The organism is Methylobacterium sp. 2A (assembly GCF_009806555.1).
GTDB lineage: Bacteria > Pseudomonadota > Alphaproteobacteria > Rhizobiales > Beijerinckiaceae > Methylobacterium.
In genome coordinates, this window is sequence record NZ_VUOK01000022.1 from 1 (window position 1) to 57,671 (window position 57,671).

Sequence of the window (57,671 nt, forward strand, 5' to 3'; positions counted from 1 at the left end):
CCCGCGAGGGGGAGCGGCCCCCCGCGGGTCAAAGGATTGCGAAACGTCAACGCCGCGCGCCCAGGCGGCAATTGCCTGGACCCGTATTTAGCGTCGCTGACGAGAGCAGTCCCCCGCTCGGGGCCGAGGCACCAACGTGCCTGGGATACTTATCCCCGACCACCCCGGCCGGCGGCGATAAAAAAACGGGGGGTGCGGCGGACTGCCGCACCTAGCGTTCTCGCGACGAGGCTGCCGGCCTGACCATGAGGGACACGATGGCCCCCAACGGGCAGGAAGCGAGACCGTTGAGGAGAAGGGGAACAGGCCCATGTCGGCTCATCGCTCCTCGGAAACTGTGCCGACCCCACCACGCGCGGCTCGACGAGGCTCAACGTCCGAAAATCCGCTAAGGATCGATGCTGATTGGGTTTTTGGAAACACCAATCTGGGGCGGTTTACGAGCCATCGACCTTCAAAACCAGCGGTACGCCAACAGCGTACGGTGGGTTCGATTCCCATCCGCTTCCGCCAAGCTCCTTATTGCTCGGGCCGATAACCAAGTCTTTATTGGTCCAGGGGCGACATACGCAGCAAAATCGGCAATCCTGATCCGCCGGAATGGCCGCTCCTCGGCCGTCTCCGCGATGGATCGATCCCGCGCTGGTGTCCCCGTGAAGAACCGGTCCGCCTACGCTCCAACCCCGCCGGTCGCCGGCCGCGAACCCTGAGGCCGGTCATGCTGGACACGCTCGTCGCGCTCTTCCCGCCCGGCCTTCGGGACGCGTTGCGCGCCTGGGCGACGGGGCGGCCTGCGGCCGGCCGGGCACGGGTCGGGAGTCCCCTCCTGCGGGGCCTCGACTCGACGCCCGCACCGATGCCGGTCGTCACCCCGCCCGCCGCCACGAACGACAATCCGCTTCGGGCCGTCCACGAGGCCGTGGAGCGGGATCTGCGCGCCAGCGGTCACCTGCGCTGAGGGCCAAGGCCCGGAGCCGTCAGCGCCCGGACGGCCCGGGGCGGTCGACGGTCCCGGCCTCGACCCAGTGGCAGGCCGTGGTGGCCCGCAGGCTGGCGCAATCGTAGCTCTGGCCGCCGAGCGAGACCCGGTCGGCGATGCCGGTCACGTCCCCCCGCGGCAGGACGCTGCAGCCGAGATGGTCCGCCTTCGGATCGGCCAGAAGCGCGGCCGCCGCCTGGGCGCCCCCCCGCATCAGCATCCGATAATTGGCCAGCGACGGGCAGCCGATCACCGGCGGGCCGCCCCGCCGGTCGGCGCCCTTGTCCGGGGCGCCCCGCTCGGATCCGGCGCGACCCGGCGCGCGGCCTCCCTGCTGGCCCAGGGCCGGCGTCGCGAGCGCCGCCGCGAGGCCCAGCGCCGCGACGGAGAAACGGAGAAATACACGCGTCATGCCCCGCTCGTAGCACGACGGGCGGAGGGTTCGCGCCTCCCGAGACCCGCGGCCGGGGGACCTGCGGCGGCAGCAGGGCTCGGATGCGGCGTTCAGGCTTGACCGCGGGGCCGCCATTTGCGAGCGCCCGTTGCGGATCGAAGGGCGAGGGAGGTGTGGCCATGACGACGGCGATCGACAGCGACCAGAAGCTGCACTTGGTCTTCGGCGGCGAATTGCAGGATCTCGACGGCGTCCGGTTCCGGGACATCGCGAATCTCGACATCGTCGGCATCTTCCCGGACTACGCCTCCGCCCAGGCCGCGTGGCGGGCCAAGGCTCAGGCCACCGTGGACAGCGCCCAGACCCGCTACTTCGTAGTCCACCTGCACCGGCTGCTGGAGCCGCCGGCCGTCTGAGCGCGCGCTTGCCGCCGAAGGAGAGACCCGTTCGGCGCAGGAGTGCGCATGAAAGCAGGGGCTCGACAACAGGGGCTTGGAAACAGAGGCTTGGGGTCGTCTGACCGCGACGCCATCGGCCGCCGCTCCGGGCCTAGCCTGTGCGCGGCATCCGTGCGGACTGCGTGAAGGCATTGTGACAGTTCCGGCCCGCTGCTAAGAGCCTCGCCCGTCATCACATTGTGCCGGTCCATCGTGGGCCGGGCATCGGAGCGCGGCGGGCAGCCCGGCCGCGCGTGAGCGGCCGCCCATGAAGTTCTCCTCATGAAGTCCTCGATCAAGATCGTCGCCGGGAATGCCAGCCGGCCCCTGGCCGAGGCGATCGCGGCCTATCTCGAACTGCCGCTCGCCAAGTGTATGGTCCGGCGCTTCGCCGACATGGAGATCTTCGTCGAGCTCCAGGAGAACGTGCGCGGCGAGGACGTGTTCATCGTCCAGTCGACCTCGTTCCCGGCGAACGACCACCTGATGGAGCTGCTGATCATGATCGACGCCGCGCGCCGGTCCTCGGCCCGGCGCATCACGGCGGTGATTCCCTATTTCGGCTACGCAAGGCAGGACCGGCGCACCTCCGGCCGCACCCCGATCTCGGCCAAGCTGGTGGCCAACCTCATCACCGAGGCGGGCGCCGACCGGGTGCTGACCCTCGACCTCCACGCGGGCCAGATCCAGGGCTTCTTCGACATCCCGACCGACAACCTGTTCGCCGCCCCCGTGATGGTGCGCGACATCAAGGAGCGTCTGCCGAGCGCCGACCGCATGGTGGTCTCGCCCGATGTCGGCGGCGTGGTCCGCGCCCGCGCCATCGCCAAGCGGATCGACTGCCCGCTCGCCATCGTCGACAAGCGCCGGGAGCGCCCCGGCGAGTCCGAGGTGATGAACATCATCGGCGAGGTCGAGGGCCGCTCCTGCATCCTCGTCGACGACATCGTCGATTCGGGCGGCACCCTGGTCAACGCCGCCGAGGCGCTGCTCAACGCCGGCGCCAAGGACGTCTCGGCCTACATCACGCACGGGGTTCTCTCGGGCGGCGCGGTCTCGCGCATCGCCGCCTCGCGGATGAAGGAGCTGGTGATCACCGATTCGATCCAGCCGACGCAGGCCGTCAAGCTCGCCCGCAACATCCGGGTTGCGACCATCGCGCCGCTGCTCGGCGAGGCGATCGGCCGGACCGCGACGGAATCCAGCGTCTCCAGCCTGTTCGACTGAGCGCCGGAGGCGAACGGGATAGGTGTGGTTTCGTAAGGTCGAGACCTTGCGCGGATCCAGGGTGGAGCCCCGGTCTTCGTCAGGGCTTTGCTCTGACAACCCACCAGAGGGCTGAGCCCGTCGGAAACCCGGGATCGCAGATCGAACACGCTGTCGGGTCGGGGAACCGGGCCGCAGTACCACTTGTGCGAGAAGGCCCTACCTTGCTCAGCCGGAACCGGCGTTGGTCTGGGAGCGGACACTGGGGCGCGCGCACATCATCGGCATCCACGGGCTCGCCAACAAGCCGCCGCGCGACGAGAAGGCGGCGTGGTGGCTGGCCGCGATCTGCGAGGGTCTCGACCGGAATCTCGGATTGCCGCTGCCGGAGGGCGGCCTGCCCTTCACCTTCGTCTACTGGGCGGATCTCCGCTACCCGCAGCCGCTCTCCGGTGACCGCAACCGCGAGCCCTACCGCCCCGATCACGGCCTCGGCCCGTTCCCCTCTCCGGCGGGGCAACCCGACAGGGCCGCGCCGACGCTGACCGACCGGATCTACCGCGGCCTGTCCTACCTCGAGGAGGCCGCCGGACTGACCCCGGTGGACGATCTGATCCTCGAATACCGTCTCGACGATCTCTGGGGCTATTACGCGGATGCGGGGTTCCGGTCCGCCGCAAGGGAGCGCCTGCGCGCCGCCCTGGCCGAGGCCGCCGAGCAGGACGTGCTGATCGCCGCGCACTCGATGGGCGGCCTGATCGCCTACGACGTGCTGCGCGCCGCCGAGGCGGGCGGGACGCCCCTGCCCCGCTGCGCGCTGATCACCCTCGGCTCGCCGCTGGGCCTCGCCGAGCTGAAGCTGAAGCTCGCCGACGAGCACGGTGCGCTGCAGGTGCCGGCGGCGCTCACCGCCTGGACCAACCTGATGGATCGCCAGGACATCGCCACGGTGGGGGACGACCTCGCGGAGATCTACGCGCCGAACGCCGCGGGCGTGCGGGTCCGGGACGTACCGGTGATCAATGCCTACCGGCGGCCGGACGGGACCGAGAACCGGCACAAGTCCTATGGCTACCTGCGCACGCCGGAATTCTCCAAGGCCGTGGCCGGCTTCCTGGACGGCCGCCCCTGAGCGGGGGCCCGGCTTTGACCCGGATCCTCTGGGTTTCCAAAGGGCCTCGGCCCTTTGGCGGGTTGTCAGGGCCAAGCCCTGACGGATTCCAGGGCTCTGCCCTGGACCCGCGAAAGGTCCCGACCTTTCGAAACCGGACGGATGCGCTCAGGCCGCCTTCACCTGCGCGAGGAACGCCCGGACCGTCTGGTCCAGCGCCTCCGAATCCCGGGCGAGCCGGCGCGCGGCGGTCAGCACCTCGTCCGAGGCCGCTGCGGTGTCGTCGGCGCCCCGGCGCAGGCCGCCGACGTTCTCGGTGACGCCCTGCGCCCCCGCGGCGGCGCTCGACACCCCGCGGACGATCTCCTGGATCGCCGCGTTCTGCTCCTCCATGGCGGCCGCGACCCCGACCGCGATGGCGCGCATCTCCTCGATGGTCCGCCCGACCTCGCTGATCGCCGCCACCGCGTCCCGGGTCTCGCCCTGGATTTGCCCGATCTGCTGGCTGATCTCCCCGGTGGCCCGGGCGGTCTGCTCGGCGAGCGCCTTGACCTCCGAGGCCACCACCGCAAAGCCGCGACCCGCGGCACCCGCGCGCGCGGCCTCGATCGTGGCGTTGAGCGCCAGCAGGTTGGTCTGCCCGGCGATGTCCGAGATCAGCCCGACCACGTCGCCGATCCGCTCGGTGCCGGCGGCCAGCGCCCGCACGGTCGCCTCGCCCTGGCGGGCGCTGACGGCGGCCCGGTCGGCGATCTCCGAGGTGCGCTGCACCTGCCCGGCGATCTCCTGGACCGAGACCGACATCTCCTCGGTGGCGGCCGCGGCGGTCTGGACGTCGGCCGAGGTGCCGGCGGACTGCGCGGTGACCGCGCCGGAGCGCTCCGTGGTGCGGGCCGCGGTGGCGGTGAGCGTCCGCGCCGTGGTCTCGAGTTCCGCGGCCGCCCCGGCGAGCCCGCGGCTGAGATCGCCGGCCCGCGCCTCGAACGACCGGGTCACGTGGTCGAGGGTCTGCGCCCGGCGCACGCTGCCCTCGGCGTCGGCGGCGGCGCGGGCCTCCGTCTCGGCCTTGGCGATCAGCGCATCCTTGAACACCTGCACGGCGCCCGCCATCGCGCCGATCTCGTCGATCCGCTCGCGCGCTGGCACCGGGGCGTCGGTCTCCCCCGCGGCGAGGCGGTGCATGGCCTGGTTCAGGGCGAGCAGCGGGCGCGTCACCCGCCGGCCGATCAGGGCCGCCAGCAGGCCGATCAGCGCCCCCACCACCAGCATCCCGGCCGCGGCCTTCGAAGCCGCCGCCCACAGGATCGCCGCGGTGTCGTCGGCGTAGATCCCGGTGCCGATCACCCAGCCCCAGGGCGCGAAGCCGCGCACGTAGGAGAGTTTCGGCACCGGCGCGCCGGCGCCGGGCTTCGGCCAGGAATAGTCGACGAAGCCCTGGCCCTGCTGCTTCACCAGCGTGACGAAGTCCACGAACAGGCGCTTGCCGGTGGGATCCTGAACGGTGGAGAGGTCCTTCCCCTCCAGCTCCGGCTTCATCGGATGGGCCACCATCCGGGGCTGCATGTCGTTGATCCAGAAATATTCCTGGCCGTCGTAGCGCAATCCCTTGAGGGCCTGGATGGCGGCGCCCTGGGCGTCCGCCCGGGACAGGTGCCCGGCCCGCTCCTCGCCCGCGAAATAGGCCGCGACGCCGTAGGCCGTGTCCACGAGATTGCGGGTCTTGGCCATGCGGTCCTGCTCGACCTGCGCCTTCAGGCTGACGAGCCCGATGCCCGAGACCGCGAGGATACCGACCAGCGCGGCCGCCGTGATGGTGTGGAGCTTCGCCCCGATGCCGATCCTCACCCTTCGCCCCCGCGATAGTCGTAAAAGTTGTAAAGACATGCCGCTTCAACGTTAGCGGACCGTGAAGACGGGGCGGGGCTTGCGCTCGCCGGCGCGAACCTATCCACTCGCACCCAATCACAAGCTCGGCAGACACGAAGAAGCCGCCGGGCCACAGGGAGAAGCGTCATGATGCGTACGAGCTCGGTGCGGCTGGGCCGCCTCCTTCGGGCGGGGCCGGCCGCTCTCCTGCTGGCCGGGCTGGCCCTCGCCGGCCACACCCTCCTCGCCCCCGCCCGGGCCGACGATGCCAAGGTCCGGATCAGCCGGCAGCCGGGCTTCGTCTACCTCCCCGCCGTGCTCGCCGAGCAGCACAAGCTGATCGAGAAGCACGCCAGGGCGGCGGGCCTCGGGGACGTGACGGTGGAGTGGGTCAACCTGACGAGCGGCGCTGCCGGCAACGACGCCCTGCTCTCGGGCAATATCGACATCGTCGACAGCGGCTCGACCAACATGCTGCTGCTCAACGACCGGACGCGCGGCGACGTGAAGGGCCTGTGCGGGGTCGGCTCGACGCCGATGCTGCTGCTCACCCGCAACCCGGACGTGAGGGACCTCAAGGACTTCTCGTCCAAGGACAAGATCGCCCTGCCCTCCGTGAAGGTCTCGTCCCAGGCGGTGCTGCTCCAGATCGCCGCCAAGAAGGCGTTCGGCCCCGAGAACGCCACCAAGCTCGACCCGCTCACCGTCCAGCTCGGCCATCCCGATGCGGTGGCGGCGCTGGCGAGCCCCCACAACGAGGTCAACAGCCACTTCTCCCTGCCGCCGTTCCAGCAGCGCGAGTTGCAGGATCCGGCGATCCACGCGGTGCTGAATTCCTACGAACTGGTCGGCGAGCCGGTGAGCAACGCGATCTTCTACGCCCGGACCGGCTGGTACACCCGCAACCCCAAGCTCGCCGCCGCGATCGTGGCCGCCATCGACGAGGCCAATGCCGAGATCGCCAGGGATCCGCTCCAGGCCGCCAGGGACTACGTGGCGGCCACCAACGAGAAGACCCCGCCGGAGACGCTCGTCCAGATCATGAAGGAGCCGGGGACCAACTTCTCGACCACGCCCTTCGGCATCATGCTCCAGGCCCGGCACTTCCACGCGATGAAGACCATCAAGGCCGAGCCCAAGGACTGGAAGGACACGTTCTTCCCGATCGTCCACAACCTGCCGGGCCGGTGAGGCCGCCCAAGGGCCGAAGGCCGTTCCCGGCGCCCGCCGCGTGTTGCAATCGCAGCTGAACCGTCTCAGATCCTCTGCCCTTGACGGCCAGCAGCCGACAGGCAGGGGCGGGGCATGCGGCGGCGGAACATCCTCGGTCTTGCGGCCGGCCTCGCCCTGATCCTGGGTCAGGCGGTCCCCTATGCGGCATCCGATCGGGTCCGCCGCGTGACGGTCCTCCTGCCCGTGGCGAAGGACGATCCGAACTTCGCCGAGAACGAGCGCGTGTTGCGCCGTGCGCTGCTCAAGTCCGGGTGGGTCGAGGGGAAGAACCTGGCGCTGACCTTCGCCTCCGTCGGCAGCGACCCGGACGCGATCGGCCGTCTGCTCCCCGGGATCCTGACGCCGGAGCCGGACGTCATCATCAGCCGCTCGACCGCGGTGGCGCTCGCCCTGCATCGCCGGGCGCAGCGGACGCCGGTGGTGTTCACGCAGGTGAGCGACCCCGTCGGCCAGGGCCTCGTCGCGACGATGCAGAGGCCCGGAGACAACATGACCGGCTTCACCGTGATGGAGCCGTCCATGGGCGGGAAATGGGTGGGGCTGCTCCGGGAGATCGTCCCGGACCTGAAGCGGGTCGCCTTCCTGCAGCACCGGGCGAGCAGCCCGATCTCCACGGCCCTGGCGGATTCGATCGCGCAGATCGGCCCGTCCCTCGGGCTGGAGACCCTGATCGTGCCGCTGCAGGCGCGCGCCGATCTGGAGCCGGCCTTCGCGCGACTGGCGGCCCTGGACCGGGTCGGGCTTCTCGTCTCCCCGGGCGCCTTCACCCTCGAGAACCGCGTCCTGATCACATCCCTGGCGGCACGCGGGCGGATCCCGGCCCTCTACCCGTTCCGGTACTTCGTGACGGCCGGCGGTCTGGCCTCCTACGGCACCGACGAGACCGTCTGGTTCCAGCTGGCCGGCGACTACGTCGACCGCATCCTGAGGGGCGCCAGGCCCGGAGACCTTCCGATCCAGGGGCCGAACCGGCTGTCCTTCGTCCTGAATGCGAAGGCCGCCGACGAGCTCGGTCTCACCGTCACGCCGACCCTCCTCGCCCGGGCCGACGAGATCATCGATTAGGGCCTTCCGGGACGATGCCCCGTCAATGCGCCTCCACGGGCCCGGCGGCGCGCGGGGGCTTCTTGAGGATCGCCACCACGGCGCGGCGGAGTCGGAAGCTCCACGCGCCGTCTGCTTGTCGGGACCATGCCAGGGGGATGACATCTCTCCACACGCCCGGCCGCGTGCGGCCTTCGCGGGTGAGGTCGGTCACGCTCGCGGCATAAGCTCAGCCGTATCCGCGGGCCTCGGAGAATCCAGGCCCGGCGAGAGAACCCGCGATTGCGCCCCTCCCGGCCCCGGCCTATATAGGTCCATCCCCATTCGACAGCGTGAGACGGGACATCCGGATCGTCCATCCGGAGCCCGCGGCCCGATGCCCGGCCCCCGTCCCGCCAGGCCGGAGCACGAGAAGACATGTCCCAGGGTCCGCTGATGCCCAAGGCGACCGCCGTCTGGCTGGTCGAGAACACCTCGCTGGCCTTCGAGCAGATCGCCGATTTCTGCAAGCTGCACCCGCTGGAGGTGAAGGGCATCGCCGACGGCGAGGTCGCGGCCGGCATCAAGGGGCTCGATCCGGTCTCCACCGGCCAGCTCACCCGCGACGAGATCGAGAAGGCCCAGAAGGCGCCGCACTACAAGCTGAAGCCCGCCGTCTCCAAGGTGAAGCTGCCGGAGGTGAAGCGCACCACCAAGGGGCCGCGCTACACCCCGCTCTCGCGCCGCCAGGACCGGCCGAACGCCATCCTGTGGCTGCTGCGCAATCACCCGGAGCTGAAGGATTCGCAGATCATCCGGCTCGTCGGCACCACCAAGTCGACGATCCAGCAGATCCGCGAGCGGACCCACTGGAATTCGGGCTCGCTCCAGCCGATGGACCCGGTGACCCTGGGGCTGACCACGCAGATCAACCTCGACTTCGAGGTCCAGCGCGCGGCGGCCGACCGCCCGGCCGCGGTGGCGGCCGAATCCGGCGCCTCGCTCCTGCCGGCCGAGATCTCGACGGCCCGCGAGGACGAACACGACCGGGAGCACGAGGACGATCACGGCGGCCGCGAGGAGCGGCTCGACGCCGATTCCGTCTTCGCCAAGCTCAAGGGCCGGCACCACGACGAGGACGACGAGGACTGATCCGGCGCCCTGCCTATCGGGCCGCGTCGAAGGCCGCCAGGAACGCCGTCAGATTCTCCGGCAGCGCCGCGCAGAGGTAGCCGCCCTCTTGGACGAGGGCGGTGGGCAGCCCGGCCCGGGCGATCCGCTCCGCCGCCCCGGCGAAACCCGACCGGGTGACTTTCAGGGCGCCGATCGGATCGTCCGCCGCGGCGTCGAGGCCCAAAGCCACCACGAGCGCCCGGGGCCGGTGCGCGGCGATCGCCGCCAGTCCCGCCTCCACGGCCTCGAGCCAGGGGGCGTCGCCCGAGCCCGGCGGCAGCGGCAGGTTCCGGTTGAAGCCCGCCCCCTCTCCCGTGCCGGTCTCGTCGGCATAGCCCGCGTAGAACGGGAAGTAATCGGACGGGTCGGCATGGACCGAGACCGTCAGGACATCCGCGCGCCCGTAAAAGATCCCCTGCGTGCCGTTGCCGTGATGGACGTCGATGTCGAGGATCGCCACCGGGCCGCCGGTGGCGGCCCGCATCCGGGCGGCCGCGATCGCGCTGTTGTTGAGGAAGCAGAAGCCGCCGGCGGAATCCGCGTAGGCGTGATGGCCGGGCGGCCGGCAGAGCGCGTAGGCGTGGCCCGCCGCCAGGGCGGTATCGGCAGCCGCGATCGCGCACTGCGCCGCGCCGTAGAGGGCGGGCCACGTCCCGGCGCGGATCGGCGTCGAGGTGTCGGCCATGTAGAGGCCGGCGAGCCCGAGGAGACCCTTGGGCGTCCGGTGCATGTGCGGCCGGGCGAAGGCGCCCGTGAGGATCTCGTCGCCGAGGCCCGGCATCTCGCCCCGGCGGCTCCAGGCCTCGGACAGGAACGCCAGATAGGCGGGATTGTGCACCGCCCGGATCGGATCGAGCCCGTGATCGCCGGACTCCGCGAGGGCGTGGCCGCCCTTCAGGGCCGCGTCGCGCAGGATCGCGTAGCGCGCGGCCTGCTCGGGATGCGAGATCGGCGTGCCGCGCCGCCAGTACCATTCGGGATCATGCCGGGGCGATTCGGGGCTGTGGAAGACGCGCATCCCGGGAGGTTAGGGCATGAGCCCGGAAACCGGAATGCGCCGCCTCAGGGCTGCCCGAGCGAGGAATCGTCCGCCCCCGTGGCGGTCAGATGAGATAGACCGTTCCGTCCAGGCGGAACACCTTGGGGCAGTCCGTCGCGTCGACCAGGCGCTGGGCCGCGTCCAGGGAGATGTGGCGGGCCTTGGCAATCTCCGGCAGCGTCATCCAGCGCGCGTTCATGGCCAGGTTTCCTCCGTGATGTCGGCGTGGTGCGGGTCAACGGCGGAGCCGGCGGCGGGTTCACCGCCGCGTCGTCCGGGGCGATGAGGCTGTGCGGGTCGCGCACGAGCCAGCCGGACGGCTCCGGCGGCTCGGCGGCGATCTCGCGGAGCAGGGTCGGAACCCGCGCCCAGGGCTCGGTGACGGGCCGGATCGCGGTCCGCTCCTGTCCGCCGGCGATGCGGATATCCGCCCAGCGGGCGCAGAAGGCCGCGATGCAGTCCGGGTCGAAATGGCGTCCGCTCTCGGCGCGCAGGCTGTCCAGGGCCGCCTCGAAGGGCATCGCCGCCTTGTAGGGGCGCTGCGTGGTCAGCGCGTCGAACACGTCCGCCACCGCGACGATCCGGGCGGCGAGCGGGATCGCGGTGCCGGCGAGCCCGTTCGGGTAGCCGCTCCCGTCCCACCGCTCGTGATGCGCCTCGGCGATCTCGGCGGCGAGGCGGATCAACTCGGATGCGCTCCCGCCCAGGATGCGCTTGCCGATGCTGGTATGCGCCTGGACCACGGCGAACTCGTCGGGATCCAGCCGCCCGGGTTTCAGCAGGATGCCGTCCGGGACGCCGACCTTGCCGACATCGTGCAGGGGCGCCGCGAGATAGAGGTTGCGGCAGAAATCCGGGCCGAGCCCGAGCCCCTCGGCGATGATCTGGCTGTAGCGGGCGACCCGCCACGTATGGTCGCCCGTGTCGTTGTCGCGGTACTCGACCGCGAGCGCGAGGCGGAAGATGATCTCCTCCTCGCGCTCGCGCATGTGGCGCAGGGCCGCCTCGACCTCGCCGTCGAGCCAGGCCGCCTGCTCGGCGAGCCGCCGCACGGCCTTGGCGAGGCGGATCACGTTGCGCAGCCGCACGGTCAACTCGACGCCCTGCATGGACGTGTCGAGGAAGTCGGTCGCCCCGGCTTCCAGGGCGGAGAGCCGCACCGCGTCCGAGATGCCGTCGGCCATCATCACGATGGGCACCTGGGCGTAGTGCGGGATGGTCCGCATGCCGCGGATGAAGGCGATCCCGTCCATGGCGCGCAGGTGGCAATCGACCAGGACGAGGTCGAAGGCCCGGATCTGCGCCTCGATGAGGGCGGCGGCCGGATCGGCGCAGTCGGTCACGCTGACATCGGGCTTGGCCTCCAGCAGCCGGCGCAGCCGCAGGCGCATGGTGGCGCTGTCGTCGACCAGGAGTGCGTCCATCACGGGCTCCCAGGTGGAGGCATCTTTGCAGGGGGGGCGGGGCTCCGCGCCGGGCGACACCGAGGGCGGTCCATCCGGAAGGTCGTCGAACATCCCCGTCCGGGATGTTGCCGGCTCGGCTTTATCGGACTCAGTCCCGGGGTGGGCATGCGCAAGAGATTTATCATTGATGCGGAGGATCCGGGGACCGTCCTGCAGGTTTGAATTGTGCCACGTTAAAAGGCGGTAAATAACTATTCTGTCGATTTGAGTAGAAACAGTTCTGTATCAAGGCAATATTCTGAGGACCTTGGAAGACGATCTGCGTATCGGAACGTTGATTTGCGGGCATAGGAAGTCGAAATCATCGGCGATAATGCATATCCCGTTCGTATACAGCTGCGATCGTGAGCGGGACTGATCGCCGCAGGGGCCATGATCGGCCCTCGGCCGGCGGTTCCTCGGGATGCGCTGACACCGGAACGGGCGGCGGCTACCCTCGGCCGCCCTCGGGCGCCGTGTCCGGCGGGGCGGCGCCGGAGGCCTGTCGGGAGAAGCCGGGACGATGATGCGGTTCGATCTCACCGATCTCGGCCTGTTCCGGCACGTGGTCGAGGCCGGCTCGATCACGCACGGGGCTGCGCGGGCGAATCTCGCTCTGGCGGCGGCCTCCACGCGGATCCGGCTGATGGAGGACTCGCTCGGGGCCGCGCTGCTGACCCGGGGGCGCCAGGGCGTCAGCCCGACCCCGGCCGGGCGCGCGCTCCTCGTCCATGCCCGCGAGGTGCTGGCCGCGGTCGAGCGCCTGCGCGAGGAGATGTCAGCCTTCTCCGGGGGTGCCTTCGGCCAGATCCGGGTGCTGGCCAACACCAACGCGCTCACTGAATTCTTGCCGGAAGCGCTCTCGGCCTTCCTGGCCGACCATCCGGGGATCGGCGTCGAGGTCGAGGAGCGCACCTCCGAGGAGATCGTGGGGCTGGTCGCCGAGGGGGCGGCCGATCTCGGCATCCTGTCCGGCACGGTGGATACCGGCTCGCTCCGGACCTTCCCGTTCCGGGAGGACCGGTTCGTGCTGGTGGCGGCCCCGGACCATCCGCTGGCGGGGCGCGGGGCGATTCCCTTCGCGGAGGTGCTGGGTCACGACCTCGTGGGCCTCGACCGGCGCAGCGCCATCAGCCGGTTTCTCGTCGCGCAGGCGGCTCGGGAGGGGCGGCCGATGCGCCTGCGGGTGCAGCTGCGCGGGTTCGACGCCGTGTGCCGGCTGGTGGAGGCCCGGGTCGGGCTGGCCATCCTGCCCGAGAGCGCGGCCGCCCGGGCCGCGCAGGGCCTCGCCCTCGCGGTGGTGCCGCTGGCCGATCCATGGGCGCGGCGCGACCTGACCCTGTGCCTGCGCGACCTCGACGGGCTGCCGCCCTTCATCCGGGCCTTCGTGGCGCAGCTGCGCGGCTGAGGGGTCTCCGTGACGTCATGGTTTCAAAAGGTCGAGACCTTTTGCGGGTCCAGGGCGGAGCCCTGGTGCCAAGCGTCGCTGGGTGCCAAACGTCGCCCGGTCTCGGGGCCCCACCCCCGAACCCCGCCAAAGGGCGGGGCCCTTTGGGATCCCCTGATCGCAGATTGACGCCCTGGCGCGGTCCGGCTGCCCCGCACCGCAGTCCGGCTCGAAAGCCACACCGAGGACGCGCTGCTTCCAAGGCGGGACAACGGGATCTCGGCCATTGGACACTGCCGGCGTGCTCCTGTATCACCGAGAACAAGCTTGGCCAGAACGGCTGAGTATTGCTTTCGGGTGGCGATATGGTGTCGCGAGTCGCGGTTCTAGGGCTCATTCTGCTATCGGCAAGTGCCTGCTCTCGGCTGCCGAACGTGCCCACCGCGTACAGCTCCCTGCCATCCATGACGGCGGCGCGCGATGCCGGCCTGAAGGAGGTCGTGAGGCCCGCGGCGCCGGCCGTCCCGGCGGCGGCCCTGCCGGTCATCCGCATCCCGGGTACGGCCCTCGCCCACGAGGACGCGGTTCCCGGACAGCGGGTGAACCCGACGGATGTCCTGGCGGCCTCGGCGCGCGCGCGGCTGGCCTGGCAGACCCTGCGCCCGGCGGAGCTGACACGGCCGACCTTCGTGGTGAACCGGGACGCCGTCGCGCGCCTGGGCGTGGGCGAAACGGGGGCGGTCGGCGGCGGCGGCCGGGTCGCGAAGAGCGAGACGCTGTCCTACGACCGGGAGGCGATGATGTCGCGCCTGGAGAAGGAAGGCCGCAGCGCCGCCAAGCCGATCTGCTCCGGCTGCTGAAACGCGGGAAGCGGACCGCTGAGCGGTCCGTGAGCCCCGAAACCGGCTTGCGCGGGTGCGCGCCGTCTCAGGCCCGATCCGGAGGCTCGCGATCCGCGGCCTGCCGGCGCGCCGCCTGGGCCAGGGCGATCAGGTCGGCGGCGGCGGTCGGCTCGCCGTTCGAGGTCAGCCCTCCCCCGACCAGCAGCAGGCCCGGCGGAACCGTCCGGACCCGAAGCCGCTCGGCCCGCGCCTTCCGGCGGGTCGTCCCTGGATCGATCGCGTTCGTCATGAGGCCGAAGCGTCTCAGCGGGGGCCGGGCTGCGGCCGCGGCACCGGGATGGTGATGAGTTCGCCGGTGATGGGATCGAGGATCGTCATGGGCGCTCCTGCGGTGGCGCTCCTGCGGTGAGGCGCCATGGCAGGCCCCAATTGTGGTATAACCTTGACCGGACGGGTGTTAATTAACAGTTTTCGCGGTTGATTTATCAGCTTTATGCCGGCGATTTCTGAATAGGCGTCTAGGCTTCGCCGGCTCTATGTGTCCCAGCGAACTGAGGCCTGTCCTGCGCCAGGCGTGCCCTACACCGACATCCACCGGAGCACGTCGGCCTCGACCATCCCGGCCCGGGGGCCGGCCAGCACCACCTGCCCGCGATCCATCACCGCGTAGGAATCGCAGAGGTCGCGTGCCCAGGCGAAGTACTGTTCGACCAGCACGATCGCCATCTCGCCCTTGCCGCGCAGATAGGTGATGGCCCGGCCGATATCCTTGATGATCGAGGGCTGGATGCCCTCCGTGGGCTCGTCGAGCACGAGGAGCTTCGGCCGGGTCACCAGCGCCCGGGCGATGGCGAGCTGCTGCTGCTGGCCGCCCGAGAGGTCGCCGCCACGCCGGTGCAGCATGTCCTTGAGCACCGGGAACAGGTCGTAGATCTCGCCGGGAATGTGGCGGTCGCGGCGCCTCAGCGGGGCGAAGCCGGTCTCCAGGTTCTCCTTGACGGTGAGCAGCGGAAAAATCTCGCGGCCCTGGGGCACGTAGGCGATTCCCGCGCGCGCCCGGTCGTAGGGGGCGAGCGCCTGGATCGGGCGCCCGTCGAGGCGGATCGCCCCGGCGCGCACGGGCTGCTGGCCGACGATCGCCCGCAGCAGCGAGGTCTTGCCGACGCCGTTGCGCCCGAGCACCGTCGTGACCTGCCCGGCCTCGGCCGTCAGCGAGACGCCGCGGAGCGCCTGGGCGGCGCCGTAGTAGAGATCGATCCCCTCGACGCTCAGCATGGGGCTTCACCATCGGATTGCGAGCGCAAACACAGGGATTCCAAAGGGCTCAGCCCTTTGGTGGGGTGTCGGGGTGAAACCCCGACGGACGGATCCTCCACCCCCTTCGAGGGGGTGGAGGATCCGTGCAGCAGGGCTCTGCCCTGCACCCGCAAAAGGTCTCGACCTTTTGAAACCATGATCGTGGTCATCGCCCCAGATACACTTCGACCACCCGCGGGTCGGCCGAGACCGCGTCGATCGAGCCCTCGGCCAGCACGGCGCCCTCGTGCAGGCAGGTGACCCGGCAGCCGAGGTCGCGGACGAAGTGCATGTCGTGCTCGACCACCAGGACGGCGTGCTCCCCGGCGATCCGCCTGAGCAGGTGGGCGGTCTCGGCGGTCTCGGCGTCGGTCATGCCGGCCACGGGCTCGTCGACCAGCAGCAGCTTCGGGTCCTGCGCGAGCAGCATGCCGATCTCCAGCCATTGCTTCTGGCCGTGGCTGAGATCGGCGGCCGGGCGCCCCCGGTGGGCCAGCAGGCCGACGGTCTCCAAGAGGGCGTCGATCCGCTCCGCCTCCACCCGGTTGCGCCAGCCGAACAGGGACGCGAAGGCCGCGCGCGGACCCTTCAGTGCCAGCAGGATGTTGTCGGCCACCGCGTGGCTCTCGAATACGGTCGGCTTCTGGAACTTGCGGCCGATGCCGAGATCGGCGATCGCCGGCTCGTCGCTTTTGAGCAGGTCGTGGCTGCCGTCGAACAGCGCGATGCCGCTGTCCGGCCGGGTCTTGCCGGTGATGCAGTCCATCATGGTGGTCTTGCCGGCGCCGTTCGGGCCGATGATCGCCCGCAATTCGCCGCGCTCAAGGGTCAGCGACAGGCCGCGCAGGGCCTTGTAGCCGTCGAAGGTCACCCGCAGGTCGTCGAGATAGAGGAGCGCGTCCGTCTCGCGCTTCCGGTTGGCGGGGCCGCTCGTGTCGGGGCGCTCGAGGAGGTCGGTGCTCATGCGCCCTGCCCTTGTTCGACGCGTTCCGGGGCGATCTCGGGCTCCGGCGGCAGCTTGGCGGCGGCGCGCCGGGAGCCGAACCGCTCGATCGCGGTGCCGACGAGGCCGCGCGGCAGGAACAGCGTCACCACCACGAACAGCCCGCCCAGCGCGAACAGCCACGCGTCGGGCATCACGCCGGTGAGCACGGTCTTGGCGTAGTTGACCAGCACCGCGCCGAGCGCCGCACCGACCAGCGTGCCGCGCCCGCCCACCGCGACCCAGATCACCGTCTCGATGGAGTTGCCGGGGGCGAATTCCCCCGGGTTGATGATACCGACCTGCGGCACGTAGAGGGCGCCGGCGACGCCGGCCATCATGGCCGAGACCGTGAAGGCCAGCGTCTTGAAGTGCTCCGGCCGGTAGCCGAGGAAGCGCGTGCGGCTCTCGGCGTCGCGCACGGCGATCAGGATCTTTCCGTAGGCCGAGACCGTCATCACCCGGGCGATCAGGTAGCCCAAAGCCAGCGCGAGGCCCGTCGCCACGAAGATGCCGACGCGGAAATTCTGCGACTGAACGGAGAAGCCCAGAAGGTCTTTGAAGTCGGTCAGCCCGTTATTGCCGCCGAGTCCCATGTCGTTGCGGAAGAAGGCGAGCATCAGCGCGTAGGTCAGCGCCTGGGTGATGATCGACAGGTAGACGCCGGTCACCCGCGACCGGAAGGCGAGCCAGCCGAACACGAAGGCGAGCAGCCCCGGCGCCAGCAGCACCATCAGGGCCGCGAAGGCGAAATGGTCGAAGCCGTACCAGTACCAGGGCAGCGCCTTGTAGTTCAGGAACACCATGAAGTCGGGCAGGACCGGATTGCCGTAGACGCCCCGGGCGCCGATCTGGCGCATCAGGTACATGCCCATCGCGTAGCCGCCGAGGGCGAAGAACGCCCCGTGGCCGAGCGAGAGGATGCCGCAAGTGCCCCAGACGAGGTCGAGGCTCACCGCGAGCAGCGCGTAGGCGAGGTATTTGCCGAACAGCGCCACGAGGTAGGTCGGCACGTGCAGGCCGGAGCCCTCCGGCACCGCGAGGTTCAGCACCGGCACGGCGAGGCAGAAGGCGGCCAGGACGGCGAGGAAGATCCAGCCCTTCAGGTCGATGAGGGGGGTCATAGGAAAGATCCGTACAGGCGGCCGCGCATCCCCTCGCCCCGCTCGCGGGGAGAGGGCTCCGGCGACCCTGTCGTCGCCGGAGCGAGGCGGCAGCCGAGGGTGAGGGGGCGGTTCAGGAGAAGCCTCATCCGGCGATACCCCCTCACCGCCGCTCCGGCTGCGCCTCCGCTTCCCGCATGGACGACGAGGTCCATGCGGGCCTCTCCCCGCCCGGCGGGGAGAGGGGAACGCCTCAGCCCCCTCACGATTCCACCGCCCGGCCCTTGAGCGCGAACAGGCCGCGCGGGCGCTTCTGGATGAACAGGATGATGAAGATCAGGAGGCCGATCTTGGCGAGCACCGCGCCGATATACGGCTCGGCGAGCTTGTTCACGACGCCGAGCGTCAGCGCCGCCACCAGCGTCCCCCAGAGGTTGCCGACGCCGCCGAACACCACCACGAGGAACGAGTCGATGATGTAGCCCTGGCCGAGATTGGGCGAGACGTTGTCGATCTGCGAGAGCGCCACGCCCGCCATCCCCGCGATGCCGGAGCCGAGCCCGAAGGTCAGCGCGTCGACATAGGGGGTGCGGATGCCCATGGCGGCGGCCATACGGCGGTTCTGGGTGACCGCCCGGGTCTTCAGGCCGAACGACGTTTTTCGCAACACGAACAGGAGGCCCAGGAACACGACCATCGCGAACACGATGATCCACAGCCGGCCCCAGGTGATCGACAATCCTGAACAATCGAAGGCGCCGCTCATGAAGGCGGGGGCGCCGACCTCGCGATTGGTCGGGCCGAAGAGCGAGCGCACCCCCTGCTGCAGGGCGAGGCTGACCCCGAAGGTGGCGAGCAGCGTCTCCAGCGGGCGCCCGTACAGGAAGCGGATGATGAACCGCTCGATCAGCACGCCCACCAGCCCCGCGACCAGGAACGCGCAGGGGATGCTGATCGCGAGCGACCAGCCGAACAGGGACGGCGCGTTGGTGCGGATCAGCTCCTGCACGCCATAGGTCGTGTAGGCGCCGAGCATCACCATCTCGCCGTGGGCCATGTTGATCACGCCCATCACCCCGAAGGTGATGGCGAGCCCGATGGCGGCGAGCAGCAGGACCGAGCCCAGCGAGATGCCGTACCAGACGTTCTGGAGGGCGCCGAGGATCGCGAGCCGCGTCTCGATCGCCGCGATGCCGCGGGCGGCGGCATTGCGCAGCGCCGCGCTCGGATCTGACGCGAGACCGCGCAGGATGCCCATCGCGTCGCCATCGCCCCTGGCCTGGATGGCGGGAATTGCGGCAAGCCGCTCGGTTTCCGCAGTCCCGGGCCTGGCGAGCAGCACGGCGGCGCGGGCCTCGGTCAGCGCCTGCCGGAGAGCCGGGCTGGTCTCGCGGGCCAAAGCCGCGTCGAGGGCCGGCAGCGCCGCCGCGTCCCGGGCCTTGAACACCGCGTCGGCGGCACCGCGGCGCTTGGCCGGATCGGGGCTCGCGAGCTCGAGCTGCCCGCGGGCGGCCTCGATCGCCCGGCGGACCCGGTTGTTGGCGCGCACGGGCTTGAGGTCGGGGCTGTCGGCGGCCGGGGCGCCGGTCTTCGCATCCACGACGGCGCTGCCCTGCCGGATGAACAGGGTCTTGTCCGGACTGACCAGGAGGCGGCCATCCGACAGGGCCGAGAGGATCGCGTCGGCGCGCGGGTCGCCGCTCGCCGCAAGGCCGGAAACGCCGGACTCGATCCCGGCATAGCCGTCGCCGGCGAGCTGGCCGTAGGGATCGGGCGCCTGCGCCAGCGCGGGGGCGGCGAGGAGCAGGAAGAGGAGGGTGAGGAGGCGGGGCATCGGGGCCGTTCTGCGAGCCGGGAGCGGTGCGCCCACCACGTGTGAGGCGCGTATCTCCTCTCCCCGCGTGCGGGGAGAGGCCCGCATGGACCCTGTCGTCCATGCGGGAAGCGGAGGCGAAGCCGGAGCGGCGGTGCGGGGGCGGTTCAGGATGCGTCTCATCCGTCGAAGCCCCCTCACCTTCGGCTGCCGCCTCGCTTCCTACCCCGACAAGGGGGCAGGAAGCCCTCTCCCCGCGTGCGGGGAGAGGGGGGCTAAGGCTTACGCGCCGCCGCAGGTCTTGGTCTTGGTGTTGTAGTTGCCGCACTTGAGCTTGACCCAGTCGGCCTCGAGGTCCTTCGAGCCTTCGAGCTGCTTCGACCACGCCTCGCCGGGGATGAGCGTGTCGGTCTTCCACACCACGTCGAACTGGCCGTTCGCCTCGATCTCGCCGATGAAGACCGGCTTGGTGATGTGGTGGTTCGGCAGCATCTTCGCGGTGCCGCCCGTGAGGTTCTTCTGCTCGATGCCCGGCAGCGCGTCGATCACCTTGTCGGGGTCGGTGGTGCCGGCCTTCTCGACCGCCTTCACCCACATGTTGAAGCCGATATAGTGGGCCTCCATCGGGTCGTTGGTGACGGCCTTGGGGTTCTTCTTGAACGCCTGCCACTTCTTGATGAAGGCCTCGTTCTCCGGCGTCTTGATCGACTCGAAGTAGTTCCAGGCGGCGAGGTGGCCGACCAGCGGCTTGGCGTCGATGCCGGCGAGCTCTTCCTCGCCCACCGAGAAGGCGACGACCGGGATGTCGGTCGCCTTGATGCCCTGGTTGCCGAGCTCCTTGTAGAACGGCACGTTGGCGTCGCCGTTGATGGTCGAGACCACGGCGGTCTTCTTGCCGGCCGAGCCGAACGCCTTGATCTTCGAGACTTCGGTCTGCCAGTCCGAGAAGCCGAACGGCGTGTAGTTGATCAGGATGTCCTCATCCTTGACGCCCTTGGACTTGAGGTAGGCTTCGAGGATCTTGTTGGTGGTGCGCGGGTAGACGTAATCGGTTCCCTCCAGCACCCAGCGCTTGGCGCCGCCGCCATCCTCCGACATCAGGTAGTCGACCGCCGGGATCGCCTGCTGGTTCGGGGCGGCGCCGGTGTAGAACACGTTCCGCTCGCTCTCCTCGCCCTCGTATTGGACGGGGTAGAACAGGATGTTGTCGAGCTCCTTGAACACCGGCAGCACCGACTTGCGCGAGACGCTGGTCCAGCAGCCGAACACGGCCGCGACCTTGTCCTTGCTGATCAGCTCGCGGGCCTTCTCGGCGAAGAGCGGCCAGTTCGAGGCCGGATCGACCACCACCGGCTCCAGCTTCTTGCCGAGCACGCCGCCCTTGGCGTTCTGCTCGGCGATGAGCATCAGCATCGCGTCCTTGAGGGTGGTCTCCGAGATCGCCATCGTGCCCGACAGCGAGTGCAGGATGCCGACCTTGATGGTCTCCTCCGCCCGGGCCGCCCCGGCGCCGAGCGCCCCCATCGCGAGCCCGGCGGCCAATGCGGCGGCCGAGGCCCAGGTTCCAAATGCTTTCACGGCGGTGCCCTTCGTCGTCTTCGTTGAGACGGCCCGAGGGCTCGCAAGTCGTGTGCCACATATTTAGGCAGCGGCCAGCGCGGAGCCGACCCTCGAACCGGCACGTGCCTGCCCGAGCGGCACCGGCCACGCGAATCCCGCGCCGAGCGCCCGTAGGGTATGGATGCAGACGGATTGCGCCGCGAAAACTAACCTATTCGATACTGCATCACAGTGCGGTGTGAGACAGTAAAGATCATCCGCCTGAATCTCGGGATGCGGGTGATTGGGAGATGCCCCGTGCTCCTGCCCGATACGGAGGAGCCCCATGGCCGTGCCGCAGCAATCCGCCGTCCGAAACCGCCTGCTCGCCGCCCTCGCGCCGGAGGAGTTCGGCCGCCTCGCCCCCGCGCTGGAACTGGTGCCGCTCGCCCCGCACGACGTGCTGATCGCGCCGCAGCAGCCGATCACGCAGGCTTTTTTCGTTGAGGACGGGATCGTCTCCCTCGTGGCCGACACCCGCGAGGCGCGGATCGAGATCGGCCTCACGGGCCGCGAAGGCTTCGTCGGCGTGCCGCTCGCGCTCGGGGCCGAGACGACCCCCCATACGGCCATCGTCCAGGCTGGGGGTGAGGCGCTGCGCATCGTGGCCGGCGCGCTGGAGGACGCCCTCGATGCCAGCGCCGGCCTGCGCCGGGTGCTGGGCCGCTACGTGCAGAGCCTGATCGTGCAGGTGGGACAGACCGTCTACGCCAATGCCGACCTCACGGTCGAGGCGCGGCTCGCCCGATGGATCCTCATGACCCATGACCGGCTGGAGCAGGACGAACTGCCGCTGACGCACGAGACGTTGTCGAAGATGCTCGGCGTGCGCCGCCCCACCGTCACGATGGCGACCCACACGCTGGAAGGGGCCGGCATGATCCGGGCGCGGCGCGGGCGCATCACGGTGGTCGACCGCGTGAAGCTGGAGGGTCTGGCCGGGGCGATCTACGGCGCGGTGTAGCAGACCCGCGCATGTCTGCTGAAGGACGGACGCAAACGCGTCTGTCCCTCCCCCGCAGAGGCCGGCGGATTCACACATCGGGTTTGGGATCATCGTGCGGTTGCTGGGGCGGGCAGTCCGGATGGCTCATGCGCCCTCCCTCACTTGCAAAGGGGGGAGGGGAAATCCCGCGGGATCACGGATGCCGCGCGTCCATGATCCCACAATCCCTCAGCCCAGCCGCACCCGCCAGATCTCCTCGGCGTATTCGCGCATCGCCCGATCGGAGGAGAACCACGCCATGCGGGCGGTGTTGCGGATCGCCTTGGCCCACCAGCCGCGGGGATCGCGCCACGCGGCGTCGATCGACCGCTGCACCCGCCAGTAATCGTCGAAATCGGCGGTCAGCAGGTACTGGTCGCGCCGGCGCAGGTCGTCGGTCAGCGGCCGGAACCGGCCCGGCTCCTCCGGCGAGAACCGCCCGGAGGCGATCATGTCGAGCGCCGCCGCCAGACGCGGCGAGGCCTGGATCGCCTTGGCCGCGTAGTCCGGCTCGGCCTGCCGGGCGCGGACCCCGTCGGCCTCCAGCCCGAAGATGAAGATGTTCTCCGCCCCGACATGGTCGCGGATCTCGATATTGGCGCCGTCGAGGGTGCCCACCGTGAGCGCGCCGTTGAGGGCGAACTTCATGTTGCCGGTGCCCGAGGCCTCCAGGCCGGCGGTGGAGATCTGCTCCGACAGGTCGGCGGCCGGGATGATCGCTTCGGCGAGGCTCACCGAGTAGTTCGGCAGGAACACCACCTTCAGCCGGCCGGCGACCTCGGGATCGTCGTTCACCGCCTTGGCGATGTCGCAGGCGAGCTTGATGATCAGCTTGGCCTGCACGTAGCTCGGCGCCGCCTTGCCGGCAAAGATCTTCACCCGGGGCGTCCAGTCCCGGTGCGGCTCGGCCTTGATCGCCTGATAGAGCGCCACCGTCTCGACCACGTTGAGGAGCTGGCGCTTGTACTCGTGGATGCGCTTGACCTGCACGTCGAACAAGGCGGCCGGATCGATGGCGATGCCGGTGCGCTCAGTGACGATCCGGGCCAGGGCCTCCTTGCGCCCCCGGCGCACGGCGGCGTAGCGCGCCACGAAGGCCGGATCCTCGGCATGGGCCTCCAGACCGCGCAGCAGCTCCGGATCGTCGAGGACCCCCGCCCCCACGGTCTCGACCGCGAGCCGGGTGAGGCCCGGATTGGCGTTGTGGAACCAGCGGCGGAAGGTGATGCCGTTGGTCTTGTTGACGATCTTGTCGGTATCGAGCGCGTGCAGGTCGGAGAAGACCGTGGAGCGCATCAGGTCGGTGTGCAGCGCCGAGACGCCGTTGACCCGGCGCGCCCCGTGGAAGGCGAGGTGGCCCATCCGCACCCGGCGGCCGTTCGACTCGTCGATCAGCGAGATCGAGGCGAGGTAAGCGGCGTCGTCCTTCCGGCCGTGCTTCGACTGCTCCTCAAGGTGCATCCAGTTGATCAGGTAGATGATCTGCATGTGGCGCGGCAGCAGCCGCTCCATCAGCTCCACCGGCCAGGTCTCCAGCGCCTCGGGCAGGAGCGTGTGGTTTGTATAGTGCAGCGTGTTGGTGGTGACGTGCCACGCATCCTCCCAGGCGAGGCCGTGCTCGTCGATGAGGAGGCGCATCAGCTCCGGCACCGCGATGGCCGGGTGCGTGTCGTTGAGCTGGATCGCGGCGTGGTCGGCCAGGGACCGGACGTCGCCGCGCTCGGCCACGTGGCGGGCCAGGAGGTCCTGCAGCGAGGCGGCGGTGAAGAAGTATTCCTGGCGCAGGCGCAGCTCCTGGCCCTCGGCCGAGCTGTCGCTCGGGTAGAGCACCCGGGAGATCGCCTCGGCGCGCATCCGCGCCGCGACCGCGCCGACATGGTCGCCGCCGTTGAACCGGGCGAGGTCGATCGGCTCGCCGGCCTCGGCCTTCCACAGGCGGAGCGCATTGACTTGGCGCCCGCGCCAGCCCGGCACCGGCACGTCGTGGGCCACCGCCCGCACGATCTCGGCCGGCTGCCAGTGCCGCCGGATCACCCCCTGTTCCGAGGACGACATCGTGACGGTGCCGCCGAAGCCGATCGCGTAGGTTGCCTCCGGCCGGGCGAACTCCCAGGGGTTGCCCTCGGAAAGCCACGTCTCCGGCGCCTCGCGCTGCCAGCCGTCCTCGAAGGACTGGCGGAACAGGCCGTGATCGTAGCGGATACCGTAGCCCATCGCCGGGATGCCGATGCTGGCCATGCTCTCCATGAAGCAGGCGGCGAGCCGCCCCAGGCCGCCATTGCCGAGCGCCGCGTCGGGCTCGGCATCCATCACGGCGTCCAGATCGACCCCGAGTTCCTTCAGGGCCGCCCGGGTGGCCTCGGTCAGGCCGAGATTGTTCAGCGCGTCCGACATCAGCCGGCCGATCAGGAATTCCAGCGACAGGTAGTAGACCCGCTTGTTCGGCACGCCGTGCCGGGCGTCCAGGCAGGCCGCCACGATCCGGTCGCGCAGGGCCAGCGCGGTCGCCGCGAACCAGTCGCGCGGGCGTGCCATCTCGGGCGTCCGGCCCAGACCGTAGGTGAGCTTGGCGCGGATCGATTCCCGCAGGTCCACCACCGCATCTCCGCTTGCGGAGAGCGTCGGGACAGTCCAAGAAGCAGGCGCCGAAACCTCAGATGCGCGCGCGTCGCGGGGAGAATCCTGGCGGGCGGCATCCCGGGATCCGGGCCGGATCAGAACGTCATTCAACACGTGCGGGTCCCCCAAAGTCTGTGTCCCGGATCGTTGCCGGGGAAATCGTGGGCCGATTATCTCTTGTGATGGATTGCCGCCTCATGAACGGGCGGGCAATCCGGCCCCGAAGCGTCCGACTGTGCGGGTGGCTTCCGGCGAAGTCGTGGCAGCGTTGCCCCCGATCGGGCGCACCGGCGCCGTTCCCAACATATGACAGGCCCTCGTGACATTCCAGTCACACCCGCCGCATAGGTCATCTGCATCGCCGGTCGCCAAGGGACGGGCCTCCGCTAACTCTGATCCGGCAACGCGAGGGGCGCAGCATGACCGACACCGTCTGGTGGAAGCGCGGGACCGTCTATCAGGTCTATCCCCGCTCGTTTCAGGACACGAACGGCGACGGGGTCGGCGATCTGCCGGGCATCACGGCGCGCCTCGACTACCTCGCCTGGCTCGGGGTCGACGCGGTGTGGATCTCGCCGATCTACCCCTCCCCCATGGCGGATTTCGGCTACGACGTGGCCGATTATTGCGGGATCGATCCGCTGTTCGGCACGCTCGCGGAGTTCGACGCGCTGATCGCCGAGGCCCACCGGCGCAGGCTGAAGGTGATCCTCGATTTCGTGCCCAACCACTCGTCGATCGCGCATCCCTGGTTCGCGGAGAGCCGGTCGTCGCGCACGAACCCGAAGCGGGACTGGTACATCTGGCGCGATCCCGGCCCCGATGGCCGCCCGCCCAACAACTGGGTGTCGAATTTCGGCGGCCCGGCCTGGACGCGCGATGAGGCCACCGGCCAGTCCTATTACCACGCCTTCCTGCGCGAGCAGCCGGACCTGAACTGGCGCAACCCCGCGGTGCGGGAGGCCATGCACGACGTGCTCCGCTTCTGGCTGGACCGCGGCGTCGACGGGTTCCGGGTCGACGTGATCTGGCACCTGATCAAGGATGCGGGGTTCCGCGACAACCCGGCCAACCCCGATTACGCGCCGGGCGCGCCGGAGATCACCCGCTTCCAGCAGGTCTATTCCGCCGACCGGCCGGAGGTCTTCGACGTCATCGCCGGCATGCGGGATGTCCTGAGCGCCTATGGCGAGCGCGTGCTGATCGGCGAGATCTACCTGCCGGTGGAGCGGCTGGTGGCCTATTACGGCCCGGACCTTACCGGCGCCGACCTGCCGTTCAACTTCCAGCTGATCCAGACCCCGTGGCGGGCCGAGGCCGTGTCCGACCTCGTGGCGCGCTACGAGGCGGCCCTGCCCCCGGGCGGCTGGCCGAACTGGGTGCTGGGCAACCACGATCAGCCGCGCATCGCCGCCCGGGTCGGCGAGGCGCAGGCCCGGATCGCCGCGATGCTGCTCCTGACCCTGCGGGGCACGCCGACCCTCTATTACGGCGACGAGATCGGGCTCGGCCACGTGCCGATCCCGCCGGGACGGGCGCAGGATCCCTGGGAGCGCAACGAGCCCGGGCACGGCCGCGACCCGGAGCGCACGCCGATGCAGTGGGACGACGGCCCGCAAGCGGGCTTCTCGGCGGTCGAGCCTTGGCTGCCGCTGTCGGACGACTGGGCGACCCGCAACGTCGAGGGCCAGCGCTCGGACCCGGCCTCGATGCTCACCCTGCACCGGCGCCTGCTCGCCCTGCGCCGCGACCACGCGGCGCTCGCCATCGGCGATTATCGCGGCGTGCGGCCGGGGGCCGCGGAGGTGTTCGCCTACGAGCGGTTTGCGGGTGATGAGGTTCTGCGCGTGGTGCTGAATTTCGGTGCAGAGCCGCAGACCCTGCCGCTGCCGGTGGGTGACTGGGTTCTGCTGCTCTCGACGCGGGCGGGCCGCGCGGGCGATCCCGTCCGCACGAGCCTCGCCCTCGACGCGGCCGAGGGCGTGATCCTGCGCCGCGCCTGAACGCCCGCCGCAGCCCGAATAGAAGATTTTTCGGCTAAAAAGACTCGCTCTGCCTGCGGCGCTTGCGGCGTTGCACTATGACGTAACCAAAGTTTAAGGGTGCGGGTGGCCTATTTTGTGCGTCGCAGCGGAACCGTCGCGGCGGAGGAGCATTGACCGTGGTTGAGATCGTGACAGCCGTGTCTGCCCGATCGTCTGCCAGACCGGGGCATCCCACCCGGCCAGGATCAATGCCGATGCTCGATGCGCGCCGTGGTGGGTCCTTCGCGGATTGGTCGTCCGGCGAAGGGGACGACGCACGGCCCATCACGCAACCCGCCCGGCCGGCCTCCCTGCGCCGCCGCATCCTCTACGCCACCCCCGAGATGGCCGATTTCGTAAAGACCGGCGGTCTCGGCGAAGTCTCGGCCGCCCTGCCCCGGGCTCTGGTGCCGCATTACGATATCCGCGTGCTGATCCCCGGCTACCGCCAAGTCCGGGCGGCGTTTCCCGACATCCCGGTGGTGGCGCGCCTCGACGGCTTCGCGGGCGTGCCGCCCTGCGATCTCGGGCTCGTCGAGGCTGCCGACGGCCTGCGGATCTACGTCCTGCTGAGCCCCGACCTCTACGAGCGGGACGGCACACCCTACGGCGACCAGCACGGGGATTTCGGCGACAACGACCTGCGCTTCGCCCGGCTCAGCCTCGCGGCCGCCGAACTCGCCGCCGGGGCCGATCCCGATTGGGCGGCCGACCTCCTGCATCTCAACGACTGGCAGGCGGCGCTCGCCCCCGCCTACCTCGCGTGGCGCGGCCGGCGGGTGCCGAGCGTGCTGACGATCCACAACCTCGCCTATCAGGGCCTGTTTCCCCGGGACGCCCTGCCCCGGCTCGGCGTGCCGGATTCCGCCTTCCAGGTGGACGGCGCCGAGTTCTACGGCCAGCTCTCCTTCCTGAAGGCCGGGATCTTCTACGCCTCGCAGGTCACCACGGTGAGCGAGACCTACGCCCGGGAGATCCAGACCCCCGAGATGGGCTGCGGCCTCGACGGGCTTTTGCGCACCCGGGCCGGTCAGGGCCGGCTCGCCGGCATCCTCAACGGCATCGACGAGACCTGGGATCCGAGCACCGACCCGCACCTCGCCACGCGGTTCGAGGTCGACGACTGGAAGGGCAAGCGCGCCAATGCCGAGGCGGTGCGCCGGCAATTCGGGCTGGCGGTCTCCCGCGGGCCGCTCTTCGCGATCGTCTCCCGCCTCGTGCACCAGAAGGGCATCGACCTGAGCCTCCAGGCGGCCGAGACCATCGTGGCCGGCGGTGGCCAGCTGGTGGTGATCGGCCAGGGCGAGGGCCGGTTCGAGCAGGCGCTGCAGGGTCTCGCCAGGCGCCACCCGGACGCGGTCGGCGTGCATGTCGGCTTCGAGGAGGCCCAGGCCCGGCGGATGTTCGCCGGCAGCGACTTCCTGCTGATGCCCTCGCGCTTCGAGCCGTGCGGCCTCGCCCAGATGTACGCGCAGCGCTTCGGCTCCCTGCCGATCGTGCGGCGCACCGGGGGCCTGGCCGACACGGTCGAGGACGGGGTGACGGGCTTCACCTTCGCGGAGCCCTCGGCCTCGTCCTTCGGGGCGGCGGTCCGGCGGGCGCTGGAGGCCTTCGGCCAGAAGAAGCGCCTCAACGCCATGCGGCGGCGGGCGATGTCGGCCCGTTTCGGCTGGGATCAGGCCGCCGACAACTATGCCGGGCTCTACGGCCGGGCGATCGGCAACAGCGTCGGGCTGCGCTGGCGGGTGGCGTAGGGACTAGCGTCCCCTCTCCCCGCACGCGGGGAGAGGGCTCCGGCGACCCCGTCGTCGCCGGAGCGAGGCGGTAGCCGAAGGTGAGGGGGCTCGAACGGAGGAGTCTCTTCCGGAATCGCCCCCTCACCGCCGCTCCGGCTTCGCCTCCGCTTCCCGCACGGACGACGAGGTCCGTGCGGGCCTCTCCCCGCAGGCGGGGAGAGGGGTTTCCCTCACCCCTCCAGCAAGAAGATCATCGTCGCCAGCGGCGGCAGGGTGAGCGACAGGCTCTGCCCCTGGCCGTGGCTTGCCTGATCCTCGGTGTGGCAACCGCCTGCATTGCCCACATTCGAGCCGCCATACACCCCGGCATCCGAGTTGAACGCCTCGCGGTAGAACCCCGCCTGCGGCACGCCGATCCGGTAGCCCTCGCGCGGCACCGGCGTGAAGTTCGACACCACGATCGCCACCTCGCCGGGCTTGGCGCCCTTGCGGGCCCAGGCGATCACGCTGTTGTCCTGGTCGTCCGCCACCAGCCACTGGAAGCCCGTGTGCTCGACGTCGCGGCTGTAGAGGGCGGGCGTCGAGACGTAGAGCCGGTTGAGGTCGCGCACCACGCTCTGCACGCCCTTGTGCAGCGGGTCGTCGAGATGATGCCAGTCCAGGCTGGTGTCGTGGTTCCACTCCCGCTCCTGGCCGAACTCGCCGCCCATGAACAGCAGCTTCTTGCCGGGATGCCCCCACATGAAGCCGAAATAGGCGCGCAGGTTCGCGAATTTCTGCCAGCGGTCGCCCGGCATCTTGCCGAGCAGCGAGCCCTTCCCGTGCACCACCTCGTCGTGGGACAGGGGCAGGATGAAATTCTCCGAGAAGGCGTAGAGCAGCCCGAAGGTCAGGTTGTGGTGGTGATAGCGGCGGTGGATCGGATCCTCCTGCATGAAATGCAGGGTGTCGTGCATCCAGCCCATGTTCCACTTGAAGCCGAAGCCGAGGCCCCCGGTATAGGTCGGGTGCGAGACCCCCGGCCAGGAGGTCGATTCCTCGGCGACCGTGATCGTGCCCGGCGCGTGGCTGTAGGTCGCCTCGTTGGTCTTGCGCAGGAACTCGATGGCGTCGAGGTTCTCGTTGCCGCCGTAACGGTTCGGGATCCACTCGCCCTGGCGGCGCGAGTAGTCGAGGTAGAGCATCGACGCGACGGCATCCACGCGCAGGCCGTCGAGGTGGTAATGCTCCAGCCAGAACCGGGCGTTGGCGGCGAGGAACGTCGCGACCTCGGTCCGCCCGAAATTGTAGATGTAGGTGCCCCAATCCTGGTGGAAGCCCTGGCGCGGGTCGGCATGCTCGTAGAGATGCGTGCCGTCGAACAGGCCGAGCCCGTGGGCGTCGAGCGGGAAGTGGCCCGGCACCCAGTCGAGCAGCACGCCGATCCCGGCCTCGTGGGCGGCGTCCACGAAGGCGGCGAAATCCTCAGGGGTGCCGAAGCGGCTCGTCGGCGCGAACAGCGAGACCGGCTGGTAGCCCCAGGACCCGTCGAACGGGAACTCGGTGATCGGCAGCATCTCGATATGGGTGAAGCCCATATCCTTGACGTAGGGGATCAGCCGCTCGGCGAGTTCCCGGTAGGTCAGGTAGCGGTTGCCTTCCTCGGGCACCCGCGCCCAGGAGCCGAGATGGACCTCGTAGACCGAGATCGCCGCGTGGCGCGGGTCCTTGGCGCCGCGGGTGCTCATCCAGCCGGAATCGCGCCAATCGAACTCGCTCGCCCCGTAGGTGATCGAGGCGGTCTCCGGCGGGTGCTGGGCCGCGAAGGCGACCGGATCGGCCTTGAGCGGGACCAGGGACCCGTCGGGGCCGCGGATCTCGAACTTGTAGCGCACGCCGGCCTTGAGGCCCGGCACGAACAGCTCCCAGACGCCGCCATCCTGCCAGAGGCGCATCGGGTGGCGCCGGCCGTCCCAGTCGTTGAAGTCGCCGACCACGCTGACCTTGCGGGCATTGGGCGCCCAGACCGCGAAGCGGAACCCGTCGATCCCGTCGAGCTGGCCCGACTGGGCGCCGAGGATCCGGTAGACGAGGTTGGTGCCGACCTCGCGGAGCGCGGCGACGTCGTATTGCTCGATCGAGGAGCCGAAGCCGTAGGGGTCGTAGCGGCGGCGCTTCGTCCCGTCCCAGGACTCGACCTCGATCTCGTAGAGCGGCCGGTGCTCGCCCTCGACCTTGGCGATCCAGAACCCGTCCGGATGGCGCTTCTCGAACGGCGCGCTGCGCCCGTCCATCACCAGGGTGGCGGCGCGTGCCTCGGGCAGCACGGCGCGGACCTCCCAGGTCCCGGGCCCGACCCGGTGCGGCCCCAGCACCGAGAACGGGTCGCCGTGGCTCGCCCCCATCAGGGCGGCGATCGCGTCCGGGTGGACGCTCGGGGCCGCTGCGGCACCGCCGGAGCCCGGGACATCCGCATTCCGTGCCGGCCCCGCCTCCGGGTCGGCCCGTCCTGCGAAGGTCTCGTCGATCGCCGTCATTCCGTTGCTCCGGGCTCGTTACGGTCCGTGTCCAGAATGGTGAGAACCCCACGGGCGGGGATTTCGATCCAGTCCGGCCGGTTGTTGGCCTCGTAATCGACCTCGTACAGGGCCTTGGTCAGCAGGCAGAGGCGCAGCAGCCGGTCCCGGGTGTCCGGATCGGTCACGGCCGCGCGCGAGCCTTCGATCGCGGCCTCGTAGCCGGCCAGGAACGCCGCCTCGATCATGGCGCGCCACGCGACCGCGGCATTGCGCGCCCGCTCCTCGGAATCGGCGAAGCGGGCGGTGATCTCCCGGATGACCGTCTCGGCGCCATACGCGAAGGAGCGCATCAGCCCGGCCACGTCCCGCAGGGGCATCGACTTGGCCCGGCGCTCGTCGGCCGGCCGCGAGGGTTCGCCCTCGAAATCGACGATGATCAGGTCGTTCTCGGCGACCAGCACCTGCCCGAGATGGTAGTCGCCGTGGATGCGGGTCTTGTGGGCGCCGCGCGGCGGCTCGGCGGTGAGCTGATCGATCAGGGCCTCGACCTCCCGGCGGCGCTGGGCCAGCTCCGTGCAGGCGGGCTTGCCGGCATCGAGGCCGCGCTCGGCCTGCCCCTTGAGCGCCCGGAAGGCGCGCTCGGCCTGATGGCGGGCGTCGCGCGCCAGCACCGCGAGGTCGCCCTCCTCGAAGGGCTCGGCCGCGAAGGCCGGGTCGTCGGTCTCGATGGCGAGCGCCGCGTGCAATTCGGCGGTGCGCCGCCCGAGCAGGTCCGCCCAGGGCCGGTGGGCCTGGAACGCTTCCTCGGGCGTCGCGGCCTCGCTCTCGGGGGTGAGCACGACGGTCTCGAAGTCCCGGCGCAGCCCCTCCAGCATCAGGGTCCAGGCGTCGCCCTGGTTCATGACGAATTTCTGGAGCACCGCCAGCGCCGTGCGGGTGCCGTCCTCGGCGACGTGCTCCAGGGTGCCGAGCAAGGCCGGCGTGTTGGAGAACCCCGCCTGCTCGGTGAGGAAGCGCCCGACCTCGATTTCCGGATGCGTGCCCGGCTGCAGGCGGCGCAGCAGCTTGAGCATCATCTTCGAGCCGATGGCGATCGAGGTGTTGCTCTGCTCGGCCGAGAGCCGGCGGATATCGGCCACGTCGACCGTGACGTCCGGGTCGAAGGCCGAGGTGGTGGAAAAGACCAGCCGCCCGCTCTCCGTGGGGATCTCGGTGCCCTGGCGCATGTCGTCGATCAGGCAGGCGGCGAAGTCGTTGGAGCCGGACGCCCCGTAGAGCAGGCCGGTGCGCGGACCCCGGCGCACCCGCGCCACCGCGAAGGGCATCAGCGCCTCGTCCTCGCGGCCCTCGTCGACGCCGACCGGCACGAAGTATTCGTGACTCTCGCCGTTGGCGAGCTGCACCTGCAGCCGCGGCAGCAGGAAGCGCGCGCTGCCGTCGACGTCCTTCAGGGCGGCGCAATCGATGACCTTCGTGGCCTTGATCCGCGAACCCTTGGCGCCGAACCAGCGCCGGCTCCTCAGGAAGGGCGGCACCACGGTGCGCTCGAAGGCGACGCGCTCGCGCCCGCTCATCAGGGTCTCGATCCCGCCGGTGAGCACCAGGGTGAACAGCTCCGGCGGCTCCTGCTGCGGGCCGATCACCCCCGACCGGGCGGCACTCAAGGAGAACCAGTAGAAGCCGTAGGACGGCAGGGTCAGCAGATAGGGCAGGTCGCCGATCGGCGGGAACTCGGTGCCGCCGGTGAGCTCGATCGGCACCGCGGTGCGCAGCTCCGACAGGTCGAGCTGCACAGCCTGCGGCGCCCGCGACAGGTTCGCCACGCACAGGATCCGCTCGTCCTCGTGCTCGCGGATCCAGGCCAGCACCTTGCGGTTCGACGGGTAGAGGAACTGGATCGTGCCGCGCCCGAGCGCGACGCTGTTGTTGCGGATCGCGATCATGCGCCGCGTCCAGTTCAGCAGGCTGGTCTGGGCCTGGGTCTGCGCCTCGACGTTGATCGCGTCGAAGCCGTAGATCGGGTCCTGGATCGCCGGCAGGAACAGCTTCTGGGGATTGGCCCGGGAGAAGCCGCCGTTGCGGTCCGGGGTCCATTGCATCGGCGTGCGCACGCCGTCCCGGTCGCCGAGATAGATGTTGTCGCCCATGCCGATCTCGTCGCCGTAATAGAGCACCGGCGTGCCGGGCATCGACAGGACGAGGGACTTCATCAGTTCGATCTTGCGCCGGTCGTTCTCCAAGAGCGGCGCGAGGCGGCGGCGGATGCCGAGATTGATCCGGGCGCGCCGCTCGGCGGCGTAGAACGACCAGAGATAGTCACGCTCCTCCGCGGTGACCATTTCGAGCGTCAGCTCGTCGTGGTTGCGCAGGAAGATGGCCCATTGGCAGCCCTCCGGGATCTCCGGGGTCTGGCGCATGATGTCGGTGATCGGGTGCCGGTCCTCCCGGGCGATCGCCATGTACATCCGCGGCATCAGCGGGAAGTGGAACGCCATGTGGCATTCGTCGCCGTCGCCGAAATATTGCGCGGTCTCCTCCGGCCACTGATTGGCCTCGGCGAGCAGCATCCGGTCCGGATAGCTGGCATCGAGCGCCGCCCGGATTTTTTTGATCACATCATGGGTTTCGGCGAGGTTCTCGCAATTCGTGCCGTCGCGCTCGATCAGGTAGGGGATCGCGTCGAGCCGTAGGCCATCGACCCCCATGTCGAGCCAGTAGCGCATCACCTCGATCACGGCCTCCAGCACGGCCGGGTTGTCGAAGTTCAGGTCCGGCTGGTGGCTGTAGAACCGGTGCCAGAAATACTGCTTGGCGACCGGGTCCCAGGTCCAGTTCGAGGCCTCGGTGTCGAGGAAGATGATCCGCGTATCCTTGTACGGCTCGTCGGTGTCCGACCAGACGTAGAAGTTGCGCTCGGGCGAGCCGGGGGGCGCCTCGCGGGCCGCCTGGAACCAGGGATGCTGGTCGCTGGTGTGGTTGATGACGAGCTCGGTGATGACCCGCAGGCCGCGCTCGTGGGCCGCCTCCACGAAGGCCCGAAAATCCTCCATGGTGCCGTAGGACGGGTTGATGTCCCGGTAATCGGCGATGTCGTACCCGTCGTCGCGCAGCGGCGAGGGGTAGAACGGCATCAGCCAGATCGCCGTGACGCCGAGGTCCCGGACATAGTCGAGGCGCTGGGTCAGGCCTGTGAAATCCCCGATCCCGTCATTGTTCGAGTCGAAGAACGACTTGACGTGGATCTGGTAGATGATGGCGTCACGGTACCATTGCGGGTCGCTGCGATCGATCATCGCGTCGCTGCCTCATCGGTCAAGTCTGACGGGACCGGCGGGGGACCCGGCCGGGGCGCGGGCGGTCGGCCGCCGCGCATGTACCAGGGCCGGTGACGGGGAGGCCCGCCGCCGGCATCAACTGTCATGATCGAGTGCCACGCGCGGCCTCAACCCGCAACCCGCCGCGGCGCCCGGAGACGCCAGATGATGCAGGATCGCTCGGCCGGATCGAGGGCGATCCGGTGGGTCTTGCCGCGCAGCTCGAACCGGTAGCCCTGGAGCAGATCTTCGACCTCGACGGCCCCATCGTCCGGCAGGCCGAACAGCCAGAGCGGCACCTCGTAGGTGCATTCCTGGCGGTTCTTCGGGTCGAGGTTGACCATCGTGAAGATGCAGTTGTCGCGCTCGGGCGTCGCCTTGGCGTAGGCGATGATGTTGTCGTTCCAGGCGCCCGTGAAGGTCACGTTGCGGAAATCCCAGAGGGCGGGGTTCTCGCGCCGGATCGTGTTGAGCTTGATGATGTGCTCGCGGATGTTGCCGGGCCGGTCGTAGTCCCAGGCCTTCAACTCGTATTTCTCCGAGTTGAGGTACTCCTCCTTGCCCGGGTACGGCGCGGCCTCGCAGAGTTCGAAGCCGTTATAGATGCCGTAGACCGAGGAGAGGGTCGCGGCGAGCGTGCCGCGGACGATGAAGCCCGCCCGTCCGCTGGTCTGCAGGTAATAGGGATTGATGTCGGGGGTATTGGCAAAAAAATTCGGGCGGTAATATTCGCCCATCTCGCCGGCCAGCTCCAGGGCGTAGTCGGTCAGCTCCTGCTTCGTGTTGCGCCACGTGAAGTAGGTGTAGCTCTGCTGGTAGCCGGCCTTGGCGAGCTTCTTCATCATCTTCGGCCGGGTGAAGGCCTCGGCGAGGAAGATCGCGTCCGGATACTGGCCATTGACCTCGCCGATCACCCATTCCCAGAACGGGATCGGCTTGGTGTGCGGGTTGTCGACCCGGAAGATGCGCACGCCCCGGGCGCACCAGCCGAGCAGGATGTCGCGCAGCTCGATCCAGAGCGAGGGCAGCGCGCCGCCGTAGAAATGGACGTTCGAGATGTCCTCGTACTTCTTCGGCGGGTTCTCGGCGAATTTGAGCGTGCCGTCGGGGCGCCACTCGAACCATTCCGGGTGGTTCTTGATCCAGGGATGGTCCGGCGAGCACTGGATCGCGAAGTCGAGGGCGATCTCCATCCCGTAGGCATGGCTCGCCGCGACCAGCCGCTCGAAATCGGCGAGCGTGCCGAGTTCGGGATGCACGGCCTCATGGCCGCCCTCCTCCGAGCCCACCGCGTAGACCGAGCCGACATCGCCGGGCTCGGCCTTGAGGGTGTTGTTCTTCCCCTTGCGGTTGGTCCGGCCCACGGGGTGGATCGGCGTGAAGTAGAGGACGTCGAAGCCGAGCTCGCGGATCTCGGGCAGGCGCCGGATCACGTCGTCGAAGGTGCCGTGGCGGTTCACGTCCATCGACTGCGAGCGCGGAAAAATCTCGTACCAGGCCGAGAACCGGGCCGCGAGGCGGTCGGCGATCACCGGCAGGGTCACGGGATACTGGGTCAGGTTCACCCGCTCGGCGTTGCGGCGCACGAGGCTCGACGCGTCGGGGGCGAGGATCCGGTCGAGCTGGGCGGGTGAGCCCGCCTCCTCGGCGGCCAGCGCCGACACCAGGGCGGCGAGCCGGTCGGCATCGCGGCCGCCGCGGGTGCGGGCCAGCGAGGCCGCGGTCTCGACCAGCGCCACGCCCTCGATCGTCTCCAGGCGGACATCGACGCCGGCGGCGCGCTTCTTCAGGGTGTCGCGCACCCAGGAGGAGAAGGCGTCGCGCCACGCGATCAGGGTGAACTCGTAGCGGGCGTTCTGCTCCAGGGGGAATTGCCCGGCCCAGCGGTCGTTGTCGACGAAGACCATCGGGTCCTCGCGCCACGCGTCGGTGCCGGCGACCCGCGACAGGATCGCGGCGTCGATGATCTCGTGGCCGTCGGAGAAGATGTCGGCCTCGACCCGCAGGGATTCGCCGACGATCCGCTTCACGGCCGAGCGGCCGCCGTCGATCTCCGGGCTCACCGCCTCGATCACCACCCGGCCCTCGCCGTCCGGGGTGCCGCGCGTCGGCTGGCGGGCGACCGCCTGGGCGCCGGCGGCGAGGATGCGCAGCTCGCCCGGCATCAGGTCGATGGCGCTGCCGGGATGGAACGCGATCGGCTCGGCCTCCGGGGTCCGGTCGACGAAGGTGCCGAGCATCCCGCCGGTGCGGGCGATCAGCGTGCCGGCCTCCACGGGCACCGGCCTGTCGGTCGGGTTGTAGAGCACGATCAGCCCGTGCCGGGCCGAGGCCGGATGGCCGGTGTCGAAGCGGGCGAGCGCCACGAGGTCGCTGTCGGGGGCCGAGATGCGGATCTGCGCGCCCTCGACATTGGCGGCCGGCAGCTCCGCCCGCAGGGTGTTGATCGCCCGGATCGAGGCCGAGATGTCGATGCCGGTCTCGTTCTCGCGGTCGCGCGGCGTGGTCTCGACCACGTGCAGCGCCCGGCGGTAGCCCCATTCGTAGCCGATCGGCATCAGCACGCCGGCCGAGAAGAAGGCGGCGAGCGCGTAGCGCGTGCGCAGATGGGCCGCCACCGCCTCGGGGCCGCCGCCGATCTCGGCGGCGAGCCGCTTCATGTCGTGGTTCTCGGGGAAGGCGATGGAGGGCGCGAGCACCCGCAGGCGCTCGTATTGCTCGAGCGCCCAGGGCTTCTTCAGGTCCCACCACGCGAAGGAGTTGAACAGGTAGTCGAAGCCGGCACCGGCCGTGGCCTTGGCCTCCTCGAAGGTGCAGCCCAGCGTCTCGGCGGCGAACAGGCAGGCGGGGTCTTGGCTCTTGGCCTGCCCGATCAGGACCCGCCACGTCTCGGGCGGCACCTTGTAGGCGGCATCGCAGCGGAAGCCCGCGACGCCGAGCCCCTGGAGATGCGCCACGTAGGCGCCCCAGATCCGGGTCAGCTCGTCCCTTGCGGCCGGCGTGTGGTAGTCGAGCTCGGCCAGATCGCCCCAGACGGTGCGGATCGACGGGTCGTCCGGATCGACGGCGGCCGGGTGCATGATCGAGCCGTCAGGCTCCTTCATGAACAGGTCGGGCCGCTCGGTGGCCAGCCGCGCGTTGTCGGCGGTGTGGTTGATCACGAGGTCGGTCATGACCGACAGGCCCAAAGCCTCCGCGGCGGTGCAGAAGCGGCGGATCTGCTCGTCGTCCGGCGTGCCGTCGGGGTCGCGGAACCGCTCGTCGAGGCGCTCGGGATCGGCGACCGCATAGAGGCTGCGCGAGCCGCCGGTCTGGTGGAACGGGTTGAGATAGACCCAGTCGAAGCCGAGGCTCGCGATCCGCGGCAATTCGGCGGTCCAGTCCGAGACGCGTCCGACCAGGAGCGGGAACAGGTTGTAGATCCGCGGTCCCTCGGCCCGGGGCGCGAGCGAAGTCGGCAGGACGGCCTCGGCTCCGGACGTCGCGGCGGCTTTGGTCGGTGCGTTCATGCGGCCCTTCTGCTCCCGTTCCCTGTGACGTAACGCCCGAACCGCCCCGGTGTGCCTCGCGATCCGGTTCGCCGTGTCTCAGCAGAGTTGCATGACACGGCTGCGGAGGCGCCTGCCGACCGCGCGCTCCCCCTCCCTCCTCTGCGGGGGAGGGAGAGGCGGATGCGGCGGCTCCCTCACGGCTCCCGCCGCAGCACCGCATAGGGCAGATCGTGCAGGAGGTCGCCGAGATCGGCCCCCTCCCCGCCACTCTCGACGATCCGCCCCGTTGCGAGATCCCGCCAGCGGGTCCCCGCCCCGAGATCGACCCGGGTGCCCGCGAAGGCCTCCCCCGACCAGATCCCCTCCCCGACGAAGCCCGCCACGAGCCGCGGCACCGCCACGAACAGATCGCCGCCTTCCTGGCCCGGGTCGGTCCGCCGGTAGGCGATCACGTGGTCGGCCCGCGGCCCGGCCGCGTCGACGGGCTCGTAGGCGGCGCTGGCGTAGAAGTCCGGGCGCTCGGCCCGCTCGGCCAGCAGCCGCGTGAGCGTCGCCTGCTTGACCCGCCCGTCCGGCCAATGCGCCAGCAGGTCCGCGGGCGCGCCGCCCTGCTCCAGCATCCGTTCCAAAGCCGGGTAATCCACCGGGCGGCGGTTGTCGGGATCGACGAAGGAAAAGTCCCAGATCTCCGTGCCCTGGTAGGTGTCGGGCAGGCCCGGCAGGGTGCATTTCAGCACCGTCCGGCCGAGGCTCGCCAGCATGCCGAGATGGGCGAGCCGCCGGGCGAAGGGCCTGAGATCCCGGAGGAAATCCGAGCCCGGGGCGATCAAGGCCGTGAACAGTTTTCTGACTGCGCCCTCGTAGACCTCGTCGACATTGACCCAGCTCGACCGGCGCTTGCCCTCGCGCATGGCCTTCTCGCCGTAGGCGATGAGCCGGTCGCGGAAATCCTCGATCGCCCCGGCCTCGTCCTGCTCCAGCAATTCCAGGGGCCACGCACCGAGGATCGCCTGGAAGAACATCCACTGGTCATTGGCGTCGGGGGCCGGCTCGCCGTCGATCCGGGCGAGGTGCGGTCCGGCGACCCGCTGCCACAGGTCCCAGGCCTTGGCCCATTCCTCGGGGATCTCCGAGAGGGCGAGAAGCCGGGTGCGGGCATCCTCGCCGCGCTTGGTGTCGTGGGTCGCCGTGGTGATCATGGCGCTCGGCCAGTCCCGGGCGCGGGCGATCTGGAGATCGTGGAAATGCTCGGCGTCGATCCCGTACTCGCCCGGATCACCGCCGACCTCGTTGAGGCCCAGCAGGCACGCGTAACGGTAGAACAGCGTATCCTCCAGGCTCTTGGCCATGACCGGGCCGGTGAGCTGCTGGAAGCGACGGCGGAAGCGCAGCACCACCCGCGGATCCGGCCGGCCCGGCCCGGCCGTCTCGATCCGCCCGAGCAGGACCTCGGCGGCGAAGTCGTGGACCGAGCGGTCCGGCAGGCTCGACCAGCGCTTCGCCTTGGCGACCGCGCCCTCGATCAGGCGCACGTCCTCGGGCTCGACCTCGCCCTCCTCCAGCTCCGGCGGCAGGTAGCTGCGGTAGGTGGGAAAGCGCGCGATGATCTCGATCAGCGCCCGGCGGAGCGCGTTGACGGTGAAGTCGCGGGTGCGCCGGTCGGCATCGGCGACCTCCTTGAGATCGGAGGTCAGCACTTCGAGCTCGCTCGCGAAGCTGATCTCGAGGATCTCGGCCTTCGCGGCGCGGAGCTGGAAGCCGTAAGCGCCGTCGAAGCCGGTGGCCCAGGTGTAGAGCCGCTCGACCTTCCCGCGCCGGGACTTGTCGACCAGGATCCCGTCGAGCTGGTTGAGCACGTCGTAGCCGGTGGTTCCGGCCACCGGCCAGGGCCGCAGCCGCTCGCCCGGCTCAAGGATCTTTTCGACCACCACGTAGAATCCCGGCCCGACCGCGGCCTGCAGCGCGCGGGCATAGCCCAGCGGGTCGGCGAGCCCGTCGATATGGTCGATGCGCAACCCGTCGATCCGGCCCTCGCGGACGTGCCGGAACACCGTCTCGTGCGAGCGGTGGAAGATGTCGGACAGCTCGACCCGCAGGCCGGCCAGGGAGTTCACGTCGAAGAAGCGGCGGTAGTTGATGTCGCTCGAGGCCACCCGCCAATGGGCCAGCCGATAGGCCTGAGCCTCCAAGAGCCGGTGCAGCGGCCCGAAGCTGTCCGGGCGGCCCTTGAAGCCGTTGAGCAGCGCCAGCGTGCTGGCGGTCGCCTCCTGGATCAGCGGCGACACGCCGTAGATCTCGGCGAGCCGGCGCTTCAGCCCCTCGGCCTCCTCGGGGAAGGTCTTTCTGCGGGTCTCGTCGGTGTCGATCGACATCGCCCGCAGCCGCTCGGAGATGGCGAGCAGTTCCGCGGTGGTATCGTCATCCACCGCCCCGATGGCGGCGATCACCCGGTTGAGGATGGTCGGGTAGCTCAAGGGGCGGATCGGCAGCTGGTGCTCGTAGTGCCAGACGCTGAAGGCGCCCTTCTCGGGGTCGAACTTCAATTCCAGCGTGCCCTTCTCCAGGGCCTCGCCGTAGCGGTCGCCGAGGAACGGGATCACGAGGTTGCGCCCGGCCCCGAGCCGCTGCCAGTCGATGTCGAAGGCGTCGGCGAACGGAGACAGGGAGCCCCACTCCAAGACGGAGAGCCACCACGGATTGTCGGACCCGCCGACGCCCATGTGGTTCGGCACGATGTCGAGCAGGAGCTTCATCCCATGGGCGTGGAGCGTCTCGGAGAGCTGGATGAAGCCCTCCTCGCCGCCGAGCTCCGGGTTGATCGCGCCGTGGTCGACGATGTCGTAGCCGTGGGTCGAGCCCGGCCGCGCCTTCTGGAGCGGCGAGGCGTAGACGTGGCTGATCCCGAGTTTCTTGAGATACGGGACGATCCGGCCGGCATCCTTGAAGGTGAAGTCCTTGTGGAACTGCAGCCGGTAGGTCGAGCGGGGCGGCGGCGAGGCCAGCCGCGCCGCGCCGGAGCGGGGACCCCGGGCCTCCGCCGACAGGGCGGCCGCGAGCTTCGCCAGCGGCCCCCCCGGGGCGGCGATGTCGGCGAGGTCGCGGTCGAGCTTGCGCCGCCAGTTCGGATAGCCCTCGGTCGAGCCCGGCACGTTGGCCTGGGCGAGTTCCGAGACCACGTCCTCGTACTGGACGGCCGTGAGCATCGCGGGCGCCCGGGCAAGGTAGCGGGCGGCGGCCTCGAAGGGCGCCGAATCCGGCGGCTCGGCGGAGGGGAGAAGCTGCTCGGCCGCCAGAGCCTCGGTGAGCCGGCGGCGTTCCACCACACGCTCGGCCCGCTCGGCCTCGGCGCGCTCCTGATCGTAGAGGCCGAGCGACTGGCGGGTGTCGGTGTCGACCCCGCGCCACCAGCCGACGAAGGTCGGCAGGTCGTGGGTGGTGATGGCGGTGAGCGCGTCGCGCGGATAGGCCGAGGGCGGCTTGAACCGGCCGTCGGCCTCGCGCTCGAAGGCGAGGATCCGGTAGCTCAACACGCCCGCCCGCATCAGCGCGTCGGAAAACCCCTCGGGGGCCGTGCCGAGGTCTTCCGCGATGACGAGGCACTTGTTGCGGTGGCTCTCCAGCCGCAGCACCGCCAGCATCGGCTCGAACGGCATCGCCACGTAGGCGCCGGCCTGGGCGCCCTGCCCGAGCGGGATCAGGTAGAGCCGGGCGAGCTGGAAGGCGTGGTCGATCCGGATCGCGCCCGCATGGCGCATGTTGGCCTGGACCAGGGCGCGGAAGGCCGCGAGGCCGTCGCGCTCCATCGCGAGCGGGTCGAAGGCCGGCAGGCCCCAGTTCTGGCCCTTGGGCGCCAGCAGGTCGGGCGGCGCGCCGATCGAGACCTTGTCGGCGAAGCGCTCGGGATGGGACCAGATCTCGGACCCGCCCCGGTCGGCGCCGACCGCGAGGTCCCGGTAGAGCCCGACCCGCATGCCGGCGCCGAGCGCCACCGCGGAGGCTTCCTCAAGTTGCTGATCGGCGAGGTATTGCAGCCACGCGTGGTAGCCGACGCGCTCCGCGTTCTCCGCCGCGAAGGCCTTCACGGCGTCCGTGCCGGCCCGGCGGTATTCCTCCGGCCAGTCGCCCAGCCAATGCGCCCCCTGCCCCCGGAAATGCTCCGACAGGGCCTCGAAGATCGCGTGGGATTCCAGATCCTCCCCGCCCTCCTGGCGGAAGCGCTCGAAGCCGGCATCGGTGCCGGCGCGCGCCGGCGACTCCGCCCAGAGGGCGCGGAGCACCGGATCGAGCACGTCGTGCACGCCCTGATGGTCGACGAGGGCGGCTTCCCGCAGGGCCGTGATCGCGTCCGCGCGCTCGGCGAGCAGCGCCTCGGCCCGGGAGCCGGCGAGGCCCGGCAGGCTGCGCGGGGCGATGAACAGGGTCTCCAGGAACAGGCGGGAGGAGGGCGAGTAGGGAGAGATCTTGGTCCGGTCGGAGCCGAACAGGGCGTGGACCGGGCTCAAGCCTAAGAATGCCGCTCCGCGTAAGGCAGCTTCGCGGGCGGCCTCGCCGGCATCCGCGTAGGTGCCGATGCCGATATTGGTGGCCGAGCGCAGACCGTAGAGCTGGGCGGCGAGCCCCCAATCGGAGGCGCCCTCCTCCGTGTAGGGGCGCGGGCGCCAGCAGCGCTGCGGCGCGGCGATCACCCAGGATTCGGTGCGGCTCTGGCCGGCCTGGACGGTGAGGCGGTGATAGCCCGGGGTCAGCGGCGGCAGCTCGAAGCCGGGATCGGCCCCCTGCGGATTGGCCCGTCCCTCACGGGCGGTGCCGCGCTCGTCCACGAGGCGCCAGACCAGGGTGTGGGGCGCGCCGTCCTGCAGACGCACCGGAACGCGCGCCGCCCGGCGGGCCTCCACGGGCAGGAGCGGCGGGATCAGGCCGCGGCGCAGGCGCTCCACCGCGGCGAGGCTTTCGGCGACCGCATCGTCGTCGTCCACCGCGAAGCCCAGGGCCGCCAGCAGACCCCGGCGGACCTCCAGGGACGTCTCGACGGGCTTGCCGAAGGCGTCGGTGTAGCCGCCGGCGACGCCGACGAGGTCGGCAAGTTGTTCCAAGGTCCTCACGTTCAAGGCGCTCACGAGCGGGACTCCGTCAGGAACACGCCGGTCCAGGCAGGCAGGTCATGGCCGGTCCCGTCCGGGGCGTTGGTCCAGACCAGTTTGGCGCCGCCCGGATCCACCGCGAAGGGCTCGGTCCCGACATTGGCGACGAAGCGCAGGGTGCCGGCGGCAAAGCGCCAGGTGCAGTCGACCACGTCCGCGCGCGGCAGGGCGGCGGCGGCGCCGTCGTAGCCGGACTTCGCCAGGGGTACGACCACGTCGCGGCGCAGGCCGAGGAGCCGCGTCGTCTCGGCCAGCACCGCGCGGTGGGGCGCGCGCTCCCGCTCGGACCAGTCGAGCTTGGAGGCCTCGAAGGTCTCGCGCTCGGTCGGATCGGGGATCTTCGAGGTGTCGTCCGCAAACGCGGCAAAGCTCTTGAACTCCCGGCGGCGGCCGTCGCGCACCGCCTTGTTCAGCTCCTCGTCCGGCGCGAAGTCGACGAAGAACAGGAACGGCGCCGAGGCCGACCATTCCTCGCCCATCCAGAGCATCGGGATCTGCGGCGCCAGCAGGAAGCCGGCCCGGGCGAGATCGAGCTTCTTCGGATCGGCCAGGTGGTTGAGCCGTTCGCCGAGCGCGCGGTTGCCGACCTGATCGTGGTTCTGGAGGAAGGTCACGAAGGCCGAGGGCGGCAGGTGCCCGGAGGGCTCGCCGCGGGGATGATTGTCGAGCGTGGCGAAGGGCTCGCCCTGATACGCGAACCCTTCCGCGAGGCAGCGGGCGAGGCGTTCGACCGGTTTGTCGGCAAAGCTTTTATAGTAGCCGGCATCCTCGCCCGTCAGCAGGACGTGCCAGCAATGGTGCAGGTCGTCGGCCCACTGGGCGTCATGCATCTTCGGACGCCCGGCGGTGTCGCGCTCCAGCCAGCGGGCCTGGTTGGCCTCGTTCTCCAGCATCAGGTGGATCTGGCGGTCCGGGAACGTCTTGCGGATCGTCTCACCGAGCTCGGCCAGGAAGTGCCGGGGCGAATCATCGAGGATCGCGTGGACGGCGTCGAAGCGCAGGCCGTCGAACCGGTACTCCTCCAGCCAGTACAGGGCGTTCTGGATGAAGTACTGGCGCACCGTGGCGCCGCTCTCCTTGCCGTCGAAATTGATGCCGGCCCCCCAGGGGGTCTGGTGGCGCTCGGTGAAGAAAGTCTTGGCGTAGGCGTGGAGGTAATTTCCGGCCGGGCCGAAATGGTTGTAGACCGCGTCGAGATAGACCATCAGGCCGAGGCCGTGGGCGGTGTCGATCAGGCGCTTGAGGTCGTCCGGGCGGCCATAGGCGCCGTCGGGCGCGTAGGGCAGCACGCCGTCGTAGCCCCAGTTGCGCGAGCCCTTGAAGTCGGCGAGCGGCAGCAGCTCGATCGCGGTGACGCCGAGCGCCTTGAGGTCGGGCAGCCGGGCCTCAAGGCCGGCATAGGTGCCCTCCGGCGTCGCGGTACCGACATGGCACTCGTAGATCACCGCCTCCTCGAACGGCCGCCCGGTCCAGGCCTCGTCCGACCACTCGAAGCTGCGCGGATCGATCACCTCGCTGAGGCCCGAGACGTCGTCGGGCTGGAAGCGCGAGGCGGGATCGGGGACGACGAGCTCGCCGTCGATGCGGAAGCCGTAGCGGGCGCCGGGCTTCACGCCGGGCAGGGCCGTGCGCCGCCAGCCGCCGCCGGATTCGGGTAGGGGGTGGTCGACGCCGTCGACGACGAGTTCGACGCTCTGGGCGGTGGGCGCCCAGAGGGCGAAGCGGACGCCGCCCCCGACCATCTCGGCCCCGAATTCCATGCTGTGGGCGCGCCGCATCGGGCCACCGTCCTGTCGTTGGCCGCGCGCACCGGGGCGCAAGCGCGGCAGATCATCCGTCGTGGGAGAAGGCCCCGGGGTCGATCCGGTTCCCGCAGCGCAGCTATGGCGGAGTGGGTGTGTGGCAATCGGGGGACGCTGGGCCGATCGGAGCCGCGATCACGTTCGATAGAACAGGACCCGGCCTTCCTGGCGCAGCTGGAGCAGAAGATCGAACTCGCGCACGTTGCGGGTCAGGACATAGAAGCCGAGCTTCAACGCCTGTAGGAACAGGACGCAATCGTGGAGCGCGCCCATTCGGTCGTCCCGCGCATAGCCCTGGAGGCGGCAGAGCATCCCGGCGTAGAGGGCCGCCTGCCCCAGGACGTCGGCATCGGGCGTAAAGACACGATGTGAAGGCATCCCGTCGATAGCCGTGCCGATCGCCGCGATGACGCGGCCGCTGCGCGCATCGTCGGGATCGACGGCACCGACAGCGTGCATCAGTTCCTGAATGGCGATCGTGCTGTGGTTCACGATCCGAAGGGCAAGGAGATCCTCGATCAGAGGAGGAGCCCGGCCCTGCATCTGGTCGATATAAACGCAGGTATCCAGAAGCAGCGGGCCACCTGCGCGCGGTTGTGTGCCGAGAAATGGCAACTCGGTATCCGGCCGCCGCTGAAGCGTCGTTTTCGCTCCCCGCCGGCGCAGGCGCTCCGCGGCCTTGAACGTGAAGGACATCTGCCAGGATTGCTAGAAGTCCAGGTCGAGTTCCGGATCCACCGATCCTCTCAGTGCGCGGAAGGTTTCTGCGAATCCATCGTCAATCGCCACGTTCGCAAGCGCGAATTCGATCAGCGCCGTGTCGGAGCGCAAGCCTGTCCGAGCCTTGGCGCGCTCGATCAGCTCGGAATCGACGCGGCCGGAAATCCGGCTGCCTTTGCTCTTGGTCAGTCCGCTTTCCTGCGCCCGGGCCATTACGGCCGCAACAGAGGCCGCTACGGGAGTGGAGGTCTCCACGTCCTTAGCTCCTGTCGAGCGCGGGCGATCATCCGCCATGGCAATCCTCGAGCGATGTTCAACAAAACAGGTTTCCAGGCAACGTACTGCGCCCCGATCCCGTGTGCAAACGCGTGTCTCTACCTCACTGGCGCCCACCCCGCCCGGCCCCCGGCTTCCCTTCCGGAGCCGGTGAGCACCAGAACCGTCCGCCCCGGCAGCGGCACCGCGGCACCGGCTTCGTAGGTCGCGGCATCCGGCGGCGGCGTCCCCTCGGGCTCGCCCGTATCGAGAACCGGCCGCCACGGGCCGCCGATCACCGGGGCGAGGTGGAACGCGCAGGCTTCCGTCCCGGCATTGAACAGCATCAGCAGACGGTTCCCCGGGCCGCCATCATTGCCGATCTGCATCCCGAACACCTGGAGCCCGTCATCCGACCAGTGGCTGTCGCCCATCTCGGTACCCTCGGGCGCCAGCCAGTGGACGTCGCGCAGGGGCTGGTCCGGATCGATCAGGGTGCCGGTGAAGAAGCGCCGCCGCCGCAGGGCCGGTTGGGTCCGGCGCAGGGCCAGCAGGTTGGACACGAAGCCTGAGAGCGCGGGATCCGGATCGGTGCTCCAGTCCATCCAGCTCGTCGGGTTGTCCTGGGCATAGGCGTTGTTGTTGCCGCCCTGGCTGCGCGAGCGCTCGTCGCCCATCAGCAGCATCGGCACGCCCTGGGCCAGCATCACCGTGGCCAGCATGTTGCGCTTCTGGCGGGCGCGCACCGCCAGGATGGCCGGATCGTCGGTGTCGCCCTCGACGCCGTAGTTCCGGCTGACGTTGTGGCCGTGGCCGTCGCGGTTGTCCTCGCCGTTGGCCGCGTTGTGCTTCTCCTCGTACGACACCGTGTCGGCCAGCGTGAAGCCGTCGTGGCTCGCGATGAAGTTGACGCTGGCGAGCGGCGAGCGCCGGGAGGGCGCGAACACCTCCCTGGAGCCGGTCAGCCCCTGCGTGACCTTGGCCAGCGTTCCGGAATCGCCCTTCCAGAACCCGCGCGTGGCGTCGCGGAACGTGTCGTTCCACTCGCTCCAGCCGCGCGGATAGCCGCCGAGCTGATAGCCCCCCTCCCCGATGTCCCAGGGCTCGGCCACCATCTTGACCCGGGCGAGCACGGGATCCTGCGCCACCGCCTGGAAGAAGGCCGCCTGCGGGGTGAAGGCGAGCGGCGACCGCCCGAGGCTCGAGGCGAGGTCGAAGCGGAAGCCCGCAATCCCGTAGGCGGTCACCCAGTGGCGCAGGGAATCCAGCACGAGCTGCATCACCCGCGGGTGGCTCACGTCGAAGGTATTGCCGCAGCCGGTGCAGTCGATGGTGCGGCGCGGGTCGGCCGGGTCGAGCTTGTAGTAGCTGGCATTGTCGATGCCGCGGAACGACAGGGTCGGGCCGGTATGGTCGCCCTCCGCGGTGTGGTTGTAGACCACGTCGAGCCAGGTCTCGATCCCGGCGGCGTTGAGCTCCCGGATCGCCGCCTTCAGGCTGCCGAGGCCGCCCTCCCCCAGGTAGCGCGGATCGGGGGCGAAATAGCTCAGGGGCTGATAGCCCCAGAAGTTGACGAGCCCCTTGTCCACCAGGAAGCGGTCGTCCACGAAGCCCTGGATCGGCAGGAGTTCGAGCGCCGTCACGCCGAGCTTGACCAAGTGCTCGATGATCGCCGGATGGGCGAGCGCCGCATAGGTGCCGCGCTCGGGTTCGGGGATCGCCGGATGGGTGCGGGTCAGCGCCTTGACATGCGCCTCGTACACCACCGTGTCGGCGAGCGGCCGGCGCACCGGATTGAGGGCGAGATTGGGGACCTCCGGGGCGGTGACCACGCAGCGCGGCATGTAGACCGCGCTGTCGCGCCGGTCGATCCGGTCCTCGCGCCCGCCCCGCCGGTGCCCGTAGAGCGCGTCGTGCCAGCGGATCTTGCCGCGGATCTCCCGCGTGTAGGGGTCGAGCACCAGCTTCGACGGGTTGAACCGGTGGCCGTTCGCCGGATCCCACGGCCCGTGGACCCGGTAGCCGTAGAGCTGGCCCGGCAGCACCCCGCGCAGGTAGCCGTGCCAGACGTCGTCGGTCCGGCAGGGCAGCCGCACCGTGCGGGTCTCGTGCCGCTCGCCGGGCTCGAACAGGCAGATATCGACCGCGGTGGCGTGTTCGGAGAACAGGGCGAAGTTGACCCCGCGCCCATCGAAATGCGCGCCGAGCGGCGCCGGCACCCCGTCATCGACGACGATCATGGGTTTCCAAAGGGCCGTGCCCTTTGGTGGGTCGTCAGGGCGCAGCCCGACATTCGGGCGCGGCCCGACAGCAGGGCTCCGCCCTGCACCCGCAAAAGGTCTCGACCTTCTGAAACCATGACGCTATTCGGCCGCGGCGGCGGTCGTGGTCGGCGGCTCGCGCTCGATCGTTCGGAAATTCTCGAGTTCCGCCAGGAAGTTGCGCGCCCACCAGTCGACATCCTCGCGGGTCATGCGCTCGACCATCGGCTTCCAGCGCGCCAGCCGCTCGGCCTTCGGCATGTAGAGCGCCGCGCGGATCGCCTCCGCGACCTCGAACCGGTCGTAGGGGTTGATCAGCAGGGCCTCGGGCAGCTGGCGGGCGGCGCCGGCGAATTTCGACAGGACCAGGACGCCCGGATCGTCTTCGGCTTGCGCGACCACGTATTCCTTGGCGACGAGGTTCATGCCGTCGCGCATCGGCGTCACGAGGCCGACCCGCGCCGCCCGGTAGAGGCCGGCGAGCACGGGGCGCGGATAAGCCTTGGTGATGTACTGGATCGGCGTCCAGGCCGGGTCGCCGAGGGAGCCGTTGATCTCGCCGACCTTCTCGTTCACGTCGCGGGCGAGCTGCTCGTATTCCGGCACCTCGCTGCGGGATTTCGGCGTGATCTGGATGTAGGTGACGTTGCCGCGCTGGTCGGGGTTGGAGGCGAAGAAGCTCTCCACCGCCTCCATCCGCTCGGGCACGCCCTTGGAATAATCGAGCCGGTCGACCCCGATCAGCAGCTTGCGGGTGCGCAGGCCCGCGATGGTCTCGCGCACCACCTTGTTGGTGCTGGCCCTCTCGGCCGCCTCCTTGAAGCCCGCGACGTCGATGCCGATCGGGAAGGCGCGGATCCGGGTGCGGCGGCCGTCGACCATCAGCGAGCCGCCGCCGAGCGGAATCGCCCGCTGGGTATCGACGAGGTTGCGCTGCAGGTTCTGGACATCCGCCTCGGTCTGCAGGCCGATCAGGTCGTAATCGACGATGGCGCGCAGCAATTCGCCGCTCGCCGGCAGCGAGTTGAACACGTCGGCGGCGGGCCACGGGATGTGGTGGAAATAGCCGATCGGGTTGTCGAGCCCGAGGCCGCGCAGCTCGGCCGCGAGCGGCAGCAGGTGGTAATCGTGCACCCAGATGATGTCGTCGGGCTCGACCAGCTTGGCGAGCGCGCGGGCGAAGGTCCGGTTCACGCGGCTGTAGCCGGCGTAATCGGAGCGCGAGAAGGCGCCGAGCCCCAGCCGGTAATGCATGATCGGCCACAGGGCGCGATTCGCGAAGCCGGCATAATATTCCAGGTGGTCCTGGGGCGAGAGATCGACCACCGCGTATTGAACGCGGCCCCGGTCGATCAGGGTCGGCTCCTCGGAGGGCTCCTCGGTGATGGTGCCGCTCCAGCCGAACCACAGCCCCTCGTAGGCGGTGAAGGCCTCCTTCACGGCGACCGCCAGGCCGCCCGCCGCGACCGCCTTGCCGCCCTCCTCCGGGACGGCGACGCGGTTCGATACGATCACAAGGCGTGCCACGCGGGTCGGCTCCGGATCAGGGGCGCGGGTCGGGTCGAGGATCTCGCCGCGCCTGCATCGGGACATCAACTATATCTCAGAACGCGCGGGAACCCTGCGCGATCCTTTGTTGGTCTTTGGCGCGACCCCGGCTGGGGCGGACCGAGTTTCAAGACGACCCAAGCGTGAAGCCGGGCGCGGGTCAAGTCGAGCCCGTGCCGTTCCGGGACAGGGCGGCTGCTCCGTTCCGGCACCGCGCTTCGCCGATCGCACGCGGACGAGTCGGCGGAGTTCGATGGCCGTTGTCGAAGCGTGACGGTTCTGACAGACCTTGTCTGAACGTAGACTGAGCGGTGCGCCGAGTCGCGGCGAGGCCGGGATCGGCGCAGCGTGATGGGGCCTGAAACACGGGGCATCGAAACACGCGGCACCGGAACCGGTCACAGCTGAGTCGGTTACTCAGCCATCGCGGGGGCCGCGGTCGCCGCGCGCGGTGCCGACCCCGCGGCACGAGGAGTGTTTTCGAGATGGCCGGCAACGAGTTACCGAAGGACACCCCTGGGGAGCCGCTCCACGGGGCTGTGCACGAGGCCCCGCAGGGTACGTCCCATCAAGGCGCGCGCCATTCGGCGGCGGACGAGCGTGCCCAGTGGCGGGCCCTGCAGGGCGATGTCGAGGGTCTGGCCGACGTGGCGGCGGAGCGCGGGCGCGGGCTCCTCGACGCGGCCCGGCTCCAGGCGCAGAGCTATGTCGAGCAGCGCAAGAGCGACGCGGCGCAGTCGGTCCACGATCTGGCCCAGACCATCCGCAACTCGGGTCGCGATCTCGGCGACAAGCCGAACGTGCGCGCCTTCTTCGACAGCGCCGCCGATGGGCTGGAGCAGCTCGGCACCTCGATCGAGCGCCGCAGCCTCGGCGATTTCTACAGCGAGGCCGAATCCCTCGCCCGCCGGGCGCCGGTGGCGGTGGCGGTCGGGACCTTCGTGGCCGGCCTGATCGCCGCACGGTTCATCAAATCGTCGAGCCTGCCGCCGGAGGCGCCGGACGGCGACGCCCGCGACGGCTTCCGGGCCTGACGCCATGGCCCAGGGGACTGATCCGCGCCAGAGCGGCGCCACCGGTGCTTCGAGCATCCAGAGCCTGATCGGCGACGCGCTCCGCGAGACGAACGAGCTCGCCCGCAAGGAGATCGCGCTGTTCCGCGCCGAGATGGCGGGCAATATCCGCCAGCTCGTGGTCGGGCTCGCCTGCATGGTCGGCTCGGCGGTGTTCGCCGTGGTCGCCCTGCTGGTGCTGATCGGCGCCTTCGTGAAATGGCTCGCCACGGTCGTGGGCTCCGAGTGGCTCTCGGCCCTGATCGTCGGCGGCGTGCTGCTGGTGCTCGCCCTCGGCATGGCCCTCTGGGCGCGCAGCGTCCTCTCCCTCTCCACCCTGGCCCCGAAGCGCACCACGCGCCAGGTCCGCCAGGATGCCCAGGCCCTGTCGGAGCGCGTGTCCGGATGAGTTCGATGAACGACCTCGAGAAGGAGATCGAGGAGAGCCGCGCCCGGCTCGACGACACGATCGACCGCATCCAGGGGCGGCTCTCGGTGCCCAACCTCGTGGACGAGATGCTGGGCAATGCCCGGCGGGTGCCGGCCCTGAACACCACCTACGATTCGGCCCTGGAGGCGGTGCGCCGCAACCCCGTGCCGGTGCTGCTGATCGCGGCCGGCGTCGGCCTGCTGTTCAACCGGATGGCGAAGGACGCCCAGCGCCGCCGCACGGAGGTCGCGGCCGAACGCGTGCCCACGCTGAACACCGGCGCGGCGCGCGGCTACGATCCCGATCTGCCGACGGTGCGCCCAGCGCGCGATCCTCTCGACAAGACCGAGATCTGAGGACCGGCGCCGGACACGAACGACAGGACCGGCCGGCAGGCCGGAGGGAACGGCGCCGCCCGAAGAGGCTGCGCAGCCGAGACGGACATCCGAGGACACCGCCATGACCGACAAGCCGGGCACCCAAGCTACCCCCCCTCGCACCCCCTCCCGCACCCCCGAGCAGATCGCCGCCGAGGCCGGCATGCCGCACGGGGCCGGCGGAACCGGCCTGCGCCCGGATCCGGCCGGCCACGGCGACCCGGGCGCGCCCGGCACGGCGGCGGGCGACTTCACCCTGCGGCCCGACGCGCGCGGCCTGCACGATCCGCTGCCGCAGGGCGGCACGCCGCTCTCGTCCGGCGGGACCTCCGGCGGCGCTTCGCGGTCGTCGGATCCGGCCTCCACCGTGAAGGAGGGCGTGCGGGCAGCGGGCGACCGCGCCGCCGACCTCGCCGGTCAGGCGAGCCAGACCGTTTCGAGCTTCGCCGACGACATCAACAGCCGTCTCGGCGGCGCGGCCGATCAGGCCCGCAATCGCGCCTCCGCGGCCTATGACGACGTGCGGGAGCGCGCGGAGGGGCTTCACCGGCGCAACCTGCGGGCGCTCGACGACCTCACGAATCAGGGCATCGACGGGCTGCATCGCGGCCGCACCGCGGTCGAGCGCTTCGTGGACGACAACCCGCTCCTCGTCGGCGTGGTGGGCGTCGCCGCCGGCCTGCTGCTCGGCGCCCTGCTGCCGCGCACCCGGCAGGAGGACCGGAACATCGGCCCCTGGGCCGACGAGATGCGCGACCAGGGCCTGCGCTACGCCCGCGAGGTGACCAATATCGGACGCGAATTCGTCCAGACCGCCCTGGATCCGGACAATCTCAACGCCGCCGCCCGCAAGGTGGTCGATCCCGACGGCCACACGCCGCCGGCGGGGGAGCGGAAAGAGCACAATCTCTGATCGCGGTGTCGAAGAACCGGTGGCTGAAGCCAGCCGCCGGTCACCCCAAGTCCTGTCGCTGGAACGTCCTGTCGCTGGAACCGCTTTCTCAAGGCTTGATTGGCCCGGACCTGTCAGCCAAGCCCACGGGCACGCATGGTGTCGATCACGTCGGCATCGAGGCGCAGCGTGATCTGACGTTTGGGTTGGTCGACCCGCAGCTGCCCGCGACAACGTTTCAGCAGTTCCAGACCATCGCCGGGCACGGCGCGCACCATCATCGCGTCGGTCAGTTCCGGAATCTCTTCGTATTCCTCCGCGGTGATCGCGCGAGCATCGACCTTATCGAGGTCGGTCGCCCCGATCTTGTCAGCGGATGAGGGGGGCATATCGCTTCGGCTCCCGGGCATCGGCTTTCCTCATACGGCAAGCTTGCCTCCTGATAGCGGCGTTCTTCCTATGAGGGAGCGCCTAAGGCCGCCTTATCCAGCTTGAATTGTAGCACTCTGTGCGATAGATCTTCTGCCGCAGACTGGGTGAAGAGACTGGCTGGTGCTGAGGGCCACGCAATCCCGCACCGGGTTCAGATTGGACCTGTCGAAACGTGGCCACTCCTGTCAATAGCGGTCCAGCACCCGGCCGTAGAGCGCGCACATGAGGACATCGCCTCATGAACAGACCTTGTGGCGGGCTTCCGTCCCGGCAGGGGGAGACGATGAAGATCTACGCCACGGCCGCGTTCTCGAAGCTTGTCGGGAAGCAGGATGTCTCTGACGATGATTTACGGGAGGCCGTAGCCCGCGCCGAGCGCAACCAGATCGACGGGCCCCTCGGAGGCCATTTGATCAAGCAACGCATCGCGCGCCAGGGGCGGGGTCGCTGAGGTGGGTTCCGCACCATCATCTTTTACAGGCGCGGCGCGGTCGCCGTATTTCTGCACATGTTTGCCAAGAACGAGCGGGCGAACCTCTCCAAGAAGGAGCAGGCCGCCTATCACGACTACGCCGAGCAATTGGCGAAGCACACCGATGAACAATTCTCCCGCCTTGTTATGGAGCTCGGATGGAGGCGAATCGAGGATGAACAGCCCAAAGAAGACGTACCGAAGTGATGCCCTTCGGTCGCTTCATCTGGCCGCTGAGGATTCCCATGCGGTCGGGGCGATCGACAAGGCGACTCTGCGTCGGTTCGACGTCGCTTGCCTGACGCCCGTGGAGCCGTTGGCGCCGGAGGCGATCAAGCGCATCCGGGAAACGGCGAAGATGAGCCAAGCCATCTTCGCCCTAACCTTGAACGTGACCACATCGCTGGTCAGCCAGTGGGAGCGGGGAGAGAAAAAGCCGAGCGGTCCTTCGCTCAAGCTCCTGTCGCTCGCCGCCCACAAGGGCATCGACGCGATCATCTGAAGCCTCATCCCGGAGGATGAGGATCGGCGTTCGGGATGAACGCCCTGACCTTCGCCGAGCGAGCAGATAATCCGGCGTCCCGCGGTCAGCGCCCCGCATCCGCCTCCCGGTACAACCCCGCATGCGCCTCCCGCAGCAGGTTCTTCTGGACCTTGCCCATGGTGTTGCGCGGCAGCTCGTCCACGAACAGGACGCGCTTGGGGCATTTGAACCGGGCGAGCCGGCCCTCCAGGGCGGCCTGCACGCCGGCCTCGTCGGGGCAGCCGGGGCCGCCCACCACAACCGCCGTCACCGCCTCGCCGAAATCCGGGTGTGCCAGACCGATCACCGCGGATTCGACCACGCCCGGCAGCGCGTCGATCTCGGTCTCGACCTCCTTCGGGTAGACGTTGAAGCCGCCCGAGATGATCAGGTCCTTGCCGCGCCCGACGATGTGGACGTAGCCCCGCGCATCGACCTTGCCGAGATCGCCCGTGATGAAGAAGCCGTCGGCCCGGAATTCGGCCGCCGTCTTCTCCGGCATGCGCCAGTAGCCCTGGAACACGTTCGGACCCTTCACCTCGATCATCCCGACCGAATCCGGGCCGAGCACGCGCCCGCCCTCCGGATCGACCACCCGCAGGGACACGCCCGGCAGCGGGAACCCGACCGTGCCGGCGACCCGGTCGCCGTCATAGGGGTTCGAGGTGCTCATGTTGGTCTCGGTCATGCCGTAGCGTTCGAGGATGGCGTGGCCGGTGCGGGCCTGCCACTCGCGATGCGTCTCGGCGAGCAACGGCGCCGAGCCCGACACGAACAGCCGCATGCCCCTGGCCGCCTCCGGCGTCAGGCCCGGCTCCTTGAGCAGGCGGGTGTAGAAGGTCGGCACGCCCATCAGCACGGTGGCCCGGGGCATCAGGCTCAGGATCAGCTTCGGGTCGAGCCGGGGCAGGAACAGCATGGAGCCGCCGCTCGCCAGCACCGTGTTGGTCGCCACGAACAGCCCGTGGGTGTGGAATACCGGCAGGGCGTGGATCAGCACGTCGTCGGCGGTGAAGCGCCAGTAGTCGACCAGCGTCCGGGCGTTCGAGGCGAGGTTGTCGTGGGTCAGCATGGCGCCCTTGGAGCGCCCGGTCGTGCCCGAGGTGTAGAGGATCGCGGCGAGATCCTCCGGCCCCCGGGGCATGTCGGCGACATCGCCGTCCTGCCGGTCCGCGGCCTCGGCGGCGCTGCCGCCGCCCGCGGCGTCCAGCGTCCAGATCGTGCGGACACCGGAGGCCGCCTCGGCCAGCGCCGCGCGCCGGCCCGGGTCGCAGACGAACACGCTGGGTTCCGCGTCGCCCAGGAAGTAGCCGATCTCGGCCGGGGTGTAGGCGGTGTTGAGCGGCAGGAACACGCCGCCGGCCCGGACCACGCCGAGGTAGAGAAAAATGACCTCCGGGCTCTTCTCGACCTGCACGGCCACCCGGTCGCCGGGCTCGACGCCTGCGGCCCGCAGGGCCGCCGCGTAGGCGCCGGCGCGGGCGATCAGGTCCGCGTACGCGTAGCGGCGGCCCTCCGGCGTCTCGATCACGGTCTTGGCGGGATCGGGGACGCCGTCCCGGATCAGGGAGAAGAGATGGTTGGTCATCGGGCGTTTGGGCTGTGGCGGGCCTTCGTGTCTCCCGCACCCATAGCCGCCTCAGGGGCCTCCCGGCGAGCCCTTTCAGGCGGCGAACGGCCCGAGGCCGTCGGGCACGCGCATGCGGAAGACGATTCGGGTTTCCAAAGGACGAGTCCTTTGGCGGGTGCAGGGCAGAGCCCTGCAAAACAGGTCTCCAGCCCCGGAAGGGGCCGGAGACCTGTTTGCCGGGATTTCACCCCGACACCCCACCAAAGGGCAAGCCCTTTGGAAACCCGTGATCCTATGCCTCGGCCAGCACCACGGCGCGCGGCGGCGGCAGCTTGGCGCGCAGCTCCCGGCTCACCGCAGGCGACGCCACCACCGTGCCGAGATTGGCGTAGGTCTCGTGGTTCCGCTCGATCGCGGCGAGGTCGTAGAGGTAGTTCACCATCAGGCCGTGGGCCTGGGACAGGCCCTTCTTCGAGGTGTCGCCGAGGAAGTTGATCCGGTCGAGCCGCGCGCCGTTGCCGAGGTGGAACCGGGCCACCGGGTCGAGGGGGCGCCCGCGCGCGTTCTTCGCGCGCAGGAAATAGGCGGCCGCCGCTGGGATCAGCGCCTTGCGCACCGCCTCGGCCTTCGCCTTGTCGGTGTGCCAGTCGGGATCGTCCAGCGCCCGCAGGGTCTCGACATCCTCAGGGAGCAGCCCCTGCGGGCTGTCGGCCCGGCGTTCCCGGGTGAGCCACGCGGCGAAGCCCGGCACCGGCGAGAGCGTCACGAAGGTCTTGAGGGTCGGAACCTCGCGGGTCAGGTCCTCGACCACCTGCTTGATCAGGAAGTTGCCGAAGGTGACCCCGGCAAGCCCCTTCTGGCAGTTCGAGATCGAATAGAAGATCGCGGTGGTCGCCGCCTGCGGCTGCAGCGGCTTGCGCTCCCGCGACAGGATCGGCGCGATGGCCGGAGCGATCTCTCCGGTGAGCGCCACCTCCACGAAGATCAGCGGCTCGTCGGCCAAAGCCGGGTGGAAGAACGCGAAGCAGCGCCGGTCCGGCGGCTCGATCCGGGCGCGCAGATCATCCCAGTCGGCGATGGCGTGCACCGCCTCGTAGCGGATGATCTTTTCCAGGATATGGGCCGGCGTGGTCCAGTCGATGTGGCGCAGCACCAGGAAGCCGCGGTTGAACCACGAGGCGAACAGGTGCTCGAAATCGGAATCCAGGCTGTCGGCCGCGTCCAGCAGGGCGGGGTCCGGCGTCTCGCCAGCGCGCAGGTCCCGGCGCAGATCGAACAGGTCCTCGCGCATCCGCACGAGGCTGAGCGTGCCGCCCCGGGCGAGGTTGAGGCGGCGGATCAGTTCCTGGCTGCGCGGCTCGGCCGCCTCGTGCAGGGTCCCGAGCCGCGCCCGCGACGGGTCGGCCCGGTAGGCGGCGATCGCCTCGTCGACCGCGGCATGGTCCGCGTCGAAGTCGAGCGCGATGGCCCGCAGGAAGGCGTGGCGCTCCGCCTGCCCGAAGCTCGCGTAGCGGTCGAGGATCAGGCGAGCCAAAGCCACGCCGGAGGCCTCGCCGCGCCGGGAGATCAGATCCTCGCACAGCTTGACGAGATCGCCCGCATTGGCCCGGGACGCGATGTCGCCGCGGCCGATGCCGATCAGGTCGCGGCCGCGCTCGCTGATGGTCTGAAGCAGGTCGCCGAAGAAGGAGATCGCCGCCATGACCTTCGCACCAACCCCTGTCGATCCGGACTTGAAGCGCGCCCCGCGATGCCGGCTCGCCGTCCGGACGGATGCGCAACCGGATCCGATGCCGCCGAGCCCCGCCGGGGAAGCCGGATCAGCAGCCCGATCCCGCCCGACATCTTACGGCGGCGCGGCCGCCGCGACCAGAGCTTGGCCGGTTGCGGATTGCGAAGGCGTGCTTGCAAAAGCGGTGCGAAGGGGGTGTGACGAACCGGAATCCGCGGGATCAGACGCGCTCGGCCACGGTGGCGAGGTCGGCCCGCTCCCGCCAGTCGCCGACGCCGTGCTGGCGGGCGAAGCGGAGCTCGGCGGCGCGGCGGGCGCGCTCGGGATCGCGGGCCCGCATGATCTCGACGGAGCCGACCGTGAACGGCACCCCGAGGATCTCCTTGGCGAAGTCGACGCGGTAGTTCGGCATTCCGTACTCCCTGTTCCGGCGGTTCCGGGTGCGTCTGCACGGAACGAAACCGCCCTCTCGCTCGTATCCGATTCTGGAGCCTGTCGGGCCCGAGGCCCGGATGTCCGTGTTGCGCGACACCCGCCCGCGGAAAGGTGCCGCATGCCGTAGCGATCGCATATGGTGCTCCGGCGGTGCCCGTGAAGGGGCGCGCCGTGTGCCGGCAGGGATGCATCGCCGCAGCTTGCCGGCCGGCGCACTCTGCCCGTAACGCTCGCGCCTCGGACTTCTCTTCCGGAGAAACGGACCTGACCATGGCCCTTCCGCGGCGCCGGACCCGCCTGACCTCGACCCAACCGTGACCACATCCCTCGACGCGAAGGCCCGCCTCGGCCTGACGCTGATCGCCGGCGGGGCGGTGGCCAACATCTACTACAACCAGCCGCTGCTCGGCCTGATCGTGGCCGAGTTCGGCGAT

At 69.9% G+C, this 57,671-nt stretch carries 42 protein-coding genes and 1 pseudogene (1 of these 43 running past the window's edge); 19 read left to right on the forward strand and 24 right to left on the reverse strand.

The window, feature by feature from the left end; genetic code table 11:
* Positions 1-718: 718 nt before the first annotated feature.
* Positions 719-958, forward strand: a complete 240-nt coding sequence (locus tag FVE89_RS13285; RefSeq protein ID WP_160534425.1) for a hypothetical protein — start codon at positions 719-721, stop codon at positions 956-958.
* Between the two features lie 19 nt (positions 959-977).
* On the opposite strand, the gene FVE89_RS13290 is transcribed toward FVE89_RS13285, so the two are convergent.
* Entirely contained in the window at positions 978-1,391 is a 414-nt protein-coding gene (locus FVE89_RS13290) for a hypothetical protein (RefSeq protein ID WP_160534426.1), read from the reverse strand.
* 161 nt (positions 1,392-1,552) lie between these two features.
* Here FVE89_RS13290 and FVE89_RS13295 point away from each other — a divergent pair, with 161 nt between their 5' ends.
* From FVE89_RS13295 to FVE89_RS13305, 3 genes are all read left to right on the forward strand, one after another.
* Positions 1,553-1,789, forward strand: coding sequence for a DUF4170 domain-containing protein (locus FVE89_RS13295; RefSeq protein WP_160534427.1), 237 nt, complete (start codon positions 1,553-1,555; stop codon positions 1,787-1,789).
* Positions 1,790-2,092: 303 nt separating this feature from the next.
* On the forward strand, positions 2,093-3,037 hold the full coding sequence (locus tag FVE89_RS13300; RefSeq protein ID WP_091720370.1) for a ribose-phosphate pyrophosphokinase: 945 nt from the start codon (positions 2,093-2,095) through the stop codon (positions 3,035-3,037).
* A 223-nt stretch (positions 3,038-3,260) separates the two neighbouring features.
* Entirely contained in the window at positions 3,261-4,148 is an 888-nt protein-coding gene (locus FVE89_RS13305; RefSeq protein ID WP_160534428.1) for a hypothetical protein, read from the forward strand.
* Between the two features lie 147 nt (positions 4,149-4,295).
* On the opposite strand, the gene FVE89_RS13310 is transcribed toward FVE89_RS13305, so the two are convergent.
* Positions 4,296-5,972 carry a cache domain-containing protein gene (locus tag FVE89_RS13310; RefSeq protein WP_160534429.1) on the reverse strand — a complete coding sequence of 559 codons (1,677 nt, stop codon included), beginning with the start codon at positions 5,970-5,972 and terminating at the stop codon, positions 4,296-4,298.
* Positions 5,973-6,140: 168 nt separating this feature from the next.
* Between FVE89_RS13310 and FVE89_RS13315 the strand changes: the two genes are divergently transcribed.
* The 3 genes from FVE89_RS13315 to FVE89_RS13325 all read left to right on the forward strand — a co-directional run bounded on the left by FVE89_RS13315 (position 6,141) and on the right by FVE89_RS13325 (position 9,401).
* Positions 6,141-7,184, forward strand: coding sequence for an ABC transporter substrate-binding protein (locus FVE89_RS13315; RefSeq protein WP_160534430.1), 1,044 nt, complete (start codon positions 6,141-6,143; stop codon positions 7,182-7,184).
* Between the two features lie 114 nt (positions 7,185-7,298).
* Complete coding sequence (locus FVE89_RS13320; RefSeq protein ID WP_160534431.1) at positions 7,299-8,291, forward strand: ABC transporter substrate-binding protein; 993 nt, start codon at positions 7,299-7,301, stop codon at positions 8,289-8,291.
* Between the two features lie 396 nt (positions 8,292-8,687).
* On the forward strand, positions 8,688-9,401 hold the full coding sequence (locus FVE89_RS13325) for a cell cycle transcriptional regulator TrcR (RefSeq protein ID WP_160534432.1): 714 nt from the start codon (positions 8,688-8,690) through the stop codon (positions 9,399-9,401).
* Positions 9,402-9,414: 13 nt separating this feature from the next.
* Here FVE89_RS13325 and FVE89_RS13330 read toward each other — a convergent pair whose 3' ends face one another.
* Both FVE89_RS13330 and FVE89_RS13335 read right to left on the reverse strand, forming a co-directional pair.
* Positions 9,415-10,440: a histone deacetylase family protein gene (locus FVE89_RS13330; protein WP_160534433.1), complete on the reverse strand. Its 1,026-nt coding sequence runs from the start codon at positions 10,438-10,440 to the stop codon at positions 9,415-9,417.
* A 44-nt stretch (positions 10,441-10,484) separates the two neighbouring features.
* Positions 10,485-11,885, reverse strand: coding sequence for an HD domain-containing phosphohydrolase (locus FVE89_RS13335; protein WP_160534434.1), 1,401 nt, complete (start codon positions 11,883-11,885; stop codon positions 10,485-10,487).
* Positions 11,886-12,429: 544 nt separating this feature from the next.
* On the opposite strand from FVE89_RS13335, the gene FVE89_RS13340 reads away from it, so the two are divergent.
* Together FVE89_RS13340 and FVE89_RS13345 are read left to right on the forward strand one after the other, a co-directional pair.
* The gene (locus tag FVE89_RS13340) at positions 12,430-13,314 is read left to right on the forward strand and encodes a LysR substrate-binding domain-containing protein (RefSeq protein WP_160534435.1); all 885 of its coding nucleotides are present in this window, start codon (positions 12,430-12,432) and stop codon (positions 13,312-13,314) included.
* A 413-nt stretch (positions 13,315-13,727) separates the two neighbouring features.
* On the forward strand, positions 13,728-14,153 hold the full coding sequence (locus FVE89_RS13345; RefSeq protein ID WP_210254054.1) for a hypothetical protein: 426 nt from the start codon (positions 13,728-13,730) through the stop codon (positions 14,151-14,153).
* A 67-nt stretch (positions 14,154-14,220) separates the two neighbouring features.
* Here FVE89_RS13345 and FVE89_RS13350 read toward each other — a convergent pair whose 3' ends face one another.
* The 6 genes from FVE89_RS13350 to urtA form a co-directional block, all read right to left on the reverse strand.
* The gene (locus FVE89_RS13350; RefSeq protein WP_160534437.1) at positions 14,221-14,424 is read right to left on the reverse strand and encodes a hypothetical protein; all 204 of its coding nucleotides are present in this window, start codon (positions 14,422-14,424) and stop codon (positions 14,221-14,223) included.
* Positions 14,425-14,714: 290 nt separating this feature from the next.
* Positions 14,715-15,410 (reverse strand): urea ABC transporter ATP-binding subunit UrtE, encoded by a 696-nt coding sequence (urtE, locus tag FVE89_RS13355; protein ID WP_160534438.1) that lies wholly within the window; start codon positions 15,408-15,410, stop codon positions 14,715-14,717.
* A 187-nt stretch (positions 15,411-15,597) separates the two neighbouring features.
* Complete coding sequence (gene urtD / locus FVE89_RS13360; protein ID WP_160534439.1) at positions 15,598-16,395, reverse strand: urea ABC transporter ATP-binding protein UrtD; 798 nt, start codon at positions 16,393-16,395, stop codon at positions 15,598-15,600.
* The gene (urtC, locus tag FVE89_RS13365) at positions 16,392-17,537 is read right to left on the reverse strand and encodes an urea ABC transporter permease subunit UrtC (RefSeq protein ID WP_160534440.1); all 1,146 of its coding nucleotides are present in this window, start codon (positions 17,535-17,537) and stop codon (positions 16,392-16,394) included. Before urtC ends, urtD begins: the two co-directional genes overlap by 4 nt.
* A gap of 241 nt (positions 17,538-17,778) precedes the next feature.
* Entirely contained in the window at positions 17,779-19,350 is a 1,572-nt protein-coding gene (gene urtB, locus FVE89_RS13370; RefSeq protein WP_160534441.1) for an urea ABC transporter permease subunit UrtB, read from the reverse strand.
* A gap of 261 nt (positions 19,351-19,611) precedes the next feature.
* Complete coding sequence (gene urtA, locus FVE89_RS13375) at positions 19,612-20,853, reverse strand: urea ABC transporter substrate-binding protein (protein ID WP_202130797.1); 1,242 nt, start codon at positions 20,851-20,853, stop codon at positions 19,612-19,614.
* Positions 20,854-21,214: 361 nt separating this feature from the next.
* On the opposite strand from urtA, the gene FVE89_RS13380 reads away from it, so the two are divergent.
* Positions 21,215-21,892: a Crp/Fnr family transcriptional regulator gene (locus tag FVE89_RS13380; protein WP_160534443.1), complete on the forward strand. Its 678-nt coding sequence runs from the start codon at positions 21,215-21,217 to the stop codon at positions 21,890-21,892.
* 210 nt (positions 21,893-22,102) lie between these two features.
* Here FVE89_RS13380 and FVE89_RS13385 read toward each other — a convergent pair whose 3' ends face one another.
* Positions 22,103-24,646, reverse strand: a complete 2,544-nt coding sequence (locus tag FVE89_RS13385; RefSeq protein WP_160534444.1) for a glycogen/starch/alpha-glucan phosphorylase — start codon at positions 24,644-24,646, stop codon at positions 22,103-22,105.
* A gap of 305 nt (positions 24,647-24,951) precedes the next feature.
* On the opposite strand from FVE89_RS13385, the gene FVE89_RS13390 reads away from it, so the two are divergent.
* Both FVE89_RS13390 and glgA read left to right on the forward strand, forming a co-directional pair.
* Positions 24,952-26,535, forward strand: coding sequence for an alpha-amylase family glycosyl hydrolase (locus FVE89_RS13390; RefSeq protein ID WP_160534445.1), 1,584 nt, complete (start codon positions 24,952-24,954; stop codon positions 26,533-26,535).
* A gap of 236 nt (positions 26,536-26,771) precedes the next feature.
* The gene (glgA, locus tag FVE89_RS13395) at positions 26,772-28,310 is read left to right on the forward strand and encodes a glycogen synthase GlgA (protein WP_160534446.1); all 1,539 of its coding nucleotides are present in this window, start codon (positions 26,772-26,774) and stop codon (positions 28,308-28,310) included.
* Between the two features lie 212 nt (positions 28,311-28,522).
* Here glgA and glgB read toward each other — a convergent pair whose 3' ends face one another.
* From glgB to FVE89_RS13440, 9 genes are all read right to left on the reverse strand, one after another.
* Positions 28,523-30,808 (reverse strand): 1,4-alpha-glucan branching protein GlgB, encoded by a 2,286-nt coding sequence (gene glgB / locus FVE89_RS13400; RefSeq protein WP_160534447.1) that lies wholly within the window; start codon positions 30,806-30,808, stop codon positions 28,523-28,525.
* Complete coding sequence (gene treS, locus FVE89_RS13405; protein WP_160534448.1) at positions 30,805-34,083, reverse strand: maltose alpha-D-glucosyltransferase; 3,279 nt, start codon at positions 34,081-34,083, stop codon at positions 30,805-30,807. Before treS ends, glgB begins: the two co-directional genes overlap by 4 nt.
* Positions 34,084-34,232: 149 nt before the next feature.
* A complete protein-coding gene (locus FVE89_RS13410) occupies positions 34,233-37,613 on the reverse strand; it encodes a maltotransferase domain-containing protein (protein ID WP_160534449.1) in 3,381 nt (1,126 codons plus the stop codon).
* A 176-nt stretch (positions 37,614-37,789) separates the two neighbouring features.
* Positions 37,790-42,697, reverse strand: a complete 4,908-nt coding sequence (locus FVE89_RS13415) for a malto-oligosyltrehalose synthase (RefSeq protein WP_160534475.1) — start codon at positions 42,695-42,697, stop codon at positions 37,790-37,792.
* Between the two features lie 11 nt (positions 42,698-42,708).
* A complete protein-coding gene (gene treZ, locus FVE89_RS13420) occupies positions 42,709-44,514 on the reverse strand; it encodes a malto-oligosyltrehalose trehalohydrolase (protein WP_160534450.1) in 1,806 nt (601 codons plus the stop codon).
* Positions 44,515-44,673: 159 nt separating this feature from the next.
* Entirely contained in the window at positions 44,674-45,234 is a 561-nt protein-coding gene (locus FVE89_RS13425) for a type II toxin-antitoxin system VapC family toxin (protein ID WP_160534451.1), read from the reverse strand.
* Positions 45,235-45,246: 12 nt separating this feature from the next.
* Positions 45,247-45,552 carry a hypothetical protein gene (locus FVE89_RS13430; RefSeq protein WP_202130795.1) on the reverse strand — a complete coding sequence of 102 codons (306 nt, stop codon included), beginning with the start codon at positions 45,550-45,552 and terminating at the stop codon, positions 45,247-45,249.
* An 80-nt stretch (positions 45,553-45,632) separates the two neighbouring features.
* A complete protein-coding gene (glgX, locus tag FVE89_RS13435) occupies positions 45,633-47,753 on the reverse strand; it encodes a glycogen debranching protein GlgX (protein ID WP_160534452.1) in 2,121 nt (706 codons plus the stop codon).
* 123 nt (positions 47,754-47,876) lie between these two features.
* Positions 47,877-49,301: a trehalose-6-phosphate synthase gene (locus FVE89_RS13440; RefSeq protein ID WP_160534453.1), complete on the reverse strand. Its 1,425-nt coding sequence runs from the start codon at positions 49,299-49,301 to the stop codon at positions 47,877-47,879.
* A 506-nt stretch (positions 49,302-49,807) separates the two neighbouring features.
* Between FVE89_RS13440 and FVE89_RS13445 the strand changes: the two genes are divergently transcribed.
* The 4 genes from FVE89_RS13445 (at position 49,808) to FVE89_RS13460 (ending at position 52,094) form a co-directional block, all read left to right on the forward strand.
* Positions 49,808-50,356, forward strand: coding sequence for a hypothetical protein (locus FVE89_RS13445; RefSeq protein ID WP_160534454.1), 549 nt, complete (start codon positions 49,808-49,810; stop codon positions 50,354-50,356).
* A gap of 4 nt (positions 50,357-50,360) precedes the next feature.
* On the forward strand, positions 50,361-50,783 hold the full coding sequence (locus FVE89_RS13450; protein WP_160534455.1) for a phage holin family protein: 423 nt from the start codon (positions 50,361-50,363) through the stop codon (positions 50,781-50,783).
* Positions 50,784-50,788: 5 nt separating this feature from the next.
* Positions 50,789-51,160, forward strand: a complete 372-nt coding sequence (locus tag FVE89_RS13455; RefSeq protein WP_202130796.1) for a DUF3618 domain-containing protein — start codon at positions 50,789-50,791, stop codon at positions 51,158-51,160.
* A 103-nt stretch (positions 51,161-51,263) separates the two neighbouring features.
* Positions 51,264-52,094 carry a hypothetical protein gene (locus FVE89_RS13460; protein ID WP_160534457.1) on the forward strand — a complete coding sequence of 277 codons (831 nt, stop codon included), beginning with the start codon at positions 51,264-51,266 and terminating at the stop codon, positions 52,092-52,094.
* A gap of 113 nt (positions 52,095-52,207) precedes the next feature.
* On the opposite strand, the gene FVE89_RS13465 is transcribed toward FVE89_RS13460, so the two are convergent.
* The gene (locus tag FVE89_RS13465) at positions 52,208-52,462 is read right to left on the reverse strand and encodes a BrnA antitoxin family protein (RefSeq protein WP_160534458.1); all 255 of its coding nucleotides are present in this window, start codon (positions 52,460-52,462) and stop codon (positions 52,208-52,210) included.
* A 326-nt stretch (positions 52,463-52,788) separates the two neighbouring features.
* Here FVE89_RS13465 and FVE89_RS31135 point away from each other — a divergent pair.
* Together FVE89_RS31135 and FVE89_RS13480 are read left to right on the forward strand one after the other, a co-directional pair.
* Positions 52,789-53,184, forward strand: a pseudogene (locus FVE89_RS31135) (type II toxin-antitoxin system RelE/ParE family toxin).
* Complete coding sequence (locus FVE89_RS13480; RefSeq protein WP_160534460.1) at positions 53,153-53,479, forward strand: DNA-binding transcriptional regulator; 327 nt, start codon at positions 53,153-53,155, stop codon at positions 53,477-53,479. Before FVE89_RS31135 ends, FVE89_RS13480 begins: the two are co-directional and overlap by 32 nt.
* An 85-nt stretch (positions 53,480-53,564) precedes the next feature.
* On the opposite strand, the gene FVE89_RS13485 is transcribed toward FVE89_RS13480, so the two are convergent.
* From FVE89_RS13485 to FVE89_RS13495, 3 genes are all read right to left on the reverse strand, one after another.
* On the reverse strand, positions 53,565-55,088 hold the full coding sequence (locus FVE89_RS13485) for a malonyl-CoA synthase (protein WP_160534461.1): 1,524 nt from the start codon (positions 55,086-55,088) through the stop codon (positions 53,565-53,567).
* A 274-nt stretch (positions 55,089-55,362) separates the two neighbouring features.
* A complete protein-coding gene (locus FVE89_RS13490) occupies positions 55,363-56,772 on the reverse strand; it encodes a malonyl-CoA decarboxylase (protein ID WP_160534462.1) in 1,410 nt (469 codons plus the stop codon).
* Between the two features lie 250 nt (positions 56,773-57,022).
* The gene (locus FVE89_RS13495) at positions 57,023-57,214 is read right to left on the reverse strand and encodes a hypothetical protein (protein WP_160534463.1); all 192 of its coding nucleotides are present in this window, start codon (positions 57,212-57,214) and stop codon (positions 57,023-57,025) included.
* Between the two features lie 337 nt (positions 57,215-57,551).
* Between FVE89_RS13495 and FVE89_RS13500 the strand changes: the two genes are divergently transcribed.
* A protein-coding gene (locus tag FVE89_RS13500) for an MFS transporter (protein WP_160534464.1) crosses the window boundary here: on the forward strand, positions 57,552-57,671 show its start. Its footprint extends 1,047 nt past the window's final position; 120 of the gene's 1,167 nt are visible here — the first part of the coding sequence; it begins with the start codon at positions 57,552-57,554; its stop codon lies beyond the right edge, outside the window.

Bases quoted from the DNA above. Each gene is read 5' to 3' on its own strand.
- FVE89_RS13330 (WP_160534433.1), bottom strand. From the start codon at position 10,440: ATGCGCGTCTTCCACAGCCCCGAATCGCCCCGGCATGATCCCGAATGG.
- treZ (WP_160534450.1), bottom strand. From the start codon at position 44,514: ATGCGGCGCGCCCACAGCATGGAATTCGGGGCCGAGATGGTCGGGGGC.
- FVE89_RS13445 (WP_160534454.1), top strand. From the start codon at position 49,808: ATGGCCGGCAACGAGTTACCGAAGGACACCCCTGGGGAGCCGCTCCAC.
- FVE89_RS13285 (WP_160534425.1), top strand. From the start codon at position 719: ATGCTGGACACGCTCGTCGCGCTCTTCCCGCCCGGCCTTCGGGACGCG.
- FVE89_RS13410 (WP_160534449.1), bottom strand. From the start codon at position 37,613: ATGAACGCACCGACCAAAGCCGCCGCGACGTCCGGAGCCGAGGCCGTC.
- FVE89_RS13290 (WP_160534426.1), bottom strand. From the start codon at position 1,391: ATGACGCGTGTATTTCTCCGTTTCTCCGTCGCGGCGCTGGGCCTCGCG.
- urtA (WP_202130797.1), bottom strand. From the start codon at position 20,853: ATGGGGGCGCTCGGCGCCGGGGCGGCCCGGGCGGAGGAGACCATCAAG.
- FVE89_RS13380 (WP_160534443.1), top strand. From the start codon at position 21,215: ATGGCCGTGCCGCAGCAATCCGCCGTCCGAAACCGCCTGCTCGCCGCC.
- FVE89_RS13490 (WP_160534462.1), bottom strand. From the start codon at position 56,772: ATGGCGGCGATCTCCTTCTTCGGCGACCTGCTTCAGACCATCAGCGAG.
- FVE89_RS13320 (WP_160534431.1), top strand. From the start codon at position 7,299: ATGCGGCGGCGGAACATCCTCGGTCTTGCGGCCGGCCTCGCCCTGATC.
- FVE89_RS13460 (WP_160534457.1), top strand. From the start codon at position 51,264: ATGACCGACAAGCCGGGCACCCAAGCTACCCCCCCTCGCACCCCCTCC.
- FVE89_RS13295 (WP_160534427.1), top strand. From the start codon at position 1,553: ATGACGACGGCGATCGACAGCGACCAGAAGCTGCACTTGGTCTTCGGC.
- FVE89_RS13425 (WP_160534451.1), bottom strand. From the start codon at position 45,234: ATGTCCTTCACGTTCAAGGCCGCGGAGCGCCTGCGCCGGCGGGGAGCG.
- urtB (WP_160534441.1), bottom strand. From the start codon at position 19,350: ATGCCCCGCCTCCTCACCCTCCTCTTCCTGCTCCTCGCCGCCCCCGCG.
- glgB (WP_160534447.1), bottom strand. From the start codon at position 30,808: ATGACGGCGATCGACGAGACCTTCGCAGGACGGGCCGACCCGGAGGCG.
- FVE89_RS13300 (WP_091720370.1), top strand. From the start codon at position 2,093: ATGAAGTCCTCGATCAAGATCGTCGCCGGGAATGCCAGCCGGCCCCTG.
- urtE (WP_160534438.1), bottom strand. From the start codon at position 15,410: ATGCTGAGCGTCGAGGGGATCGATCTCTACTACGGCGCCGCCCAGGCG.
- FVE89_RS13485 (WP_160534461.1), bottom strand. From the start codon at position 55,088: ATGACCAACCATCTCTTCTCCCTGATCCGGGACGGCGTCCCCGATCCC.
- FVE89_RS13335 (WP_160534434.1), bottom strand. From the start codon at position 11,885: ATGGACGCACTCCTGGTCGACGACAGCGCCACCATGCGCCTGCGGCTG.
- FVE89_RS13450 (WP_160534455.1), top strand. From the start codon at position 50,361: ATGGCCCAGGGGACTGATCCGCGCCAGAGCGGCGCCACCGGTGCTTCG.
- glgA (WP_160534446.1), top strand. From the start codon at position 26,772: ATGCTCGATGCGCGCCGTGGTGGGTCCTTCGCGGATTGGTCGTCCGGC.
- FVE89_RS13465 (WP_160534458.1), bottom strand. From the start codon at position 52,462: ATGCCCCCCTCATCCGCTGACAAGATCGGGGCGACCGACCTCGATAAG.
- FVE89_RS13455 (WP_202130796.1), top strand. From the start codon at position 50,789: ATGAACGACCTCGAGAAGGAGATCGAGGAGAGCCGCGCCCGGCTCGAC.
- glgX (WP_160534452.1), bottom strand. From the start codon at position 47,753: ATGATCGTCGTCGATGACGGGGTGCCGGCGCCGCTCGGCGCGCATTTC.
- urtC (WP_160534440.1), bottom strand. From the start codon at position 17,537: ATGACCCCCCTCATCGACCTGAAGGGCTGGATCTTCCTCGCCGTCCTG.
- FVE89_RS13480 (WP_160534460.1), top strand. From the start codon at position 53,153: ATGAACAGCCCAAAGAAGACGTACCGAAGTGATGCCCTTCGGTCGCTT.
- FVE89_RS13390 (WP_160534445.1), top strand. From the start codon at position 24,952: ATGACCGACACCGTCTGGTGGAAGCGCGGGACCGTCTATCAGGTCTAT.
- FVE89_RS13315 (WP_160534430.1), top strand. From the start codon at position 6,141: ATGATGCGTACGAGCTCGGTGCGGCTGGGCCGCCTCCTTCGGGCGGGG.
- FVE89_RS13325 (WP_160534432.1), top strand. From the start codon at position 8,688: ATGTCCCAGGGTCCGCTGATGCCCAAGGCGACCGCCGTCTGGCTGGTC.
- treS (WP_160534448.1), bottom strand. From the start codon at position 34,083: ATGATCGATCGCAGCGACCCGCAATGGTACCGTGACGCCATCATCTAC.
- FVE89_RS13495 (WP_160534463.1), bottom strand. From the start codon at position 57,214: ATGCCGAACTACCGCGTCGACTTCGCCAAGGAGATCCTCGGGGTGCCG.
- FVE89_RS13340 (WP_160534435.1), top strand. From the start codon at position 12,430: ATGATGCGGTTCGATCTCACCGATCTCGGCCTGTTCCGGCACGTGGTC.
- FVE89_RS13430 (WP_202130795.1), bottom strand. From the start codon at position 45,552: ATGGCGGATGATCGCCCGCGCTCGACAGGAGCTAAGGACGTGGAGACC.
- FVE89_RS13350 (WP_160534437.1), bottom strand. From the start codon at position 14,424: ATGACGAACGCGATCGATCCAGGGACGACCCGCCGGAAGGCGCGGGCC.
- urtD (WP_160534439.1), bottom strand. From the start codon at position 16,395: ATGAGCACCGACCTCCTCGAGCGCCCCGACACGAGCGGCCCCGCCAAC.